Origin of the sequence: Anaerorhabdus sp., assembly GCF_036637135.1 — a bacterium.
Classification (GTDB): Bacteria; Bacillota_I; Bacilli_A; order Erysipelotrichales; family Erysipelotrichaceae; genus Anaerorhabdus.
Genome location: NZ_JAVWNC010000002.1, coordinates 1 through 57,671, shown reverse-complemented (window position 1 = coordinate 57,671; position 57,671 = coordinate 1). Strand labels below are relative to the sequence as shown.

55 protein-coding genes and 1 pseudogene (1 of these 56 running past the window's edge) are annotated in these 57,671 nt (G+C 33.4%); 50 read left to right on the top strand and 6 right to left on the bottom strand.

The features are described 5' to 3' along the window. The 15 genes from RR643_RS00670 to RR643_RS00600 all read left to right on the top strand — a co-directional run. Positions 1–1,438, top strand: partial view of an ABC transporter permease gene (locus RR643_RS00670; protein WP_332469788.1) — the 3' portion only. The gene continues 128 nt to the left of window position 1, outside the view; 1,438 of the gene's 1,566 nt are visible here — the last part of the coding sequence; the start codon falls outside the window, past its left edge; the stop codon is at positions 1,436–1,438. A 9-nt stretch (positions 1,439–1,447) separates the two neighbouring features. Then, a complete protein-coding gene (locus RR643_RS00665) occupies positions 1,448–2,125 on the top strand; it encodes an ABC transporter ATP-binding protein (RefSeq protein WP_332469787.1) in 678 nt (225 codons plus the stop codon). 103 nt (positions 2,126–2,228) lie between these two features. Then, the gene (locus RR643_RS00660) at positions 2,229–3,806 is read left to right on the top strand and encodes an ABC transporter permease (protein WP_332482017.1); all 1,578 of its coding nucleotides are present in this window, start codon (positions 2,229–2,231) and stop codon (positions 3,804–3,806) included. A 9-nt stretch (positions 3,807–3,815) separates the two neighbouring features. Further along, on the top strand, positions 3,816–4,493 hold the full coding sequence (locus RR643_RS00655; protein WP_332469883.1) for an ABC transporter ATP-binding protein: 678 nt from the start codon (positions 3,816–3,818) through the stop codon (positions 4,491–4,493). 79 nt (positions 4,494–4,572) lie between these two features. Continuing rightward, positions 4,573–6,798, top strand: coding sequence for a bifunctional diguanylate cyclase/phosphodiesterase (locus RR643_RS00650; RefSeq protein WP_332469882.1), 2,226 nt, complete (start codon positions 4,573–4,575; stop codon positions 6,796–6,798). A 175-nt stretch (positions 6,799–6,973) separates the two neighbouring features. After that, positions 6,974–7,705: a GntR family transcriptional regulator gene (locus RR643_RS00645; RefSeq protein WP_332469881.1), complete on the top strand. Its 732-nt coding sequence runs from the start codon at positions 6,974–6,976 to the stop codon at positions 7,703–7,705. A 62-nt stretch (positions 7,706–7,767) separates the two neighbouring features. After that, the gene (locus tag RR643_RS00640) at positions 7,768–8,187 is read left to right on the top strand and encodes a PTS sugar transporter subunit IIA (protein WP_332469880.1); all 420 of its coding nucleotides are present in this window, start codon (positions 7,768–7,770) and stop codon (positions 8,185–8,187) included. A gap of 14 nt (positions 8,188–8,201) precedes the next feature. Then, on the top strand, positions 8,202–8,939 hold the full coding sequence (locus RR643_RS00635; protein WP_332469879.1) for a BtpA/SgcQ family protein: 738 nt from the start codon (positions 8,202–8,204) through the stop codon (positions 8,937–8,939). Between the two features lies 1 nt (position 8,940). Beyond that, the gene (locus RR643_RS00630; protein WP_332482016.1) at positions 8,941–9,414 is read left to right on the top strand and encodes a PTS sugar transporter subunit IIB; all 474 of its coding nucleotides are present in this window, start codon (positions 8,941–8,943) and stop codon (positions 9,412–9,414) included. A gap of 17 nt (positions 9,415–9,431) precedes the next feature. Beyond that, positions 9,432–10,205, top strand: coding sequence for a PTS mannose/fructose/sorbose/N-acetylgalactosamine transporter subunit IIC (locus RR643_RS00625; protein WP_332469877.1), 774 nt, complete (start codon positions 9,432–9,434; stop codon positions 10,203–10,205). Further along, positions 10,189–11,019, top strand: a complete 831-nt coding sequence (locus tag RR643_RS00620) for a PTS system mannose/fructose/sorbose family transporter subunit IID (RefSeq protein ID WP_332469876.1) — start codon at positions 10,189–10,191, stop codon at positions 11,017–11,019. The genes RR643_RS00625 and RR643_RS00620 overlap by 17 nt, the downstream gene beginning before the upstream one ends. 231 nt (positions 11,020–11,250) lie before the next feature. Beyond that, positions 11,251–11,739 carry an Lrp/AsnC family transcriptional regulator gene (locus RR643_RS00615; RefSeq protein ID WP_332469875.1) on the top strand — a complete coding sequence of 163 codons (489 nt, stop codon included), beginning with the start codon at positions 11,251–11,253 and terminating at the stop codon, positions 11,737–11,739. After that, positions 11,736–12,902, top strand: coding sequence for a pyridoxal phosphate-dependent aminotransferase (locus RR643_RS00610; RefSeq protein ID WP_332469874.1), 1,167 nt, complete (start codon positions 11,736–11,738; stop codon positions 12,900–12,902). The genes RR643_RS00615 and RR643_RS00610 overlap by 4 nt, the downstream gene beginning before the upstream one ends. A 103-nt stretch (positions 12,903–13,005) precedes the next feature. Next, positions 13,006–13,866, top strand: a complete 861-nt coding sequence (locus tag RR643_RS00605; protein ID WP_332482015.1) for an AraC family transcriptional regulator — start codon at positions 13,006–13,008, stop codon at positions 13,864–13,866. Then, the gene (locus tag RR643_RS00600) at positions 13,867–14,328 is read left to right on the top strand and encodes a hypothetical protein (RefSeq protein ID WP_332482014.1); all 462 of its coding nucleotides are present in this window, start codon (positions 13,867–13,869) and stop codon (positions 14,326–14,328) included. Positions 14,329–14,414: 86 nt separating this feature from the next. Here the strand turns inward: RR643_RS00600 and RR643_RS00595 are convergent, their stop codons facing one another. From RR643_RS00595 to RR643_RS00570, 6 genes are all read right to left on the bottom strand, one after another. Next, positions 14,415–15,254, bottom strand: coding sequence for an SAM hydrolase/SAM-dependent halogenase family protein (locus RR643_RS00595; protein WP_332469871.1), 840 nt, complete (start codon positions 15,252–15,254; stop codon positions 14,415–14,417). Positions 15,255–15,263: 9 nt separating this feature from the next. Continuing rightward, positions 15,264–16,109 (bottom strand): SAM hydrolase/SAM-dependent halogenase family protein, encoded by an 846-nt coding sequence (locus RR643_RS00590; RefSeq protein ID WP_332482013.1) that lies wholly within the window; start codon positions 16,107–16,109, stop codon positions 15,264–15,266. 12 nt (positions 16,110–16,121) lie between these two features. After that, positions 16,122–16,955, bottom strand: coding sequence for an energy-coupling factor transporter transmembrane component T family protein (locus RR643_RS00585; protein WP_332469869.1), 834 nt, complete (start codon positions 16,953–16,955; stop codon positions 16,122–16,124). After that, on the bottom strand, positions 16,945–18,654 hold the full coding sequence (locus RR643_RS00580; protein ID WP_332482012.1) for an ABC transporter ATP-binding protein: 1,710 nt from the start codon (positions 18,652–18,654) through the stop codon (positions 16,945–16,947). The genes RR643_RS00585 and RR643_RS00580 overlap by 11 nt, the downstream gene beginning before the upstream one ends. A 78-nt stretch (positions 18,655–18,732) precedes the next feature. After that, positions 18,733–19,287, bottom strand: a complete 555-nt coding sequence (locus RR643_RS00575) for an ECF-type riboflavin transporter substrate-binding protein (protein ID WP_332469867.1) — start codon at positions 19,285–19,287, stop codon at positions 18,733–18,735. A gap of 69 nt (positions 19,288–19,356) precedes the next feature. Next, positions 19,357–19,605, bottom strand: coding sequence for a hypothetical protein (locus RR643_RS00570; protein WP_332482011.1), 249 nt, complete (start codon positions 19,603–19,605; stop codon positions 19,357–19,359). Between the two features lie 188 nt (positions 19,606–19,793). On the opposite strand from RR643_RS00570, the gene rpsF reads away from it, so the two are divergent. The 35 genes and pseudogenes from rpsF to eno all read left to right on the top strand — a co-directional run. Beyond that, positions 19,794–20,084 (top strand): 30S ribosomal protein S6, encoded by a 291-nt coding sequence (rpsF, locus tag RR643_RS00565; RefSeq protein ID WP_332482010.1) that lies wholly within the window; start codon positions 19,794–19,796, stop codon positions 20,082–20,084. Between the two features lie 10 nt (positions 20,085–20,094). Then, entirely contained in the window at positions 20,095–20,562 is a 468-nt protein-coding gene (gene ssb / locus RR643_RS00560; RefSeq protein ID WP_332469283.1) for a single-stranded DNA-binding protein, read from the top strand. A gap of 14 nt (positions 20,563–20,576) precedes the next feature. Beyond that, complete coding sequence (gene rpsR, locus RR643_RS00555; protein WP_078710771.1) at positions 20,577–20,807, top strand: 30S ribosomal protein S18; 231 nt, start codon at positions 20,577–20,579, stop codon at positions 20,805–20,807. Between the two features lie 54 nt (positions 20,808–20,861). After that, a complete protein-coding gene (locus tag RR643_RS00550) occupies positions 20,862–21,794 on the top strand; it encodes a DUF2232 domain-containing protein (RefSeq protein ID WP_332469282.1) in 933 nt (310 codons plus the stop codon). After that, the gene (locus RR643_RS00545; protein WP_332469281.1) at positions 21,778–23,751 is read left to right on the top strand and encodes a DHH family phosphoesterase; all 1,974 of its coding nucleotides are present in this window, start codon (positions 21,778–21,780) and stop codon (positions 23,749–23,751) included. Before RR643_RS00550 ends, RR643_RS00545 begins: the two co-directional genes overlap by 17 nt. After that, positions 23,729–24,175, top strand: coding sequence for a 50S ribosomal protein L9 (gene rplI / locus RR643_RS00540; RefSeq protein ID WP_332469280.1), 447 nt, complete (start codon positions 23,729–23,731; stop codon positions 24,173–24,175). Before RR643_RS00545 ends, rplI begins: the two co-directional genes overlap by 23 nt. A gap of 8 nt (positions 24,176–24,183) precedes the next feature. Then, positions 24,184–25,536, top strand: a complete 1,353-nt coding sequence (dnaB, locus tag RR643_RS00535) for a replicative DNA helicase (RefSeq protein ID WP_332469279.1) — start codon at positions 24,184–24,186, stop codon at positions 25,534–25,536. A gap of 22 nt (positions 25,537–25,558) precedes the next feature. Continuing rightward, the gene (locus RR643_RS00530; RefSeq protein ID WP_332469278.1) at positions 25,559–27,082 is read left to right on the top strand and encodes a M23 family metallopeptidase; all 1,524 of its coding nucleotides are present in this window, start codon (positions 25,559–25,561) and stop codon (positions 27,080–27,082) included. Further along, a complete protein-coding gene (locus tag RR643_RS00525; protein ID WP_332482009.1) occupies positions 27,063–27,881 on the top strand; it encodes an MBL fold metallo-hydrolase in 819 nt (272 codons plus the stop codon). The genes RR643_RS00530 and RR643_RS00525 overlap by 20 nt, the downstream gene beginning before the upstream one ends. Further along, on the top strand, positions 27,832–28,914 hold the full coding sequence (locus RR643_RS00520; RefSeq protein WP_332469276.1) for a S1C family serine protease: 1,083 nt from the start codon (positions 27,832–27,834) through the stop codon (positions 28,912–28,914). Before RR643_RS00525 ends, RR643_RS00520 begins: the two co-directional genes overlap by 50 nt. Beyond that, complete coding sequence (rlmH, locus tag RR643_RS00515) at positions 28,911–29,387, top strand: 23S rRNA (pseudouridine(1915)-N(3))-methyltransferase RlmH (RefSeq protein WP_332469275.1); 477 nt, start codon at positions 28,911–28,913, stop codon at positions 29,385–29,387. The genes RR643_RS00520 and rlmH overlap by 4 nt, the downstream gene beginning before the upstream one ends. Before the next feature lie 61 nt (positions 29,388–29,448). After that, positions 29,449–29,715, top strand: coding sequence for an HPr family phosphocarrier protein (locus tag RR643_RS00510; RefSeq protein ID WP_078710763.1), 267 nt, complete (start codon positions 29,449–29,451; stop codon positions 29,713–29,715). A 67-nt stretch (positions 29,716–29,782) separates the two neighbouring features. After that, complete coding sequence (locus tag RR643_RS00505) at positions 29,783–31,483, top strand: phospho-sugar mutase (RefSeq protein WP_332482008.1); 1,701 nt, start codon at positions 29,783–29,785, stop codon at positions 31,481–31,483. A 141-nt stretch (positions 31,484–31,624) separates the two neighbouring features. After that, positions 31,625–33,517, top strand: coding sequence for a 1,4-alpha-glucan branching protein GlgB (gene glgB / locus RR643_RS00500; RefSeq protein WP_332482007.1), 1,893 nt, complete (start codon positions 31,625–31,627; stop codon positions 33,515–33,517). Between the two features lie 8 nt (positions 33,518–33,525). Continuing rightward, positions 33,526–35,928: a glycogen/starch/alpha-glucan phosphorylase gene (locus RR643_RS00495; protein WP_332482006.1), complete on the top strand. Its 2,403-nt coding sequence runs from the start codon at positions 33,526–33,528 to the stop codon at positions 35,926–35,928. A 103-nt stretch (positions 35,929–36,031) separates the two neighbouring features. Further along, complete coding sequence (locus RR643_RS00490) at positions 36,032–36,244, top strand: helix-turn-helix transcriptional regulator (protein ID WP_332482005.1); 213 nt, start codon at positions 36,032–36,034, stop codon at positions 36,242–36,244. Beyond that, positions 36,237–37,010: a DUF3169 family protein gene (locus tag RR643_RS00485; RefSeq protein ID WP_332482004.1), complete on the top strand. Its 774-nt coding sequence runs from the start codon at positions 36,237–36,239 to the stop codon at positions 37,008–37,010. The genes RR643_RS00490 and RR643_RS00485 overlap by 8 nt, the downstream gene beginning before the upstream one ends. A 7-nt stretch (positions 37,011–37,017) precedes the next feature. Then, positions 37,018–37,797, top strand: a complete 780-nt coding sequence (locus RR643_RS00480; RefSeq protein WP_332469269.1) for an ABC transporter ATP-binding protein — start codon at positions 37,018–37,020, stop codon at positions 37,795–37,797. Continuing rightward, positions 37,790–38,950 carry an ABC transporter permease gene (locus tag RR643_RS00475; RefSeq protein WP_332469268.1) on the top strand — a complete coding sequence of 387 codons (1,161 nt, stop codon included), beginning with the start codon at positions 37,790–37,792 and terminating at the stop codon, positions 38,948–38,950. The genes RR643_RS00480 and RR643_RS00475 overlap by 8 nt, the downstream gene beginning before the upstream one ends. Positions 38,951–39,020: 70 nt before the next feature. Next, positions 39,021–41,156, top strand: coding sequence for a type I pullulanase (gene pulA / locus RR643_RS00470; protein WP_332482003.1), 2,136 nt, complete (start codon positions 39,021–39,023; stop codon positions 41,154–41,156). 49 nt (positions 41,157–41,205) lie between these two features. Next, positions 41,206–43,521: a preprotein translocase subunit SecA gene (gene secA, locus RR643_RS00465; RefSeq protein ID WP_332469266.1), complete on the top strand. Its 2,316-nt coding sequence runs from the start codon at positions 41,206–41,208 to the stop codon at positions 43,519–43,521. Then, the gene (locus RR643_RS00460) at positions 43,521–43,769 is read left to right on the top strand and encodes a zinc-ribbon domain-containing protein (protein WP_332482002.1); all 249 of its coding nucleotides are present in this window, start codon (positions 43,521–43,523) and stop codon (positions 43,767–43,769) included. The genes secA and RR643_RS00460 overlap by 1 nt, the downstream gene beginning before the upstream one ends. Before the next feature lie 9 nt (positions 43,770–43,778). Next, positions 43,779–45,110 carry an alpha/beta fold hydrolase gene (locus tag RR643_RS00455; protein WP_332482001.1) on the top strand — a complete coding sequence of 444 codons (1,332 nt, stop codon included), beginning with the start codon at positions 43,779–43,781 and terminating at the stop codon, positions 45,108–45,110. Next, positions 45,107–46,330 (top strand): aminopeptidase, encoded by a 1,224-nt coding sequence (locus tag RR643_RS00450; RefSeq protein ID WP_332469264.1) that lies wholly within the window; start codon positions 45,107–45,109, stop codon positions 46,328–46,330. Before RR643_RS00455 ends, RR643_RS00450 begins: the two co-directional genes overlap by 4 nt. A gap of 149 nt (positions 46,331–46,479) precedes the next feature. Then, on the top strand, positions 46,480–48,111 hold the full coding sequence (locus RR643_RS00445) for a Na/Pi cotransporter family protein (RefSeq protein WP_332469263.1): 1,632 nt from the start codon (positions 46,480–46,482) through the stop codon (positions 48,109–48,111). A gap of 36 nt (positions 48,112–48,147) precedes the next feature. Continuing rightward, complete coding sequence (locus RR643_RS00440) at positions 48,148–48,813, top strand: uracil-DNA glycosylase (RefSeq protein WP_332469262.1); 666 nt, start codon at positions 48,148–48,150, stop codon at positions 48,811–48,813. Positions 48,814–48,815: 2 nt separating this feature from the next. Further along, positions 48,816–50,042, top strand: a complete 1,227-nt coding sequence (locus tag RR643_RS00435) for a bifunctional folylpolyglutamate synthase/dihydrofolate synthase (RefSeq protein ID WP_332482000.1) — start codon at positions 48,816–48,818, stop codon at positions 50,040–50,042. 2 nt (positions 50,043–50,044) lie between these two features. Beyond that, positions 50,045–50,914 carry a DUF3137 domain-containing protein gene (locus RR643_RS00430; protein ID WP_332481999.1) on the top strand — a complete coding sequence of 290 codons (870 nt, stop codon included), beginning with the start codon at positions 50,045–50,047 and terminating at the stop codon, positions 50,912–50,914. Position 50,915: 1 nt separating this feature from the next. Continuing rightward, positions 50,916–51,443 (top strand): LemA family protein, encoded by a 528-nt coding sequence (locus tag RR643_RS00425; protein ID WP_332469259.1) that lies wholly within the window; start codon positions 50,916–50,918, stop codon positions 51,441–51,443. Positions 51,444–51,560: 117 nt separating this feature from the next. Further along, the gene (locus RR643_RS00420; protein WP_332469258.1) at positions 51,561–52,697 is read left to right on the top strand and encodes a glucose-1-phosphate adenylyltransferase; all 1,137 of its coding nucleotides are present in this window, start codon (positions 51,561–51,563) and stop codon (positions 52,695–52,697) included. Between the two features lie 12 nt (positions 52,698–52,709). Continuing rightward, positions 52,710–53,825 carry a glucose-1-phosphate adenylyltransferase subunit GlgD gene (glgD, locus tag RR643_RS00415; RefSeq protein WP_332469257.1) on the top strand — a complete coding sequence of 372 codons (1,116 nt, stop codon included), beginning with the start codon at positions 52,710–52,712 and terminating at the stop codon, positions 53,823–53,825. An 8-nt stretch (positions 53,826–53,833) separates the two neighbouring features. Next, positions 53,834–55,267, top strand: coding sequence for a glycogen synthase GlgA (gene glgA, locus RR643_RS00410; RefSeq protein WP_332469256.1), 1,434 nt, complete (start codon positions 53,834–53,836; stop codon positions 55,265–55,267). A 237-nt stretch (positions 55,268–55,504) separates the two neighbouring features. Further along, positions 55,505–56,704 carry a phosphoglycerate kinase gene (locus RR643_RS00405; RefSeq protein WP_332469255.1) on the top strand — a complete coding sequence of 400 codons (1,200 nt, stop codon included), beginning with the start codon at positions 55,505–55,507 and terminating at the stop codon, positions 56,702–56,704. Between the two features lies 1 nt (position 56,705). Beyond that, a complete protein-coding gene (gene tpiA, locus RR643_RS00400) occupies positions 56,706–57,449 on the top strand; it encodes a triose-phosphate isomerase (protein WP_332469254.1) in 744 nt (247 codons plus the stop codon). 80 nt (positions 57,450–57,529) lie between these two features. Further along, positions 57,530–57,671: pseudogene (eno, locus tag RR643_RS00395) on the top strand (phosphopyruvate hydratase); the annotation flags it as partial.

Here is a 57,671-nt window from a genome sequence, read left to right as displayed (position 1 = left end):
GAGTGCTAAGACATTAACTAGAAAATCAATGAGAGCAGTAGTGAATTATGAAGTAGATTATGACAAATACTATGAATATATCAATACATTAGAATCAGATGAAGAAATAAATGAAGCATACAAGAACTATCCTTCAATTAAAGTAGATGTAGTTGAAGAAATGGCAAAAGATGAAAGAGTTAAGGCAGTTAATTTCTCTACGGCTACAATTATGTATTCAAATGGATTCGATAATGTACCTGTAGGTAACGAAGATAAAAACAATAATTCGTCAAGTACATATAGGGATGAATTTGGAAATGAAGTCGTATATGTAAATCCAAATATCATGATTCAAACAAATATCTTTCCTAATATGATCGAGTTAGAAGATGGTACTTATGAGGTGCTAGAAGGAAGAATGTATTCACAAGAGGATATTGATAATGGAAATCGTGTTGCTCTTGTTACAAAAGAATTAGCAGAATTAAATGGCTTGAAAGTTGGAGACACAATTACTCTTTCAAACTTTCAACCGAGTGATATGAAAATGTATATGGAAAACAATGGTTTAACTGAAGATCAAGTCAATATGAACTTAGAAATTATTGGTATCTATAATACAAAGAATGATGTGGATCCAAACTCTGAACAATTTGATTGGATGCAACCATATGAATCGCCAAAGAATTTTATCTTGCTTCCGCATTCAACATATGCACAATTCAATTATGATATGTCATTAGCTATGTACAACAATGCGGTAGCTAATGGACAAGCTGAAAACTATGGTGGTGAAGCACCAACAATAGATTCATTTATGGGAGCAAGCAAAGCAGTATTCTTATTAAATGATCCGCTAAAAGTTGATCAATTTGTAGAGGATAATACAGATAAACTTATTGAATATACAAAATTAAATGCGAATAATGAACAATTTAAGAAACTAGCTAAACCATTAGATACATTATCACTTTTCGCTAATGTAATTGTGTGGATTGTTACATTAAATGCAGTTGTAATAATTTCATTAGTAACAGCATTGACATTAAAAACACGTGAGTTTGAAATTGGTGTTCTATTGTCACTTGGTGTAAGTAAGGTTAAAGTAGTTTTACAAATGTTTGTGGAATTATTAATTGTAGCATTCTTAGGATTTACGCTGGCAGTTGGTACGGGAAGTCTTATAGCTGGTAAAGTTGGAGATATGGTACTTGATTACCAAAAGAACAACACAGAAGAAGAAATAACGGTAGACAACTCATATCAATGGGCTGGAGATCAAAACTATTTCACAGAAGTAACTCAAGATGATATTTTAAGTCAATATCATGTAACGATTAGTGTTTGGATTATTATTCAAATCTATGTAATGGGAATTGCAGTAGTATTCGTTAGTATTTTAGTTCCATCTGCAATGATTATGAGATTAAATCCAAAACAAATCTTGTTGGCATAGGAGGAAACCATGGGAACAATATTAAAAGTAGAAAATATTAACTACGGATATGTAGATGGTGGATATCGCCGTGAAATTTTAAAAGACTTAAGTTATGATTTCGAAGAAGGAAAGTTCTATACAATCCTTGGTCCATCAGGTTCAGGAAAAACAACATTATTAAGTATCCTTGCAGGTTTGGATAAACAAGAAAGTGGTACTGTTTATTACGCTGGAGAATCTCTTGAAAAATTAGGGTTATACAAATATCGTAGAAATAAAATTGGAGTAGTATTCCAAGCGTATAACTTAATTCAATATCTTACTGGAATTGAAAATATCGAATTAGCAATGACAGAAACAGATAATGAAGTACCTAAGAATCAAAAAGAAATAGGATATGCATTACTTGAAAAGTTTGGTATTGTAAAATCTAAAGCAGATCGTTTAGTTACACACTTATCAGGTGGAGAACAACAACGTATTGCGATAGCACGTGCATTAGCATCTAACGTAGATTTAATTTTTGCGGATGAACCTACAGGAAACTTAGATAGTGCAACAGAACAAGAAATTATTAGTATCTTTAAAATGTTAACAGAGAAATTTAAGAAAACAGTTATCGTGGTAACACATAGTAATGAAGTTTCTAAATTGTCTGACTATCGTGTATTCTTACAAGATGGGCAACTCCAAGATATCGATTAAGAAGTGACATTTGTCACTTCTTTTCTTTTGTGTTAATTAAGCGGATGTTAAGAAATTCTTTAGTTTTATCATTTAGACTATTCATATAAGGTGGTAAGTGGATATGAATTATATGAAAAGAGCGTTATTCTATGTAAAAAGGAAAATGTCGAAATCAATTATTTTGGGTATTACATTTTTCATGATCGGGAATTTAGTTTTAGTGGGATTAGGGATTAGTAATGCGGCAGAGAATGCAAAGCAAATAACTCGTAATAAAATGCGTGCAGTAGTTGCCTACGAAATGGATTATGAAACTTTTTGGAAGGACATGGAAAAACTGGAATCAGATGAAGAACGAAACGTATTTAGTCAAAATATGCCGCGTGTTGATAATGAAAAAGTAAAAACAATGATGAGTGATGAACGTGTTGCGGGTGTTAATCAATTAATTAGTGCCGTGGCCTATTCAAATGGATTTGAGAATGTACCAGTAGGTAATGAAAACAAAAAGAATGAAGGCGGTAGTGGTGGCGTTTCAATTGACGCTGTTACGGGAGTAGAATATGTCTATCAAGAATCTAATCTATTGGTTATGGCTAATGCTTATCCAAACATGATTGAATTCTTAGATAATACATTTACCCTACAAGAGGGTAGAATGTATACACAAGATGATATTGATAACTCTAACCGTGTAGCAGTGATTACCAAAGAACTTGCAGAGCAAAATGGATTACGCGTAGGAGACACAATAAAATACACGATGTTTCAAGGAAGCCAATTGGAAGAATATAAAACGACAATGGGCATAAGTGAAGATGATTGCATTATGGAAGTTGAAATCATCGGTATTTATACAACGATTAATGATGTAGATCCAAACTCAGAACAGTTTGATTGGATGGCGCCTTATGAGTCACCAAAGAACGCTATATTAGTTCCACTAACTGCCCATGCAGACTTTAGTTATAACTTAATATCTAAAGTATATGATTACTTTGAAAAAACTGGTAATACTGCGATGATAGAGGGTCAAGATCGACCAACACTAAATGATTACCTTAATACAAATAAAGCAACATTCTTACTTAAGAATGCGAATGATATTCATTCGTTTGTAGATGACAATAAATCAAATGAAGAAACATATATTAAATTCAATTCTAATGAGAAAGAATTTAATGAACTTGCGAAACCATTAGATTCATTATCTTTCTTTGCGAATGTTATTGTGTGGATTGTAGCATTAAATGCAATTGTAATCATTTCATTAGTTACTGCATTAACACTAAAAACACGTGAATTTGAAATAGGAGTTCTCTTATCTTTGGGTGTTAGTAAAGTAAAAGTAGTCTTGCAACTATTTACTGAATTATTAATTATTGGACTTATGGGATTTACACTAGCAGTAGCAAGTGGAAGCTTGATTGCGGGTCAGGTTGGCGATTTGGTATTGGACTATCAACAAAATAATGTAGATGAAGAAATCGAAACGGATACAAACTATTCATGGATTGGAGATCAATCATATTTCACAGAAATCAGTCAAGATGAATTACTGCAAAATTATCATGTATCAATCAATCCAATATTAATACTTGAAATATATGGCTTAGGTATCTTGGTAGTCTTTGTGAGTATACTCATACCTTCTGCCATGATCATGCGTTTAAATCCAAAGAGAATCATGTTGTCATAGGAGGATAAAATGAGTACAAAACTAAAAATAGAAAATATCAATTATGGTTACATTGATGGTGGATATCGAAGAGAAATATTAAAAGACTTAAGTTATAATTTTGAAGAAGGAAAGTTCTATACAATTCTTGGTCCATCAGGATCAGGTAAAACAACATTACTAAGCATTCTTGCAGGACTTGATAAACAAGAGAGTGGAAGTATTAGTTTTGATGGGGAAGACTTAGATAAGATTGGATTATATAAATATCGACGAAATAAAATTGGTGTTGTATTTCAAGCATATAATTTAATTCAATATTTAACAGGTATTGAAAATATTGAAGTGGCAATGTTGGAGACAGATAATCCAATGCCAAAAAATCAAAAAGAAATAGGATATGCACTATTAGAAAAATTCGGAATTGTTAAGTCAAAAGCAGAACGTTTGGTTACACATTTATCAGGTGGAGAACAACAACGTATTGCGATAGCACGTGCCTTAGCTTCTAACGTTGATTTAATCTTTGCGGATGAACCTACGGGAAACTTGGATACTGCAACTGAACAAGAAATCATCAGTATATTCAAAATGTTGACAGAAAAATTTGGAAAAACAGTTATTGTAGTAACGCACAGTAATGAAGTTTCAAAGCTTTCTGACCATAGAGTATTCTTAAAAGAAGGAAAATTAGTTGATTTAGATTAAGAAACAGTTAAAAAACTGTTTTTTTCTTGTATAATAGATTACAGGTAGAAAAGTAGTACGTGTGTGGGAGAGATACGTTATGAAAAAGAATTCATCAAAAATAATGCGATGGACATTGATCGTAATAGTGATTTTAAGTACTCTTTTAATGATGGGCGGATTTATAGTCAAGGCGACAAAAGATGACCTTGATAATCAAAATAGACAATTTCTTACAGAGATTGCGGTTTTAAATGCAAATGCAATTGATAAAGTTGTGAATCAAGAACTAGATAAAATAAAGGCAATATCAAATATCGCTGGTGGTATTGATGTATATGAAATAAGCCGAATTATGGAAGTATTAGGATTAGAGGCACAACGTACTCAATTTAAACGATTGGGATTTATCGATTTAGATGGAAATGTATATGCAACAGATGGTGAAAACTTTAATGCAAATGATCGTGAGTATTTTAAACTTGCATTACAAGGAATAAGTAGTGTTTCAAATCAAATGATTGATAAAACAGATGGTCAAGTGATTAATGTTTATGCAACCCCTTATTATTGGCAAGGTGAGTTAAAAGGTGTAGTTATTGCGACGAATCGACCGTCGGTATTTTCAGAATTAATTAATACAAGTATATTTAATGGGTATGGATATTCATATATTGTGGATACAAAAGGTACAATTATTGCGCATTCCGGAAGGGATGAAGATTTCCAGGGTGAATTGAATTTATTTACCATCGTTGAAGAGTCTGGCAACAGTCAAGAAGTGTGTGATGAAGTACGTTATGATATCATGAATCATAAAGATGGAGTCATTGAATATAAAACAGAAAATGATAGTGTAGTCGCTACATTTGTAACTTCTAACATTAATGACTGGGTTGTTATATCGGTAGTCCCTAAATCAGTTGTAATGGATTATGCGAATCGATTAATCATGAGAAATTTAGTCAGTGTGATGGTTTCAATATTCTTATTTGGAGGATTATTATTAGCGATTATCTTGATGGATTATCGAAACAAGAAGAGACTTGAGCGATTAGCGTATATAGATCCATTATTGAATTGTAATAATATAAATAAATTTAGAATTTTAGTTAAAGAAAAACTATCGAATTATAAAGCTGGTTTATATATGGTTCGAGTAGATGTAGATAATTTCAAAATGATCAATGATATGTATGGCTATTCTGAAGGTGATTTTGTTTTACTTGAAATGGAAAAATTAATATCAAAAATCTTAACAAATGAAGATTTATATTGTCATGAAAGTGGTGATAACTTCATGTGTTTATTGATGTGTGATTCAGATGAAGAAGTTATTGGAATGGGTACAGAATTTAGAAATAGTTTTAAAGAGGAACTAAATAAAGCAGGCAAGCAATATAAGGTAAACTTTACTACAGGGGTATATAAAGTACCACCACATGAAAAAGATGTGGGTATGATTATGGATAGAGCGACTATGGCGCATCAAACTGCGAAGCAACAAGAATCTGAACGTAAGTTCTGTTTCTATACCGAAAAGATGCGAGGAAATGCAATTTCAGAAAAAGAAGTTGAAAACGTAATGTACGAAGCATTGAATAATAGAGAGTTTCAAGTTTATCTTCAACCTAAAATGAATATTAATACAGGCAAAATGGTTGGAGCGGAAGCATTGGTTCGTTGGATTAGAGATGGTAAAGTAATATCACCAGCAGATTTCATTCCTTTATTTGAAAAGAATGGATTTATTGTAAACATAGATATGTTTGTTTTAGAGGAAGTATGTAGGATGCAGAGAGATTGGCTTACTAAAGGCCTCAAACCTCTACCTATATCGGTGAACCAATCAAAAGCGTTAGTTTATAGTGAAGGATATGTCGAACGTCTAGAGGCAATTATCAATAAGTATGATTTACCACCACATTTGGTTGAGTTAGAGTTACTAGAAACAATTATTCATGAGAGTATTGAAGATTTTGGACGTATCTGCAGTCAGTTGAGATCAAAAGGATTCTTAATTTGTGTTGACGACTTCGGAAGTGGATATTCTTCATTCAATCTTCTAAAAGATATTGTTGCGGATGTCCTTAAAGTAGATAGAGAATTCTTAAGAGATGCGGAAACAAGTAATCGCGCAGGATTTATCTTAAGTAATATTGTTTCATTAGCACGAGGATTGGATATGTCTGTAGTTGTTGAAGGTGTTGAAACAAGAGAACAAGTAGAGTTGTTAGAAAAGTTATCTTGTTATATTGCACAGGGCTTCTTCTATGCAAAACCGATGCCTAAAGATAATTATGAAGAATTATTAAAAGAGAATTAATAAAAAAATATTGTGAAAAACTCCTACTATTAACAGAAAGTCAAATTAAGACTGGATGGAATAGGGGAGTTTTTATTTGGTAAATACAAAAGAAAATAGTTTGACAATATAATAATACGTGTTATGATGTCTTATATAAACAGGGAGAATTTTTGCATATTTACATGGAGGATATATGAATAATCTACAAAACAATGTTGCAGCACCTTTATATCAACAACTTTATGATGCGATTATGGAGAAAATAGAATCAGGGGAATACAAAATAGGAAGTCAAATTCCTTCGGAGGAGCAACTGAGTCAAACTTACAATGTAAGTCGTATTACGGTAAGAAGCGCAATACAAAAACTTTGTAATGATAATGTACTTGTAAAAAAACATGGCAAAGGTACATTTGTATCATTACCTGTCTTTGTCGAAACTGTCAGTGCAGAGGGAAGTTTTACAAAATCTTGCTTACAAGCTGGAAAAATACCAAGTACAGAAGTAATCTTCAAAGGACTAAAAAAAGTCGATAAACGAATTTGCGATTGCTTAAATATTACTGAACAAGAACAAGTTATTCATATGCAACGTTTAAGATTTATCGATGGTAGAGCAAGTATGTTAGAAGAAGACTATTTTATTGCAAACTTTGATTTCATGTTAAATAAAGAAGTTGAGTCTCAACCACTCTTGGATGTGATTAGAGAGAATACAGGAAATACAGCGAAATTCTTTGATGATGTTATTGAAATTAAATATGCAACAAAAGAACAAGCAAAACATTTGGATTGCGTAGTTGGAACTCCATTACTCTATATTAGCCAGTTGGTAGTTGGAGATATGAATCAAGTGCTTTACTATAACGAGCAATATATTCGAAGTGACATTTACAAGTTCTCAGTGAGATCTAGTAATAAATAAAAGTACATTTGAAATAGAGCATTAAAAGTTGTTTTTAGTGCGCCTAAAAAGAGGGAGGAAACATGAGGAAAACGATTTTAGCATCACATGGTCATTTGGCAGAAGGCATGAAAGATGCCGCAAAATTAATCACAGGGAGCATGGCAGATTCAATTGAAACATATTGTTTATTACCAGGTAATTCACCAACAGATTATGCAGAGAAGTTAGAAACAGAAATAAAAAACAGTCCAGAAATAGAGTATGTAATAGTTACAGACTTATATGGAGCAAGTGTATGTACAGCAATGGTTCCATTAACAAAATATCCCAATGTACGATTATTTACAGGGTTGAATTTGGCAATGGTATTAAATTTATTATTAAGTTTCTGTGAGCCATTAACGACACTAAATATAGCGGACATAGTACAAGAAACAAAAGAGGGTATTAAGTTTATTGAATTTTCTAACCAAATAGACCAAGTCGAGAATGACTTTTAGAAAGAGGAAAAATTATGAGCAGAGATTTCTTATCACTATTTAAAAATAAGAAACCAATTATTGGAATGATTCATCTTAAAGGAACAGATGATGAAGATGTATTTGAAAGAGCTAAGAAGGAAATCGATATTTATATAAATAATGGTATTGATGGAATTATTCTGGAAACATATTTTGGAAATTATATTCAATTAGAAAGAATATTAAATTATGTTGAACAAAGTAATCTCTCAATTCCTTATGGAGTAAACTGTTTGAATGTTGATCATCTAGGATTTCATTTAGCAAATAAATATCATGCGCAATTTATACAGATAGATTCTGTTGTTGGACATGTAAAAGAAAGAGATGAACCATCTCTACATGAATTTTTCAAAATTGAAAGAGAAAATTCAGAAGCAAGTTTAATAGGTGGTGTTCGGTTTAAATATCAACCAGTGCTTTCAGAACGAACCGTTGAAGAAGACTTAAAAATCGCAATGACAAGATGTGATGGTATTTGTGTCACTGGGGAAGCAACTGGAGAGAATACATCAATTGAAAAGATAAAACTTTTCAAAGAAGTAGTGGGTGATTTCCCGGTAATTGTTGCGGCAGGAATAACTAAAGATACCTTAGTTGAGCAAATGAATATCGCAGATGCAGCAATCATTGGAAGCTACTTTAAAGATACACGCATTGATACAGGTGATGTGTGCGCAGAGCATGTCAAAGAAATTACTGACATTATGAATAGAATGAGGGGTAAATAAAATGATAAATCTAGTAAGAATTGATCATCGATTACTACATGGACAAGTTGCATTCGCTTGGACAAAAAGTTTAGGAACTGATTGTATTCTTATTGCAAACGATGAGGTTGCAAAAGATTCACTTCGTATGTCGGCATTAAGAATGGCGGCACCAAGTGGTGTTAAGTTGGTAATCAAAAGTTTAGAAGATTCGATTAAAGCTTTGAACTCAGGAGCAACAGATAAATATCGATTAATGATTATTGTTGAATCTATAAAAGACGCTGATGAATTAACGAAGCAAGTAACAACAATCAAAGAAGTTAATCTAGGTGGTGTCAAAGCAGAGAATGGTAAGAAACAAATCTCAATGGCTGTGTTTGTTTCGCCAGAAGAAATTGAAAGATTGAAGGATATGAATGACCGTGGAATTTCTATAGAAGTAAAAATGGTACCAGAAGATAAGGGTCAAAATGCAATTGACCTTATTAAATAAAAAGGAGGATAGTAAAAATGTTAGTACAAGCTTTATTGATTTTCTGTATTGCTGCCTTTGGTTATTTGAACAGTTTCTTTGCGAGTTCAAACATAGGTAGACCACTAGTTGTTTCTACATTAGTGGGATTAGCTTTAAATGATTTAAGAACAGGTATTATGGCAGGGGCAACATTAGAACTTGTTTGGTTAGGTGCGTTTCCTATTGGAGCAAGTAACCCACCGGATTATACATCTGGAGCAATTCTTGGGACTGCATATGTAATTCTAACTGGTGCTGATGTAGCGTCAGCAGTTCTGTTAGCAGTTCCGGTTGCAACATTAACAGCCTTGTTATCAAATTTCATGATGATGTTTGTTGTACCTATTATTGGGCATAGGGCAGATCGCTATGCAGATAAAGGAGATTGTAATGGTGTGGATATGATGCACTATCTTGCGATTGTTGTGCAAATAATTCCTCAAGCAGGAATTGTTGCATTGGCTTTCTATTTTGGTCAACCAGTAATTGAAGTTGTTATCGCAAGTATTCCTCAATGGTTAAATAGTGGATTAAATTATGCAACAGGACTAATTCCGGCTATTGGGTTTGCGATGATTGCGAGAATGATTATGAACAAACAATTAGCATGTTTCTTATTCTTGGGATTCCTATTGTGTGCTTATCTCAATGTATCAATTATAGGACTTGCAGGTTTAGGCGCATGTATTGTAGCTTTCCTTTATTTTAATGAAAAGAAAAATAACACTGTAGCAATGAATGGAGGTGGACAAGATGACAATGAGTTCTAGTAGCGTAAAGAAATTAACCAAAAAAGAATTAAATCAAATATTCATTCGTTCATGTCAGTTGGATATTTCGTGGGATTATGAACGTCAACAACATATTGCTTATTCATATGCGTTAACACCAGTTGTTCGTAAGTTGTATCCAAATAAAGAAGATGAAGAGAAACGAGTTGAAGCATTGAGACGTGGTCTTGAATTCATGGCAATTACACCACAAATTTCACCATTATTAATGGGTATAAATGCTGCAATGGAAGAAGAAAATGCAAATAATAAGGAATTTGATGGTAACTCAATTAATGCTGTTAAAACATCATTAATGGGACCACTAGCAGGAATTGGTGACTCATTAATTCCTGGAACATTGAGAATTATTGCGGCAGGTATTGCAATCTCATTTGCATCTGCTGGAAATATTCTTGGACCGATTTTATATTTATTGATATTCAATATTCCAGCATTTATCATTCGCTATTATAGTTTGAAATTTGGATATTCTTTTGGATCCAGCTTTATTGAAAAAATCGCAAAAACAGGTATCATGAACAAGATTTCCTATTATGCCGGTATTATTGGATTAATGGTTATCGGTGGAATGATTTGTCAACAAATATGGCTAGATTTACCAATTATGGTAGGTAGTGGTGATTTTGCACAACCCTTAACTTATTATCTTGATCAAATTATGCCATGTCTAATACAACTAGGCGTATTTGGATTTATGTACTGGATTTTAGGTAAAAAAATAAAAACAACTACAATCCTGTTGTCATTGGTCGTAGTATGTTGCGTAGTATCAGCTATTTTTGGACTATAGAAGCATCAATTCTATAGTGAATAATTAGAATGTGAGTAATCATTGTGAGTTTCTAATTTTTGAAAAGAGTTTAGTAATACAAAATGACTTCATTGTTTTAGAATAGTAAGGCTATAATGATATAAGGATTAAGTAAGAGGATGGAACCGTATTCTGTTTCATCCTTTTCTTTATTTCTTGATTACAAAGCCCTTAAGAAATGCTAAAATAGAGTTAAGAAAGAGGTGTCTTATGGATGAATTAAAACTGTTACATGTTTTAGAAAATGATCCACGTATTTCAATTACTGATTTAGCGGATATTCTAAATGAAACTGAAGAAGTTGTTGTCCGTACTAAACGACGTCTTGAAGAAGAAAAGATTATTTGTGGTTATCACACTGTAATTAACTGGGACAAGACAAATCGTGATCACTGTATGGCAATAATTGAGGTTGGTGCACAACCAGAACGTGAATGTGGTTATGATAATGTCGCCGCGGAAATATCTAAATTCCCAGAAGTATCTAGTTTATATTTAATGAGTGGTAAAAGTGAATTCATGGTTGTTATTCAAGGAAAAACAATGCGTGAAGTTGCGGATTTCGTTGGCCAAAAGCTAGCACCTATTGAAGGTGTTAAACATACTGTTACATGTTTCGTTCTTAAACAATATAAAGTAGAAGGAGTAATCATTAGTGAAGATGAGTTACCTGCTAATCGATTACTTATCACACCATGAGTGGTAAAAAATATCTAAATAAATTGATTCAAGAAATACCTCCTTCAGGTATTCGTAAATACTTTGACATGGCAAGTCAAATGGAAGGAGTAGTATCGTTAGGGGTAGGGGAACCGGATTTTCAAACACCTTGGCATATTCGTGAGGAAGCAATTTATGCAATTAAAAGTGGTAAGACATTTTACACAAGTAATGTGGGGTTACCCGAATTAAGAAAAGAAATATGTAATTATTATCGTCGTCGCTTTGGCGTTAGTTATGATTGGCAAAAACAATGTATGATTACAGTAGGTGGCTCAGAAGCTATTGATATTGTAATGCGTACTCTATTGGATCCAGGAGATGAAGTTATTTTGCTTCAACCAGGATATGTTGCGTATGAACCATTGGTTCGTCTTGCAGGTGGTGTACCAGTAATCGTTGAATTGAAAGAAGAAAATCATTTCAAATTAACAAAACAAGCATTGGAAAATGCAATTAGTGATAAAACAAAAATCTTGTTCTTGAACTTCCCTGGTAATCCTACAGGTGGAGTTATGAATAAAGAAGATTATGAAGAATTAATTCCACTCATTAAGGAACATGATCTTGTCGTTCTTACAGATGAGATTTATGCAGAGTTATCTTATGGAGATAAGTTTTGTACGATATCATCATTTGATGAAATCAAGGAACAAGTCATCATAATCAATGGATTTTCAAAAGCGTATTCGATGACTGGATGGCGTGTAGGTTATTTATTAGCGGATGAAGATATCATCAAATCAATGAATAAAGTACATCAATATTGCATTATGTGTCCTTCGACAATTAGTCAGTATGCAGCTGTTGAAGCTGCAGCAAGAGGTGATAATGATTGTGATACACATCGTGAGTCATTTGAAGGTAGAAGAAACTTTATTGTAAATGGATTAAATCGAATCGGTTTAAAATGTCATTTACCAGAAGGTGCATTCTATGTATTCCCTAGTATTAAATCAACAGGATTATCTTCGGATGATTTCTGTGAAAAATTATTGAATCAAGAAAAAGTTGCGGTAGTTCCAGGATCTGCATTTGGTAAATGTGGTGAAGGGTATGTGAGAATTTCTTATGCTTATAGTATTGAAGAAATTAAAGAAGCACTGGAAAGAATGGAAAGATTTTTAAACTCACTTCAATAGATATGATGAAAATCATATCTTTTTTCTATCCTATTAGAACGAAAAATGAGATGAAAGTATAAATTTATTCAAGTAGAATAAGAGTAAGTAATGAGGTAATGATATGGAATGGAATAAACAGTTACAAGAAATTATTAACTATGTTGAGAATCATCTACAACGAACTGAAGATCCGATTGATATTGAAGAGATTACAAGAATTGCAGGATGTTCTTATGGATTCTTTCAAAAAGTATTTTCCTATATGAATGAGATGAGTTTTGCAGAATATGTTCGTAATCGAAAACTCACCTTAGCTGGATATGATCTAAAAAGTACAAAGATGAAGGTTGTTGATATTAGCTATAAGTATGGTTATGATTCTCCGACATCATTCACCAAAGCATTTAGTCTATTTCATGGTGTGGCACCTAAAGATGCAAAAAACAAAGATGTAGAATTAAGAGTATTCCCGAAGATGCAAATTGATGATAAACAAGAATTTGCTTGGCGTATTGAAGAAAAACCAGAAATAAGATGTATTGGCAAAAAGAAAAGAATATCATGTGATAATGGAAATAACTACAAAGCTATTCCAGAGTTTTGGGCAGAAAGCTTTCGTGATGGAACATTTGCGCGCTTAGTAGCGTTGGATACGAGGAAACCATCAGGTATGTTTGGATTATGCACAGATTATGATCCAATTAAGAATGAAATAAATTATGTTTTGTGTGTTGCGAGTGATGCGAAAGAAGATGATTTAATCGAAGTGATACTACCGAAGGAAACTTGGGCAGTCTTCGATTGTACGGGAAGAATACCAGAAGCGATACAAAATGGATGGCGTTATCTAAATGAAGAATGGGTTGTACAATATCCATTTGCGCATGCTGATTGTCCAGAAGTAGAATGGTACAGCGAAGGCAACTCATTTAGTGATGATTACTTAAGTCAAATATGGATACCTATTGAGGAGGATGAGTAGATGGTACATTTAGTATATTGTGATAATGCCGGTGGCAAAGGAAATAAAGAACTCGATAAAATCTTAGCTGGAACAAAGACAATGATAGTGCGCGGAGCGGCGGGTAGAAAATTTCCTCACAGTCGTGTATTTGAAGGTGAAGAATTATACTTTATGGAAAAAGGCACAAAAAAAATTACTGCAAAAGCTATTGTGAAACATGTGGAAAATTATATGAAATTATCATTGGATGAAAGTGCGGATATATTACAAAAGAATCAAGAAAAATTAAACTTAACAGCTAAGCAAAGTGAACGGTGGTTAAAGAAGTATCTATGTCTAGTTGAATTTGATAGTGTTGAAATCATTGAACCACTAGATTTTGATCATCAAGGGAATATGGATGATTGGTTAATAGTTAATAAGATTGAAGATGTAGTGGTAGGTACTAGTATTAAATATGAATATGTAAAAATAAACTGAAGTTTATTCTATGGAATAGGCTTCAGTTTTGCTTATGAAAAAAATAAATTAGGTAATAAAAAAATGGCTGAAAATCAGCCATCATCTTACGCTTTCTTAATTTCTACGCTCCATTGTGCACCAACACCGATGTTGTATGCTTTGGAGAATGAACCTTGATTAATTGCGATACCAACACGGAATACGGAGTTAATGTAGATAATTGGAGAACCAATTCTTACATCAGCGAAACTCTTTCCATAAACTACTTGGTTTTGGTATACAAGCATATCATTGTTATAGATTGTTACTTCAAGTCTTTCACCATATTCTGGATTAATACTTAAGAACTCTTCGCGTTCAATACTAGTCCATAATGAACCAAAACGAACGTCAAGGATATCGATAGAACCTTGAACTGATTCAGCAGTAACAACTGTTTCTGTAACTGGTAATTCAACGATTCTTTCTACTGATAGTTCAGGACCTACTTCTTCAAAATCGATAACACCAGAAGCAAGGCGTGCACCTGTGAAGGCATATACATCACGACCGTGGAATGTGTAACTAGCTTCGGTATTTGCACGACGATTTGATACTTCGGAAATTTCGCGAATAGCTTTGATACCCATGTATTTCTTGATATGTGTCAATGTGCCATTGTCAGGAGTTACAATATAATGACCTGCATTTGTTAAGGCTACAACACTTTTTCGAGATGATCCAACACCAGGGTCAACTACAGATACAAATACAGTTCCTTCTGACCAATACTCAACGGTTTGAAATAAACGGTAGCTAGCTTCAAAGATGTTGTAAGGTGTAATATCATGAGTTAAGTTACGAATACGTAATGTTTCATCAACGCCAAAGGCAACACCTTCCATGGCGCTTACAGCACCATCTACCAAGCCAAAGTCAGATTGTAATACTAATGTTTTTTTCATGTTTTTCTCCTATTTAGTAAATGTTACTGTCCAATCAGAACCAAAATCACAGCCATACTTTTCAACGAAGTTGCCCATTGAAACAGCAAGAGATGCTTTCATAAGTTCATTGTTATAAATAATAGGTTCATCAAGTTTAGCCATACCAAATGATTTATGGAATAGCACAGGTTGATTAAATTTAGTTTCACCATTGTGTTTGATTTCAACATTGATGTAATCACCATAGTTGAAACCAGCTTCTTGCATTGTTAATAATGGAATATTAGTCCATAGATTTCCAAAGTTTGGATCATTGATTTCAAAGATACCTTCTACTTTATTTGTTGATGCAGTAGGTTCTAAGATTTCATGTGTAACGATATCATCAACAGAGTATGCAGGACCTACTTGTTCATAAGTAATCATGCCGGATGCAAGTTTAGCTGCGCAATAACCAAATAAATCACGACCATGGAATATTGCAACGCCTTCAGTTCCTTTCCCTTTTAAACGGTTTACAGTTTCGTCGATTTCTCTTACTTCAGTAATACCGACATATTTTTTAAGATGTGTTAAAGCACCGTTATCTGGTGTTACAACATAGTAACCATCTTTTGTTTTCGCAACACATGCTTTTCTTGTTGTGCCAACACCTGGGTCAACGACTGATACAAAGATTGTACCTTCAGGCCAAAACTTCATTGATTGGTATAAACGATATGATGCAGACCATGTATCATATTGAGGAAGTTCATGACTTCCATCCATGATTTCTAATGAGCGATCAACACTTTTTACAACTCCGTACATTGCGCATACGGCACCTTCTTTATATGTAAAGTCGGTTTGAAATACTAAAATAGGTTTTTCCATTGTTTTATCTCCTTATATAAATGGGTTAAAGTAAATACTATGATTTACAAAGCTTGTGATGAGTAATGATGCAATGAATATCGCAAGACAGATTGACATTGCTACATAATCATTACGTGTTAATTGACGATATGCATACCATGTACGCGTTTTACTCTTGCCATAGCCTCTTAACTCCATAGCATTGGTTATTAGTTCAATACGATCCAATGTCGTAAAGATAAGTGGTGTTAAAATGGCAAGAATACTCTTAAATCGTTTTGATAATTTTTCTTTCTTCGATAATTCAGTACCACGTGCTTGTTGAGCGAGTGATATTGCGTGATAGTCACGTTGAACATCTGGGAAATATCGAAGTGTTAATGATAATGCAGTACACGCTTTATAGTTAACTTTTATTTTATTTAGCGATGATGCAAACTCACTTGGGTTAGTCGTTAAGAAGAACATAATTCCAAGAGGTACAATCGATAAATATTTTAGTAGTTTAGTGATTTGGTAAAACAATTGTTCAAGTGTTACAACATAAGGTCCACCAATGGTAAACAAGACATGTTCTGTACCATAAATTTCAACACCTTGTAATGGTGCGAAAATAAAAGTAAGGATAAAGTTAGTAATCAAGAAGATAAATACATAAACAAGCATAAGTTTAACTTGTCCAAATTTAATCTTCGCTACTTTAAATAAAGCAAATGATAATATCAAAACAAACAAGATAACACGAATGTCAAATGATAACATGACAGTAGTAGTGAGTAGTAAGAAACAAATGAATTTAGTAAGTCCACTTAAATGATGTATGTAAGTGTCTAGTTGATTATAGGAGAACAATTTAATTTTCATGATTGCGCTCCTTTCTTTCTTGAATAATAAAGCATTCAACAAATTTTAATGGATCATTGATGTGTGCTTTCTTAGCTAATTCAAATAAAGAAGTTTCTTTTAAATTTGCTTCATGAATTAATGTTGGATTACATAGAACTTCATATGCTTTTGTATCTGCAAGTTTCTTACCATTCGCTAATACAATAGCTCGTGGAGTATACTCAAGCATTAAATGCATATCATGAGTAATAAGAATTATTGTTTGCCCATTCTTATTTAGACTCTCTAAGAATCCCATGATTTCTGAATAGTGATGATAATCTTGCCCAGCAGTTGGTTCATCTAGAATTAATATTTTAGGGTTTAGAACCAAGATACAAGCAATTGTAACTCTCTTCTTTTGCCCATAACTTAGCGCACTAATTGGCCAGTTCTTAAATGGTAGCAAACCACAAATTTTCATGACATCAATAACGCGTTTTTCAATTTCTTCTTCATTGATATTGCGTATGCGTAATCCCAATGCAATTTCATCATAAATTAAGTTTTTAGAAATCATTTGATTTGGATTTTGTAGAACAATACCAACATGTTCAGCACGTTCCTTAATTGTGAAATCAACTAAGTCTTGACCTTCTAATAAGATAGAACCAATGTCTTCCTTTTCGAACCCAACAATGAGTTTTGATAAAGTACTTTTACCAGCACCGTTTTTACCAACGATTGAAATCATTTCTCCTTCATTAATTTGGATGTTGATATCGTCTAGTATTTTTCTTTTGCCATCATAACTGAATGATAAGTTTTGAATCTCAAGCAATGATTTTTCATTTGGAGTAACCATAGAACGATTGTGGTTTTTAAACCAAGTTTGTAGTTGTTGTTGGACGGCATCAATGTTGAATGTTGAAATATGTTCTGGTTGCATATCTGGAGTTATAGTAATTCCAGCGTATTTGCATGCCGTAATATAAAGTGGTTCTCTTATACCTTGTTCCAACAAGATGTTGCTTGATAATACATTATTAGGTGTATCATCCATGAGAATACGACCTTCATTCATTACAATGATACGGTCTATATTGCGATGTAAAACATCTTCTAAACGATGTTCAATAATTACTACTGTTTTACCTTCAAAATGAATATCATCGATTAATTCAATTGCAGTTTTTCCAGTAGCTGGATCAAGATTTGCAAGTGGTTCATCAAAAAGTAGAATGTCTACATCATCAACAAGTACACCTGCAAGTGATACACGTTGTTTTTGTCCGCCTGATAATTCAAATGGATTACTTTCTAATAATTCCTCCATAGAAACAAGCTGAGCGATTCGTTTTACTTTTTCTTTCATTTCAGGTAAAGCTACATTGTCATTTTCTAATGCAAAAGCAATATCTTCACCTACAGTAAGTCCTACGAATTGTCCATCAGAATCTTGTAGCACTGTTCCAATTTGTTTGGATAAATCGAATATTGTTTGTGTTTTGGTCTCAGTATCATGAATTGTTAAAGAACCTTTGATTTCACCCTTATATGAAAAAGGGATTAATCCATTTAAGCAATGCCCTAGAGTGCTTTTACCGCTTCCACTAGGTCCAACAATTAATATTTTTTCACCAGCATTAATTGTTAGATTGATATCATGCAATGTAGGTTCTGCTTGAGAGAAATACTGAAAGGAAAAATCTTTAAATTGTATAACTGGTTGTGTCATAGATTCACCTCTTCTGTCTACTAAATTTAAAAATGGGCTAATTAAATATTAGCCCATCGATATTACAAGTAATAAGTATTATTCTTTTGTAAGCGAGCCTTTACTAGTTTTTGTTTTTGCATACGCAATTAATAATAATGACCCAATAACACAAGCACAGATAGCATCTAGAACAAATGCAACGAGTCCTTGAGTAAATACTAAGTTAACTGGTTCAGCGTAGATGACAATATCTAATACTGGAGCAATGATTCCCCAAGCAATAGCATTACCTACAATGTTCATAGCGCAGAACTTGAAAATTTCAGATTTTCCAATTTTTCCACTTTCAGCATCAATCATGAAGTAAACCATACCACCGATTGCAGCAGCTACCCCAGACGCAATAACCCAGCTCCACCAAGGTGCTCCGTAACTGAAGTCATTTAATGCATGTCCGATAAATGCAACTAAGAATCCACAAATTGGACCAAATACTGCTCCAAAGAATGCAGATACACCATAAGCGATTTGTAAGTTTGTTTCAGGAATTGGTGATGGAATCTTTACGAACATGAATAAAACCATGAATAATGCTGCACCTAAACCAGTAGCAACAATTGTTTTTGTAGAAAATAAACTTTTCTTTGTCATTTTTCGTACCCCCTTATTGTACTTACTTATTCTAGCATAAAATGACAATAAATAAAGGTTATAAATGATTTAATTATCCCTATTATTAGTATTTTTATATTTCTTGTAATAAGAGTAAGCAAGCATAGAAAAAAGAAGGATCCCGAAGCCAAAAGGAATTAGCCACAGAAATGCGATACTGGCAGGTGCACTGGCACCAACGTATTTAATAGCATAATAACCCTGTACATAATTATGAGTTATCACAATACAGGCAAGATGGGTAATGATGAGTGTTAAAATAGCGAAAATGATAGATAAGATCTTGTTTTTATTCATAATATTCTCCTTCTATTGATACAGTACTACTAAATGATACAAAAGTTAAGGAAAAAGGCTTGAAATAGAGGTATTTTCGTTGAAATAAGTTTACATGTTAGATTACATGTGATAAAATCTAAGGCACGGGTAGATTAATCGTCTACTCCTTGCCTGAAGAGGCCAACAGACCATAAGGAGGTGTACACATGAGAAAATATGAAGTCATGTACATCGTAAATGCATCTTTAGAAGATGCTAAACGCCAAGAAGTAATCGAGTCTATGCACGGTATCATCACTAACGGTGGTGGTAAAATCGTGAATGTGGATGAGTGGGGCGTGAAAGAATTTGCGTATCGTATAGAAGACATGACCAAAGGTTATTACATGGTAGTAACATTTGAAGCTGACAACGAAACAGTTAAAGAATTCGATCGTTTAATGCGTATCAATTCAAACATTGTTCGTTACATGATTGTAAAACAAGACGAAAACTAAGAGGTGACCCATGATAAATCGTGTCGTTTTAGTCGGAAGACTAACTAAAGATGTTGAAGTTAAAAAAACATCATCAGGCCTTTCTGTTGCTTCATTCACAGTTGCATGCAATCGTCGTGTATCTGGGCAGTCGCAAGAAAGACAAGCAGATTTTATAAACTGCGTAGCTTGGCGCCAAACAGCTGACTTTTTAGGGCAATATGCAAAAAAAGGTGCGCTACTAGGTGTTGAAGGTCGTATACAAACACGTAATTATGATGGTACCGATGGTAAAAAAGTTTATATTACAGAAGTTGTTTGCGATTCTTGTCAATTACTAGAATCAAAATCAGCGTCAGAGAACCGCCCTGCATCAACATCATTTGATGGACCTTCATACTCAGGTATGGAAGCATCAGGATTTGAAGCAGATAATGCGTTCGATGATTTCAATGCTGGACCATCGCTTGATATTTCAAGTGATGACTTACCATTTTAGAAAGGAGATCTACCATGGCATTCAAAAAGCAAAGAATGGGTCGTAAGAAAGTATGTTACTTTACTAAAAATAACGTTACTTCTATTGACTATAAAGATATTGAATTGTTGAAGAAATTTGTTTCAGCGAACGGAAAGATTATTCCTAGACGTGTAACTGGAACTCGTGCTAAGTATCAACGTATGTTAGCAACAGCAATTAAACGTGCTCGTCAAATGGCACTATTACCATACGTTAATGATTAACAGGTAAACCTCCGTCAATGTGATGGAGGTTTTTGAACTTTTGGAGGAAATAAAATGAATAACAATGTGAGAAAAATTACCGATGGCGCAATGATGACTGCATTACTAGGATTACTTCTGGTTATTAATCGTCAATTGGGGGGAGTAGTAGAACTATTTGTATGGATTTTACCGTTACCAATGGTATTTTTCACTGCAAAATATGGGTGGAAAGATGGACTCTTGCCATTTAGTGCAATGATTTTTCTGACGTTGATTTTTGGTACACCACAATCTATATTCTATTTTGGTGTTACTGCAACTACAGGGTTAATCTATGGAGAAGGGGTAAAACAAAAATGGACTTCACGCAGATTGATGCTTATTGCAATGACAATTTCCGTAGTTTCTAATTTAGTAACAACTGTTTTATTTGCATCCTTTTTCGGTTATGATATAGCTATGGAAGCTCAAACAATGAAGCAAGTGATTAATCAAACACTTGGTACATCCGTTGCGGCATTGCCATTTGATATTGATCAAATGATTCGTATTGCAGTTATATTTAGTGTATTTTTAACAGGAGTATTAGAAGGTTTATTAATCCATCTATTTTCTCGTTTATTACTTGCACGTTTGGGATTTCAAATTCCTAAACCAAAACCATTATCACAAATATCTTCACCAAAATGGTTGGGATATGTTGCGATAATTTGTTGGGCTGGATCAGAGTTTTTACTCAAAACACCGCAAGATGCAAAGATTCAAGAACTCATGATGATTTTGGATATAGCTTCTAATTTATATTTGATGTTCTTTGGTTATATTGGGGCACTTGTTTTAGGCGCTGCTAAATTTCAAAAGAATATTTCATTCTATTTAATATTTGCGATTATCTTTTTATTACCAGTAGCAATACCAGCACTTTCTTTATTTGGTTTTCTTTATATTACAACCAATTGGAGAGTGGACTTATTGAGGAGGGTTCAAAGTGGAGAAAATAAATAAACTGAAAATTCAAGTTTCTCTTTTATTAGTTTTCCAAGTATTAATTATCGTATTTTTTAAACTGCTATGGGATTTTAATATTATTTTGCCTTCACTGATTACGATAATTGAAATTGCGATATTTGTTATCTTATTTAATGTATATGAAAAAGATTTAGAAGAAACCAATGTAGGGATAACTCGTGTTTTAGGAACTGAAGCGAAGGAAGCATTTCTCTTTGGTGAAACAGGTATGCTTTCATATGATGATAATTATGTTATTTCTTGGATGAGTGAAATTTTTGAAGAAAGAGGATTTAACCGTATAGGAAAGAAGTTACTAGTATGGCTTCCAGAGACGGATGATTTGATTTCGGGTAAAGCAGAAGAAGTAGAGATTGTGTTAGATAATCATGTTTATTTAGTACATCGTAAAGATGATGCGAAAGTATTATTCTTCAGAGATATAACAGAGACAAAGATGTTTAAAGATGCATATGAGGGTGAACAAATTGTTATAGGGTTAATTAACCTAGATAACTATGAAGAATCAACTCGTTATGAAGATGAAAAATTAACATCAAGTATTAATAATAGTATTCGACAACCGGTAGTGGAATGGTGTAAACGTCATGGGTTACTTCTAAGACGTTTAAAGAATGACCGTTACATGGTTGTATTAAATGAAAATATATTTAAGGAATTAGTAGAAGATCGTTTTAGTATTTTAAATACGGTACGTCGTGCTGCGCAAGAATTAGATGTATCAATTACATTATCAATGTCATTTGCAAGAGGGACTACAAACTTTGAAGAGTTAGATGAAATGGTTATTCAATTACTTGATTTAGCACAATCACGTGGAGGAGACCAAGTAGCGATAAGAAGAGCTGGAGAAGATGTTAAATTCTTTGGTGGTAGTTCAGAAGCAATTGAAAAACGTAGTCGTGTTCGTGTAAGAATTATGGCGAATACATTGAAGGATTTAATTCAAAAAGCAGGTAATGTTGTGATTTGTTGTCACAAAGAAGCTGACTTTGACTGTATGGGTGGAGCAATTGCGATGAGTCGCATTACGCAAGCCTATGGGAAAGCATGTTGTATTATTGCGAAAACAGGTGGTATAGAAGAGAAACTTGCTGCTGTAGTTGAAAAGAATAAAACAGAATTATTATCGCGTCATCAATTTGTAACTGAGAATGAAGCGATGAATCAATATCGTGATGATACACTTGTTATCATGGTTGATCATCATAGTTTAAAACAATCAAATGGTTCTCATTTATTAGAGAATGCAAAGAAAATTGCTATATTTGATCATCATCGTCGTAGTGCTGATTTAGAAATGAATCCAATCTTAGTTTATATCGAAGCTGGTGCATCAAGTACATCAGAACTTATATCGGAATTTATACCTTATTTATCAAATCGCATTGAATTAAATGAATTAGAAGCAAACATAATGTATGCAGGTATGATTATTGATACAAATCGTTTTAAAGTAAGAACGGGTACACGTACATTTGAAGCAGCAGGTATGTTAAGAACCTTAGGTGCTGATCCACTTGTAGTAGATGAATACTTAAAAGATACTTATTCAGAATTTACAATGAAATCTGTGATTATGAATAATTGTGAACAATATGAAAAAGGTATTGTTATAGCACCTGTAACTGATAAAATTGTGTCACGTTCCATGATGTCACAAGTTGCGGATAATATCCTTCAAATTAAGGATGTTCAAGCGAGTTTTGTGATTGCGATGATTAATGATGGCCAAATTGCGATTAGTGCAAGAAGTAGAGGAAAAGTGAATGTACAACGTATCATGGAAAATATGCATGGTGGAGGACATTTAACTGCTGCTGCACTACAAAGAGATGGCAAAGATGTGGTAGAATTAAAGAACGAACTAATTGATGCAATTAGTCGATATTTTGAGGAGGTTGACGGAAATGAAAGTAATCCTACTGAGTGATGTAAAAAAAGTTGGTAAAAAAGGCCAAGTATTAGAAGTGGCTGATGGATATGCAAGAAATTTTCTTATATCTAAAGGCTTAGCAGTACAAGCAACTGCAAAAAGTATGGAAATATTAGAAGATCAAAAAGAAGAAGCAAGACAAAATGCAGCTGATTTAGAAAAACAAGCAATTGCATTAAAGGAAAGATTAAAAGAAATCACACTAGAGTTTACATTGAATAGTAAGAATGGAAGAGTTTTTGGTTCTGTTTCTACAAAACAAGTAGCTGAAGAATTGAGTAAGAAATTTGATATTCATGTGGATAAGAGAAAGTTTATTGATACAGATCCAATTTCAGGTTTAGGTTATACAACTGTGAAAGCAGAATTGTATAAGAATGTTATTGGAGAAATTAAGTGTCACGTTAAAGAGAAAGCGTAGGATTAAGTATGATTCGCCAAATGCCGAATAGTTTAGAAGCTGAACAGTCATTACTAGGAACGCTCATGGTTTATTCCAACAGTTTAACTGTTGTGATGGATTCAGGATTGAGTGACCAAGATTTTTACTTAGATGCACATCGTAAAATTTACCGTGCAGTTTTTGACTTGCACAGTGAGGGTAAACCAGTGGATATGACGACAGTTTCAGCAAGACTAAATGATGTTAATCGTTTAAGTCAAGTTGGTGGCGTAGATTACTTAATGCAACTTTGTGATGCAGCGGTAACAAGTGCAAACACAAAAACATATGTAGAAATACTTCAAAACAAAGCATACATGCGTAATTTAATTGAAGCATCGCAAAGTATTGCTGAAGAAGGTTTTGAAGGACAAGTAGATATTGATGATTATTTAGATAGTGCTGAGAAGTTAATTCTTAGTGTAACTAGAAATCGTAGAACAACAGATTTTAGAACAGGAACAGAAGTAATTAATTCAGTCATTGAAAACATTCAAAAGATGTCAGATAACCACTCTCCTATTACAGGAGTTGCGACAGGATTTAAAGATTTAGATCGCTTAACACATGGATTTCAACCAGGTGATTTAGTTATCCTTGCTGCACGTCCTTCTATGGGGAAAACTGCTTTTGCACTTAATTTAGGAATGAATATTGCTCAAATTAATACAAAGAAAGCAATCGCTATTTTCTCACTAGAAATGCCTGCGGAACAGTTAATTTCACGTATTCTTTCTGCAAAGAGTACGGTTATGGGAGATCATTTAAAAACAGGGTTCTTATCGACAGGAGAATGGAATCAATTATCAGAAGCAGTCACAGAATTAAAATCAACAAAAATATATATTGATGATACACCGGGAGTACGTGTTTCAGAAATCTTCTCGAAATGTCGAAAGTTAGAAGCTGAACAAGGTCTTCAATGTATTATCATCGACTATATTCAACTTATTTCAGGTAGTGGTAGTAAATCAAGTGATAATCGTCAACAAGAAGTATCAGAAATCTCACGTAATCTAAAAGCTTTAGCCCGTGAATTAAAGGTACCTGTAATTGCCTTATCACAATTATCTCGTGGAGTAGAAGCTAGAACTGATAAACGTCCAATGATGTCAGATCTTCGTGAATCTGGTGCCTTGGAACAAGATGCGGATATCATTATGTTATTATTTAGAGAATCTTACTACAATGATGAGAAGAAAGAAGAATCAATTAAAAATGGAATAGAATCTGTTGAGGTTGACATTGCGAAGCATCGTAATGGTGCAACTCGTAAGATTGATGTTGCGTTTAAAGCAGATATAAATGCTTTTTATAATGTTGATAAATCCCAACAGTAACAAATAAAGAGAGGTGAGTGCGATGAAAAAAGTTTTACCCCTAGTAATTGCTGCACTTGCAAGTTTAGCGATTGTATTTTTACTTCCACAAATCTTTGATATGGGAACAGTTAAAGTTGTAGAAGCAAATGCTCAAATAGAAAAATCATTGCTTCCTCAAGAAGTAACAGGTGTACGTCTTGAACCTAAGGAAGTAACTAAGATATACGATTCAGGTGTTTTGCTTGGAGTTTTAAGTGATGAGAAAACCATCTCAAACTTATTAGGCCAAATTTATAGTGAACAATATGAAGAAAAATTCCCAGGTACACATCTAGACACGGGGAAAGATATTTATGAAATTAAAGAATTAAGTTATAACGAATATGAAAATATTGATGAACAAATCACTCAATATTTGAAAGATAAAAACTCATATACAGTACAAGTAAACGCAATCGACTTTGCGGATGAAAATGGTACATTCGCAACTATTTATGTAGATGATGTAAAGAAGTATGAAGAAGCTCTTCATAAGTATTTGTTGTATTTTGTAGAAGAAAGTTCATTGAATGCAATCACAAGTAATGAAACAGTTCCACCATTAACAACCTATGGTGAACGTGACATGGCGATTGAAATTCTACAAAGTATCACAATGAAAAAAGCATATGCAGAACCTAGTAAAATTATGACTACTGAAGATGAAATACTTGAATATTTAAAATGGGGTGAAGGTGTAGAAAAACAATACTATACTGTTGTTCCAGGAGATACAATTCAAGGGGTCGGAAGTAAAAATAACTTTTTATCAGATCGCCAAGTTGTAAATATCAATGATGACATTCTAACAAGTGTTGATCAGGTATTATCACCAGGAACTCAATTGAATGTAACTTATTTCCAATCACCGATTGATGTAGTGGTAATGAAGGAATCATTACGTAAAAGAGATGAAGAACCTGCAGGGACAATTTATCAAGAAGATCCAACAATGTATACCAATGAAGAAGAAGTTATTCAGGTTGCAAAAGTAGGTTCGAAAAATACATTGGTTGAAGAAACTTGGATTAATGGAGTTATCGTTTCAGGGGAAGAAATTTCTTCTATTATTACAATACAACCGCAACAAGAAATTATTCGTGTAGGTACATTGGAAATTCCAGGTAATGGTACTGGTACATTCCGTTATCCAATTGATAACCCAATTATTACATGTCGTTGGGGATGTTATTCAGGACATAAAGCAGTTGACTTCCAAAATCCATACAATCGTTATGGAAATGTATACGCAGCTGACCGTGGTACGGTCTATGAAGTAGGTTATACAGGTATCAATGGTAACTATATGATTATTGATCATGGTAATACAGGATATCGTACTTATTATGGTCATATGAATAAACCAACGGATTTAAAAGTAGGAGATCGTGTTGATAAAGGGGAGGTTATTGGACAAATAGGTATGACAGGTAAAGCGTCAGGACCTCACGTTCATTTCTTTATCATGTTATCATCAAATCCAAACCAAAGATTAGATCCATGTAATGGATTCTTGGCGTGTTAATATGAAATTTGCACTTTGTTGTAGTGGTTCTAAAGGAAATAGTTTTGTTCTACAAGATGATGATTGTACACTTGTCATTGATTGTGGATCAACACGGAGACATTTGGAACTAAGTTATCAAAAATTAAATGTAACTCTCAATGATGTTGATGCGTGCTTAATCACGCATCATCATGTTGACCATATTAGTCAAATCAAAATGTTTAAAAATACTGAAGTTTATTCTGCAAGTCCACTGGATGATTGCATCATGTTTCATCTTGTTAAACCTTTTCAATCATTTGATGTAAAGCATCTAACAATTACACCGTTACCACTTAGCCATGATGCTGAGAATACGGTAGGTTATGTTATTGAAAATGGTAGTGAAAAACTTGTATATATAACAGATACAGGCTATTTAAATGAATCTTATTATGAATTACTTGTTGGTGCTGATTATATTGTGCTTGAGAGTAATCATGATATTAAAATGTTAATGGAATCAAGAAGACCACATTTTGTAAAACAACGTATTTTTTCAGATAATGGACACTTGTGTAATGAGAATTGTGCAGAAGTGTTGGAACAAATAGTGACAAAGAATACGAAACAAATATTCCTGGCTCATATTTCAGAAGAAGCGAATACAAGACAAAAAGCTTTAGAAGTTAACACAGAAGCATTGTTAAAAAAGAAAGATTGTTTGAATGCTGATTTGGTGATTGTTGCAGCAGGTCAGTATGAATTAGTACAAGGAGGAAAAGATAATGAAGAAATTTCTCATAGCGCTAATTGCTGTTCTCTTGGTATGGAATAGTTACTTAACTTATGAAATCAGTAAAGTAAAGAATCAAGAAACATCTATTCAAAAAGTAAGTCCAATCTACAATAACAACACAATCAATGGTTTTACCACAGATCTAACAAGTATCGTATCCAAGACAGAATCAAAAGTTGTTGGAATTACCAGCAGTGCACATGAAAATGTATTGGGAATAGGTAGTGGTGTTATTTATGGTAAAGATGATGAAGGTGTTTATGTTGTGACAAATCATCATGTAGTTGAAGGAGCAACAGAAGTATATGTTTCCTTTGATAATGGTGAAACAATGGTTGCAGAGCTATTGGGTAGTGATGCTTTTAGTGATATCGCATTACTTCGAGTTCATCCATCATTTACAGTTGAGCCATTTAATTTAGGAGACTCAAGTATTGTTAAAAAAGGGGAATACATTCTTGCGATTGGTAGTCCGCTTGATTTAAGCTTACAAGGCTCAGTAACTTTTGGTATTATTTCTGGCGTTGATCGATCAATAGCGGTTGATATTGACGAAAATGGTATCGATGATTGGGAAATGTCAGTACTTCAAACTGACGCTGCGATAAACCCGGGAAATAGTGGTGGACCACTTATTAATATGAGTGGTGATTTAGTGGGAATTACTTCTATGAAAATTGCGAATGAAGATGTCGAGGGTTTAGGCTTTGCAATTCCGATTAATGAGATTATTCCGATCGTGGATCAATTAAAAGAAAACGGGCAAGTACTTCGTCCAATTTTAGGTGTGATAGGTAAAGATATATCTCAATTAACTATTTATCAAAAGAGTTACATGGGAATTAATTTAGATCGTACTCGTGGAGTGTTAATTACAAAGGTATTTGAAGGCACACCAGCTAATACGAGTGGAGTTTTATCTGGAGATGTCTTGGTTAAAATAAATGATATTGATATCTTTACGTTTAAAGACTTTAGAAAAGTACTATATGATTTAAATGTTGGAGATGAAGTTATATTAACCATAGTAAGAGATAATGCAGAAATTACAGTGACGGTTGTCTTAGAATGATAAAAATCGTTGCGGTTGGGAAAATAAAAGAAAAATACTTCAACGATGGGATACAAGAGTATGTTAAGCGTTTAGGTCCTTATACAAAGATAGAAATCATGGAGGTTCCTGATGGTGCTTGTGCTCCCAATGCATCGATTGCAGAACAAGAGATTGTAAAGCAAAAAGAAGGAGAAGCAATTCTATCAAGAATTAAGGATGATGAAGTAGTAATTTGTTTGGATTTACATGGTAAAAACTTTAGTTCTGAAGAAATTAGTCAAAAATTAGATGAAATATCGACATATCAGTCAAGTAAAGTTACATTTGTGATTGCGGGATCAATGGGTTATAGTGAACAAGTAATACAGCGTGCAAATGTGCGTTGGTGCTTATCTAACTGTACTTTTCCACATCAAATGGTTCGATTATTGTTGGTTGAACAAATCTATCGTAGTTACAAAATACGAAAAAATGAAAATTATCACAAGTAACTTCTTGTAGTTTATCAAAATATAGTTTAAAATGAAGTTAGTATACAGGAGGATTAAGAAGATGAAACAAATTTCAGTGTTGGTAATTGACCCTGTTGGATTACATGCTCGTCCTGCAACAGTAGCAGTTAATGCAGCAAGTAAATTCAAAAGTGAAGTCAAAGTGGCTTATAAAGGACGTACTGTGAACATGAAATCTATTATGGGTGTAATGTCATTAGGTATTCCTACTCAATCTGAAGTAGTAGTTTCTTGCGAAGGTGAAGATGAAGAAATCGCTATCAAAACTATCGAAGAAGTACTACGTGCTCAAAAAGTCATCGCATAGAGTAAAAATAATAATTAAGGAAGATGCCTTTTGGTGTCTTCCTTTTTTCTACTAAGGAGAAAACGTAATGGATAAGAAAATTGAAATGAATTTTGAACGTTGGTTAAACAACGCGAACATTGATCCAAAGTTAAAAGAAGAATTACTTAAAATGGATGATGCAGCAAAAGGAGATGCGTTCTACACGAACATTGAATTCGGTACTGCAGGTATGCGTGGTGTGTTAGGTGCTGGAACAAATAAAATTAATATTCATACTATTCGTAAAGCGAATGCTGGGTTTGCACAATACATTGTTTCAAATGGACCTGAAGCATGTCATCGTGGAGTAGCTATTGGATATGATAATCGCCATATGTCTAAAGAATTTGCGATGGATTCTGCTCGTGTTCTTGCGACTTATAATATTCAATCCTATGTATTTGAAAGTTTAAGACCAACACCAGAACTTTCATTTGCGGTTCGTACTTTAAATTGTTTTGGTGGTATTATGATCACTGCTTCGCATAATCCAAAAGAATATAATGGTTATAAACTTTATGATGATAAAGGATGTCAACTTGTACCAGCACTTGCAAGCCAAGTGATTAACCTTGTGAATGCAATAGAAGATGAATTATCAATTGGAGCAAATCCAACAAGTGAACAAGAGAAACTAATCCACATCATTGGAGAAGAAATTGATGAAAAGTATATCCAAGCAGTATTGGATATTCAACTAAATAAAGATGTTAAAAAAGATATCAAGATTGTGTTCTCACCAGAACATGGTACTGCAAATGTTCCGGTAAGAAAGTTATATGATTTAGCTGGATACAATTGCATCCCTGTTCTTGAGCAATGTAGTCCAGATCCTGATTTCTCAAATACAAAAACACCAAATCCAGAAGAAGCAGGTGCTTATGAATTAGCGCTTGAATATGCAAAAAAGAATGATGCGGATATTATTCTTGTATGTGATCCAGATGCAGACCGTATGGGAGTAGGCGTTAAACAAGGAAATGAATATGTTGTGTTAACAGGTAATCAATCAGGGGCAATCTTAATTGAATATATCTTCAGTCAACTTAAGAAACAAAATAAAATGCCAAGCAATGCAGTTATGTTTAACACAGTTGTTACAGGTGACTTAGGTGAGAAGATTGCGGATAGTTATAATGTCACAACAGAAAAGACATTAACAGGATTCAAATTCATTGGTGAAAAAGTTGCGAAATATGAATTAAATCATGATCGTGAATATGTCTTTGGATATGAAGAAAGTTATGGCTCATTGATATCACCATTTGTGCGTGATAAAGATGCACAACAGGCTTGTCTTATGTTAGCTGAAGCTGCGGCTTATTATAAACAAGAAGGTAAAACACTTGTCGATGTATTAAATGATTTATATGAAAAACTGGGTTACTATGATGAATCTCAAGTATCAATTACACTTGCAGGACAAGAAGGTGCAATGAAGATTAAACACATTATCTCTTCATTACGTGAAAATCGTCTTAAAGAAATTGCCTTAAAGAAAGTAATTGGTTGGGAAGATTATGGTACATTAGAATACTTCAAAGATGGTAAGATTGGTAAACTGGAAGGATTCACTCCTTCTGATGTATTAAAGTATTATCTTGAAGATGGAAGTTGGATTGCAGTTCGTCCTAGTGGTACAGAACCTAAATGTAAAATTTACTTCTGTGTTAAGGGTGAAAGCATGGAAGATTCCAAAGAAAAAGCAGGTATGTATCACGCTGCAATGAAAGAAATCACTGCATAATTAGGAGTAAGAGAAATCTTACTCTTTTCTTTTGTGAAATATACTGATTATTGAACGAGTAGAAAACATGGTAAAAAACAAATTATGGTATTAATTTATATCTAATAATGGTAAAATGTAGCTATATTTAGGGGGGTATTTATGACCTACACAACAATAATAGAAAGCTTTCATCAAGGGCATTCCGTTGATTCCCACAAATTATTCGGTGCTCATTTTTGCTATGAGTCTGAAGAAGGTGTTCGTTTTACAGTTTACGCACCGCACGCTAAGGAAATAGAAGTAGTTGGTGGATTCAATGAATGGGATGGAAAAGAACATCTCATGGAAAGAATCACTGACAAAGGTATTTGGAGTTTATTTATACCAGGTATTAAAGAGTGGGAAACTTACAAATATCGTATTACAGATAGTAATGATAATGTAATGGATAAAGCAGATCCTTATGCATTCTATGGTGAAACACGTCCAGGTACAGCATCAAAGATTGTTCAATTGGATAATCTCGTATGGAAAGATCAAAAGTGGATGAAGAAACGTAATAAGCACTTTGATCAACCAATGAGTATCTATGAGGTACATGCAGGATCTTGGAAACGTTATGAAAATGATAACTGGTTTACTTATGAAGAATTAGAGAATCAATTGATTCCTTATGTGAAAGAACATGGATTTACGCACATCGAATTAATGCCTCTTAATGAACATCCATTTGATGGTTCATGGGGATATCAAGCAAATGGGTATTTCTCATGTACATCACGCTATGGTAATCCTAAACAATTTGCTCATTTTGTTGAGGCATGTCATAAAGAAGATATTGGTGTTATTCTTGATATGGTTCCGGTACACTTTGTAAAAGATAATCATGGATTAAGAGAATTTGATGGGCAACCATTGTATGAGTATAAAAATCCAAATGATGCAAATAGTCAATGGGGTACATGTAATTTTGATTTGTGGAGTGATGAAGTACGTTCATTCTTAATCAGTAGTGCAGCTTTCTGGTGTGATCAATATCACATTGATGGTATTCGTATTGATGCGGTAGCGAATATGATTTTCTGGGAAGGTAATAAAGATAGAGGTACAAATGAGGGTGCATTAGCGTTCATTCGTCGCTTGAATTATTACTTAAGTAAAACTTATCCTGAAGTTATGTTGATCGCAGAAGATAGTAGTGATTTTCCTAAAGTAACTCAAACTACATTGGATATGGGTCTGGGGTTTGATTATAAGTGGGATTTAGGATGGATGAATGATACGTTGAGTTATTATGCACGTGATCCTATCTATCGTAAATATCATCACAATAATTTATCATTCTCAATGGCGTATTTCTATTCAGAAAGATTTGTCATGCCACTATCTCATGATGAGGTTGTGCATGGTAAGAAAACAATCGTTGATCGCATGTGGGGAGACTACGACCAAAAATTCTCCCAAGTACGTAACTTATATATTTACATGATGACTCACCCTGGAAAGAAATTAAATTTCATGGGTAATGAAATCGGAATGTTTAGAGAATTTGATGAAGCGAGAGAAGTGGATTGGTTCCTATTGGGATACCCAAGACATGATAGTTTCTTAAGATTCTTTACAGATTTAAATCAAATTTATTTGCACCATCCAGCATTAAGTAAATATGATTATGATTTAAAAGGATTCAAATGGATTGATGCAGATAATGCAGAATTAAGTATTTATTCATATTATCGTGAAGATGAAAATGAAATCTTATTAACGATATTGAATATGACACCTGTTGCTCATGAAGAATTTACACTTGGAGTTCCACATAAAGGGACATACACTGAGTTGATTAATTCAGAAAAAGACATTTATGATGGATGCAATATGTGTAATTTTAAACCAATACGAAGTAAGAAAGTGAAATGTAATCAATTAGAGAATAGTATTACAGTTCGTTTAGCTCCGTTTGGTGCATTAGTACTTCAATTTGACAAATCGAAGATTGTAGTAGAAAAGAAAACAGCAAAAAAAGCTGTTAAAAAAGACACGAAGGGATAGAGTGAATCATGTTTAAAAGTAAAGAAGAATTTATTAAAGAGTTTGAGTTAAGAGTTGCGGAAATGTATGGACGTTCAATTGAGCAATCTCATCGTACAGAAAAGTACATGGCATTGGGTGAAATGGTTCGTGAATATGCAAGTTTAAATTGGAAAGCATCTAAAGAAAAAGTTGCGAAGAGTGAAGATAAGCAAATGTTTTACTTCTCGATGGAATTCTTAATTGGAAGATTGCTTACAAATAACTTAATGAACTTAGGTATTTATAACATTGTTAAAGAAGGTTTAGAAGAAATTGGAATTGATATCAATGAACTTGAAGATTTAGAATCAGATGCAGGATTAGGTAATGGTGGATTAGGACGATTAGCGGCGTGTTTCCTTGATTCATTAGCTTCTCTTCGTTTGCCAGGTAATGGTAACTGTATTCGATATCAATATGGATTGTTTAAACAAAAAATTGATAGTGAAGGAAATCAAGTAGAAGTACCCGACCAATGGTTAAGACTAGGCAATGTTTGGGAAGTTCGTAAACCTAAACACGCAGTGGATATTAAGTTTGGTGGTCATGTGAATGTAAGTCAAGATGAACACGGTCATTTCGTATTTGATCATGTTGATTGTGAACATATCACAGCAGTTCCATATGATATGCCTATTATTGGTAGAGGTACAAACGAAACAAATACATTACGTTTGTGGTCGGCAGAAGCAAGTGAAATTATTCCAGCAAATAAAGATTTCAGAAAATACTTAGCAGAAGTACAAGAAATTTGTTTGAATGTTTATCCTGATGATTCAACACCTGAAGGAAAAATTCTTCGTTTGAAACAACAATACTTCTTTGTATGTGCAGGACTAAATGCAATCATTCGTGCACACTTACGTGTTTACCCAAATTTGGATAATTTAGCTGATAAAGTTGCGATTCAATTAAATGATACACATCCAGTTCTTGCGATTCCTGAATTAATGCGAATCTTAATGGATGAACATCATTATGAGTGGATGGATGCATGGAATATTGTAGTTAAAGTTATGGCTTATACAAATCATACAATTCTACAAGAAGCATTGGAAAAATGGCCAGTTGATTATGTAAGACAATTACTACCACGTATTTACATGATTATCGAAGAAATTAATGCTCGTTTCCAAAATGTTGTGCGTGAAGAATATCCAGGTGATAATGACATGGCTTATCGTGTAGCGATAATTCGTGATAACCAAGTTCATATGGCAAATCTTGCGGTAATTGGAAGCCATAGCATCAATGGAGTTGCGCAAATACATAGTGAAATAATCAAGAAAGATTTATTCAAAGACTTTGTGAAGATTTATTCAGAACGTTTTAACAATAAAACAAATGGTATTACACAAAGAAGATGGTTATACTATTCAAATCCACAATTAACGAAGTTAATTTCGGAAACTATTGGGGATGAATTCTTAAGTGATTTTGATCACATTGAAAATTTAATGAAACATGTAGAAGATACAAAACTTCAAAAAGATTTCTTGGTTGTTAAACAACAACGTAAAGAAATTCTTGCGAAAGTAATACTGGATAAAACAGGTATTGAAGTTAATCCAAATACAATCTTTGATGTTCAAGCAAAACGTCTTCATGCTTATAAGCGTCAATTATTAAATGTATTGCATATTATATATCAATATCAACGTTTAAAGAGTGATCCTACTTATTCAATTGAACCTAGAACATACATCTTTGCAGCTAAAGCTGCACCAGCTTATGTATTTGCTAAGAAAGTAATCAAACTCATTAATAAATTATCAATGGTTATCAACAATGATCCACAAGTTAATGATAAATTGAAAGTTGTATTTATACCTAACTACAGTGTATCAATCGCAGAAGTATTGATGAATGCTGCAGATGTTTCTGAACAAATTTCTACGGCTGGTAAAGAAGCAAGTGGAACAGGTAATATGAAGTTTATGATGAATGGTGCACTTACATTGGGTACATTAGATGGAGCCAATGTAGAGATTGATGAACTAGTTGGAAGAGATAATGATGTAATCTTTGGATTAACAGTAGATGAAGTTATGGCAATTAAACCAACATACCAAGCACGTCAATACTATGAAAAAGATGAGCGTATTAAACACGCAGTTGATTCATTAATTGATGGTACATGGTCAAGCAATAAAGAAGAATTTAAGATTATTTATGATGAGTTATTGTATCGTAATGATGAATACTTACTATTAGCTGATTTTGATGCGTATGTAAAAGCGCAAGAAGCAGTTGAAGTGAAGTACAGAGATCAAGCAGGATGGGCAAAATCATGTCTAATCAATATTGCGAAATCGGGTTACTTCTCATCAGATAGAACAATTAAACAATATGCTGATGATATTTGGCATATTCACCAAGTAAAAATATAAAATGGAGCTGTAACTGAAAAGTTGCAGCTTTTATTATTGACAAGAATACTTGGCAAGTGTATATTTATGTATGACAAGAATACTTGGCAGAAAGGAGATATCAATGGCCTTATTGAACAAAGTAAAAGAGTATCGAATAGTTAAAGGTATTAATCAACAAGAATTGGGAAGATTAGTAGGTGCATCAAGGCAGACTATCAGTTCAATTGAGTGCGGCGATTATCATCCTAGTATTGTATTAGCTCTAAAAATCGCGAAAGTATTTGAAGTAAATGTAGAAGAAATATTTGATTATGAGGAGGATGAAAATGAATAGTAGAAAAAAATCATTTTATCGATATTTGGGGATAACTGCGATGGCGGCTTTTGTAGGTGGAGCTGGTGGATTTATTGCAATGCAAAGTAGATATCTAGATTGGAATCTTGGTTGGATATTTAAATTGCTACCGACTTTTATTTGTACGCTATCTTTATGTGTCTTACTAATCCTAACAATTGTAACCATAGCAAAATATTATAAATCAAAGAAATTGGTTAGATTATCAAATGATGAAGATGAAGAAATATATCTACTCGCTGATAAAGAACTTTCTATGGTTTCTTCATTGAATTCAGTAGGAAGTGTAATTGGAATGGTTATGATGGGGTTGGTAATTCCAATGATGTCGTATTGGGAAAGAAGTGAGTCTTCATTTTTAAGTAAATATTCTATTTCACTAGGTATAATAACAGTGCTTTATTTCATAATTTATGTGATTGTAAGTACTTGTCTTCAAGTTAAAACAGTTGATTTAATTAAAAAGATTTATCCAGAGAAAAAAGGATATGCTCTTGAAAAGAAATTTGAAACTGTTTGGTTGGAAAGTGCTGATGAGAACGAAAGAAAAATTATTGGTGAAGCGAGTTATTATTCTTTTAAGTTAACACAGAAAGTATTGTCTTATGTAATGGTAGTTGCATTATTTATCGGTATGTTTCAACCAGATTCATATGTATTTGTATTATTAATTGGTATCGGATGGCTTACTCAAACGATCAGTTATTTAAAAAAGGTTCGAGAATTAGAATTCAAAAAGAAATGAGGATGACATGGAAACAATATTAAAAGTTGAAAGATTAAAGAAAACATTTATACTTTCTAAAAAACAAATGAAATTAGAAAAAACAAAAGATAAGAAAAAGATTGCAGTAAATGGAATTTCGTTTGAAGCATATCGAGGTGAAATATTTGGTTTATTAGGACCAAATGGTGCTGGGAAGACAACAACATTACGTATGATTGCAACATTGATTAAACCAGACTCAGGAGACGCTTTGATTGATGGTAGTAGTATTGTAAAACAAGCGGGAGAAGTAAGAGGAAAAATTGGATTTTTAACTAGCGAATTGAAGTTAGAAGACTTCTTTACACCAAATTATTTATTTGATTTTTTCAGTAATTTACATGGCGTTGATACAGAAACATGTAAACAAAGAAAAGAATATTTATTCAAACGTTTCGGCATTGATGAGTTTGCGGAAGTAAAGGTTGAGAATTTATCAACGGGTATGAAACAAAAAATATCAATCGTAATCTCACTAGTTAATGATCCAGATATTATTATCTTTGATGAACCAACAAACGGTTTAGATATCTTAACAGCGAAAGTTGTTACAGATTTCTTATTAGAGCTTAAAAGACAAGGCAAGAGCATTATTGTATCAACTCATATCTTTAGCTTAGTTGAAAAGATATGTGATCGTGTGGGTATTGTGATTAATGGTGAAATGGTATGCGTAGATACACTAAAGAATGTCCAAAATGGTAAAACAATGGAAGAAAGATTCTTCGAAATCTTTGAAGCAAATGGAGGACATATTGATGCGTAATATACTTACAATTATAAAGAAAGAACTTGCACGTTTTTTCAAAGATAGAAAGTTAGTATTCACTACAGTTTTATTTCCAGGATTGATGATTTACTTATTATACTCATTTATGGGAAGTGGTTTCTTAAGTAAAATAGAAGGTGATGATACATACATTCCCAAAATATATGTTAGTGAAATGCCTTCTGTATTAGAACCGATGTTTGTAGAAACAAAATTTGATTATAGAGGTTTTGAAGAGAATGAGTTGGATACAATTCTAACGCAAATAGAGAATAAAGAAATTGATGTTGCGATACTTTTTCCAAGTGAATTTGAAGCTAATGTAGAAGATCGTTCAAGCATTCCAAATATTCAAATCTACTATAACTCAACTAAATCTGATTCAATGAGTGCTTACAGAGTTATTGATACAGTGTTGAATCAATATGAGAATTCATTATCTAATGTTTTTGATATCAATAATACACAAGGAGTTATCTATGATTTAGCATCAGAAAAAGATTTGACAGGTGAAATGTTCTCGATGATGTTACCGATGCTTCTCATGATATTTATCTTTAGTGGTTGTATGGGTATTGCCCCTGAATCAATTGCAGGTGAAAAAGAAAGAGGGACTATTGCAACATTACTTGTTACGCCAATGAAACGTAGTGAACTTGCGATAGGGAAAATTATTAGTTTGAGTATTATTTCATTGCTTGCGGGATTATCCAGTTTCTTAGGGACTATCTTGTCATTACCAAAACTATATGGTAGTCAAATGGAAGGTGTAAATGCAATGGCATATTCAATGACAGATTACGCAATGTTGTTGATGATTATACTATCAAGCATTCTGATTATTATTTCACTGATATCAATTATTTCAGCATATTCAAAAAGTGTTAAGGAAGCATCTACTGCAATTATGCCTTTAATGATTATTGTTATGTTGATTGGTGTAAGTTCAATGATGATTGGTGAAAAAGGGCCCGCATTATTAACGGCATTAATTCCTTTGTATAACAATGTTGCTTGTATGAATGGTATCTTTGGATTTAGTTTGAACACAATGTATTTTGCAATTACGATTATCGTTAATTTAATATATACATTTATCTTTGTCTTTGTATTAGCGAAAATGTTTAATAGTGAAAAGTGTATGTTCTAGGCGAGATTTCTCGCCTTTTTCTTTTGTCTTTCATAGAAAATGTTATAATATGTAAAAAGTAGAGGTATATATGAGACAAGATAGAAGTATTGAAGCTTATTTAGATGACTATGGTAAAGTTACAATTCATGTTTCTCATCGGTTTTATCATGGGAAAGTTGAATCATTTTATCTTAAAAATAGTAAAGGTGTTCATAGTGATTGTGTGATTCGAAGTGTTGTGGATCATACAAACTATACACAATATGATTGTATTATACCTGCTGAACTGGATTTAGGTTTGGAATATATCGTAGTTGATAATCATGGATTTCAAGCACCCCTTCAAATTCGTTTTATTGTACGTACAAGAATGTTTGATGAAACCTATGCATACAATGGAACTGATTTAGGAAATACCTATCATCCTACAGGTACAACATTTGCGGTATGGGCACCCACTGCACATCGTGTTGAGTGTTCAATAATTAAGCATGGAGAAGAGAAAGTTTATCCAATGAAAAGAAGTGATAAAGGAGTTTATCGCTTGCATGTGGAGGAAGACTTAAAAAATAGCACGTACACGTATTTAGTTCATGTAAATGATGAAATACATGAAGCTACAGATCCGTATGCAATATCATGTACATCCAATGGATCGCGTAGTGCGATTTTAGATAGTGAAGATTTTGTGGCATTATCAAATAGTGAATTACCAGTATTTGAACATCCTGTGGATGCAATTCTTTATGAAATAAGTGTTCGAGATATGACTTCAAGTAGTACAAGTGGCAATAAAAAGAATGGTAAGTATGAGGGGTTAATTGAACGCAATACTAAAAATAATGGACGAGCTACTGGATTTGATTACATTCGATTATTAGGCGTAACACATGTACAGCTTATGCCAGTCTATGATTTTGCGACCATTGATGAAGATTATCCAAATCGTCAGTATAATTGGGGATATGATCCATTGAATTATTTCTGTCCTGAAGGATCATATAGTTCAAATCCCAATCATCCATTAACACGCGTTAATGAATTGCGTAAGGTGGTAAATGCATTTCATGAAGTAGGTATTCGTGTTAACTTAGATCTTGTACTAAATCATCATTATGATTTATCAAAAGCGAATTTAAATTTAATAGTTCCATTCTACTACTTTAGATATCATGAAAATGGTTCTCTATCCAATGGTTCATTCTGTGGTAATGATACAGATAGTTGTCGTATGATGATGAGAAAATATATGATTGATAATGTTAAAATGTGGATAAATTGTTATGGTGTTGATGGATTCCGTTTTGATTTAATGGGTATTCTTGATGTTGATACAATGAATGAAATTACAAAAGAATCAAAGAAGTTAAAACCAGATTGTATGGTTTATGGTGAGGGATGGAATTTACCTACGTATTTGAGTGAAGAAAATAAAGCATGTATTTCAAACAATGCGAAGATGCCTGATGTTGGTCATTTTAATGATTATTTTAGAGATGCGATTAAAGGCAAATCTTCTGAGAATGAATCTTATGCAAAAGGATATTGTACTGGTGATGGTGATTTAGCGTACAACGTCGCAAGTAGTTTTTGTGGGAATGTGAAAAGTACAAATGCAGTAAGAATATTTCAAGAACCTAGTCAATCAATTAACTATGTTGAATGTCACGATAATCAAACATGTTGGGATAAAATAAAAGATTGTTGTAAAGAAGATACTAGAGAAATACGGATCAAGAAACACAAAATGTGTATTGCTAGCGTAATGTTTGCGCAAGGCGTTCCTTTCTTACATGCAGGGCAAGAGTTCTGCCGTACGAAGTTAGGTTATCATAATACGTACAATATACCAGATTCAATCAATCAAATGGATTGGGATCGTATGATACGTTATGAAGATGTTGTTCAGTACACTCGTACTTGTATTATTCTGCGTAAAAAATTTGAAGCTTTCCGTTTAAGAAGCGCATTGGAAATAGATGAGAAAGTAAGTTTTGATTATTTAGATGCGAATATTTTAGTGGTTACTATCCATCACAATGAAAGTAAATGGAATTGTAAGGGGATGAAGATTGTATTAAATCCATTTGGTGTTGATCGTCATTTGCATTTTGATGAGAAATGTACACTATTATTAGATGAAAATGGATTGGTTAAGAAATTAGTAAGTTCACAAGATATTCAGATTAAAGCGCATAGTTTACTTGTATGTGCGATTATGTAAGAGTAAAATAATAAGGGGGTTTAACCCTCTTTATTTATAGGAGAAAAATATGGGATTTTTAACAAATTTAATTAACAGTGAACAACGTCATTATTCAAAGGCACAAAAGTTACAAGAAAAGGTTTTAAAATTTGAAGATGTGATGAGCCAATGTAGTGATGATGAATTGAAAGCCAATACAATTAAATACAAAGATAGAATTGCTTCAGGTGAGAGTTTAGAAAGTTTATTACCAGAAGCATTTGCAACATGTCGTGAAGCAGCAAAACGTGTTTTAGGTGAATTTCCGTATCCAGTACAAATCTTAGGTGGAGTGTTACTACACTTTGGTGATGTGGCTGAAATGAAAACAGGAGAAGGTAAAACATTAACCGCAACAATGCCGATTTATTTAAATGCACTTGAAGGTAAAGGTGCACATGTTATCACAGTTAACGAATACTTAGCGGCACGTGATGCTGAGTGGATGGGTGAAGTATATCGTTTCTTAGGGTTAACTGTCGGTGTAAACTTACATAGTTTATCATTTGAACAAAAGAAAGAAGTTTATCTTAGCGATATTACATATTCAACTAACTCTGAATTAGGATTTGATTATTTAAGAGATAACATGGCTAAGACTTTGGATGGTCGTGTTCAACGTGGATTACACTACGCCATTATTGATGAAGTAGATTCAGTACTCATTGATGAATCACGTACACCACTTATTCTTTCAGGATGGGGAGATCAATTATCACCATACTATATGAAAGCAGATGCATTTGCGAAAACATGTAAACGTGATCGAGATGTAGAAATAATACTTGAAGACAATGCAGTTACACTTACCGATGAAGGTATTAAAAAAGCTGAACGCGCATTCAATATGGAACATTTATATGGATCGGATAATGCAGAGTTTATCCACTATATGCAAAATGCTTTACGTGCAAACTTTTTAATGACAAAAGATGTTGAGTATGTTGTACAAGAAGATGAAATTGTTTTAGTAGATCAATTTACAGGAAGAAAAATGGAAGGGCGAGAGTTTTCTGATGGATTACATCAAGCCATTCAAGCAAAAGAAAATGTTGGAATTAAAATTGAAAACAAAACACTTGCGACAATTACTTATCAAAACTTCTTCCGTTTATATAGCAAACTTTCAGGAATGACAGGTACTGCAAAAACAGAGGAACAAGAATTTTTAAATACCTACAACATGCGTGTTTATGTGATTCCTACAAATCGTTCTATTGCACGTGTTGATTTTCCAGATGCAATCTTTAAAACAAAGAGAGAAAAATATGAAGCAATTTTAAATGAAGTTGTGGAACTATATGAAAAAGGACAACCAGTCCTTGTGGGTACAATTAGTATTGGTATGAGTGAGAACTTATCGGAACTATTAAAAAAGAAAGGTATTCCTCATCAAGTATTAAATGCAAAGGAAGATGCTAAAGAAGCACAAATCGTTGCTGAAGCTGGAAGACGTAAAACAGTAACTATCGCAACGAATATGGCAGGTCGTGGTACAGATATCAAATTAGGTGAAGGTGTCATTGAATTAGGTGGGCTTGTGGTATTAGGTAGTGAAAGACATGAATCAAAACGTATAGATAATCAATTACGTGGACGTTCTGGTCGTCAAGGAGATCCTGGTTACTCTCGATTCTTTGTTTCGATGGAAGATGATTTAGTTGAAAAATTTGCGACAGATTATATGAAAGAAACAATTGAAGATTTCGAAGCGGATAAAGTACAAGAAGATAAAATGCGTAAATTAGTAGATGCAATTCAAGAAAGAGCTGAAGGATTACATTTTGACTCAAGAAAGAATGTATTGGAATATGATGATGTGCTTATGGAACAACGTCGTTTAGTTTATTCACAACGTGATGATATTTTGGCAATGGAAGAAATTACCGACTTAATTGAAAGTTTATATGCAAGAGTCATCGAAAGACTTGCAGTAGGATATCAACAAGATAAAACAAATCAAAATCGTATTCATACACATGAACAATTGAAACGATTAAAAGTAAGTGAAGAAGCCATCGAAGAAGGATTCAATCAAGTTGAAAGTGCAAATCGCGTTTGGTTGGAAAGTGCATTGAAGAATTATCAAGAAGCATATCCAGAAAATCAAGTAATTGAAAAGATGGTATTCTTATCAGTTCTTGATCATCAATGGATGGATCATGTTGATAATATGGATCGTTTAAAAAGAGGTATCTACTTAAGACAATATGCATCGATAAAACCAATTGATGCTTTCAAAGAAGAATCACATGAACGTTTTGAAAATATGATGGACAATATTACTGAACAAACAATCTACGCATTAACAAGTCAACCAGATAAGCAACAAGAGGAAGCATAATGTTTGTCATATTTGGTACGAAGACAACTCAAAAAATCTTGGGTTATCAAAAAAGAGTGAGATGCGGAAGATGTAATAACATTACACCTTGGCAAGTTATCAAAGTAACTAATTGGTTTTCGTTATTTTTCTTGCCAATTATTCCAATATCTACGAAATATTATGAATTATGTCCAATATGTCATGGTGCAACGCAAATCACAAAAGAAGAGGCTATACAAAGTATTGTGACAGAAGTTGCGGAATAAGGAGATCGTATGAAAAAAATTATTCTAGTGCTGCTTTTGGGATGTATGTTCTTAACAGGTTGTAGTGAAAAAGAAAAGTTAGAAGTTACTTCAGAAAATATTCTTGCTGTAAGTACTACAATTGCAACAGCGCTAAAAGATCAAGATTATAAAACAGTACAAAGCTATTTATCGAAAGAAACAAAAAAAGATGTGAGTGATGAAAAACTTAAATCAGCTTGGGATAAGTTAGTTACAGATGCGGGTGCATATGTTTCGATGGAAGCCTTTGAGTTTCGTCCAGATGATCGTGATTTAGGTATTGTGAATTATACATTTGAAAATAAAGTAATTCGCTTATCATTAAAATACGATGAAAACATGGAAGTAAAACAAATTAATTTGAATGAAAACCACCCACAAATCGAAGCTATAACTACAGAAGATTTCACAGAAACCAATGTGAAGGTAGGATATGGTAACATGCTAGATGGTATGTTGACATTACCAAATGGAGTGGAAAATCCTCCCGTGGTGATTTTGTTACAAGGGTCTGGAAGTTCAAATTTAAATGAAGAAATTTTTGAAAATAAACCATTTGAAGATATTGCGCATGGATTAGCTCAACAAGGTATTGCCTCTATTCGATATGATAAAAGATATTACGCTTATCCAGCGTGGGATGGTGTTCGTTCACAAACTGTAGATTGGGAGTATTTCATTGATTTTTCAAACGTAGTACATCAATTAGAAGATATGCCTGTTAATCACAACCAAATTTATTTAATGGGACATAGTCAAGGTGGTATGTTGGCGCCTCGCTTAGCTTATGATCATCCAGAGATTAAAGGGATTATATCACTTGCGGGAACTCCAAGAGGTTTAGAAGAAGTGATAAAGGATCAACAAATTAATGCACTTCTGGCGCAAGGATTAAAACTAGAAGACATTGCGGGTCAAATAAAATCCATTGATGATAATATCGCAAAGATACAAGGACTAACAGAAGAAACTGCAGATGATTATGTGGTATGGAATATGCCTCTTAAATATTGGTATCAATTAAATCAATCACGCGCTAAATTATTCTTTGAAGATTTAAAATGTGATGTATTGATATTACAAGGTGAAGAAGATTTCCAAGTATTCTTTGACAATGATTATGAGGAATGGAAAAAACTGAGTGAAGGAAAAGACAATGTGATGATGAAATCTTATCCAGGATTAAGTCACTTATTTATGCCATCTATTGAAGGAACAACAGCAGATTATCAAATACCTGCACAAGTTGATCAACAAGTCATTGATGATATGGTAAAATGGATTCAAACAAGAGAGTTAAGTAAAGGGGAAAAGAAATGAATACAAAAACACTAAAGAATTATGCGAAGTTAGTTGTCAAAGTGGGAGCTAATGTTCAAAAAGGACAAGATGTAAGAATTTTGGTATCACCACAAAATGTTGAGTTTGCGCATTACCTTGCTGAGGAAGCTTATAAAGCAAAAGCAAGAAAAGTAATCGTCGACTTTTCAGATGAAACATTGATTAAGTTAAATTATAAATATCGTTCATTAAAAACATTAAGCACTGTTGAAAAATATGAAGAAGCAATTGAGCAATACGATGTTGATAATAAACCGTGTTGTATCTATGTTGAAGATAAAGATCCAGATTATCTAAATGGTGTAGATACTGCGAAGATGTCAAAAGCAAGACAAGCACGTTATCCAATATTAAAACCATATAGAGAAGCAAATGAAAATAGATACCAATGGGTTATTGTGGCTCTACCTTCTGTAAAGTGGGCTAAAAAAGTATTCCCAGGAGTAGATGAAGAAGAAGCATTTGAAATGTTAGATGAAGCTATTTATCAATGTACTCGTTTAGATGGAGATCCAATTGCGAATTGGGAAAAACATGTGAAGACACTTGCAACTAAAGCTCGTAAGATGAATCGTTATCACTTTGATCGTTTGACTTATACATCTTCGAATGGTACTAACTTAACAGTTGGATTGCATCCAAAACATGTTTGGTTAAGTGCAGAAGAAACACAAATGAATGGTACGCAATTTGTTGCGAATATGCCAACTGAAGAAGTATTCACAATGCCAGACAAATATCGTGTAGATGGTAAAGTGGTTTCTACTAAATCATTATCTTATCAAGGAAATCTTATTGAAGATTTTACAGTTCAATTTAAAAAAGGTAAAGCTGTAAAAGTAAAAGCTAAAGTTGGACAAAAATACTTGGAAGAAATGATTAGTATGGATGCTTCGGCACCTTATTTAGGAGAAGTAGCACTTGTTCCTTATGATTCACCAATTAATAGAACTGGAATTATGTTCTATAATACATTGTTTGATGAAAATGCTTGTTGTCACTTAGCGTTTGGTATGGCATTTAGAAATAATTTAAAAAACTATGAAAAGATGTCGAATGAAGATTTTGAAAAAGAAAATTATAATGATTCTATGATTCATGTTGACTTTATGATTGGATCTGAGGATCTAAAAATTGTTGGTACAACAAAAGAGGATAAAGAAGTTGTAGTATTTGAAAACGGAGTTTGGGCAATCTAAATCTTAAAAAGCTTTATTTTAGGTAGATAAATACTAAAATAAGGCTTTTATTTCGCCTGATATTAAAAAAAATAATAAATTATACGATTTTGAATGAATTTGTAGGCTCGTCTTGTTATAATAAACCTGTAAACTTTGGGGGACACGCGATGAACATTTCTTGGGATGCGATATTAGGCGGATTTGGCCTCTTTATATTCGGTATAAAATTCATGGGGGATGGCTTAAAAAGCCTAGCTGGGGATAAACTTAGAGAATATATTGATAAATACACTTCAAAACCAATTATGGCTGTATTAATTGGTACCTTGATTACTGTTGTAATTCAATCTTCGTCCGCAACTACTGCGATTACGATTGGATTAGTTCGCGCAGGTTTGATGAAACTTGAACAAGCTGCGGGTATTGTAATGGGTGCTAACATTGGTACAACCATTACAGCTTTTATTATTGGTTTAAAAGTTGAGAAGTTCGCTTTATTCTTCGTCTTTGCAGGAGCATTAATTTTATGTTTCGGAAGTCGTAAAAAATTACATTATTTGGGAGAAGTAATTCTTGGATTTGGATTATTATTCTATGGATTAAGAATTATGGGAGATGCTTTAAAAGCACTTAAAGATATTCCTGAATTCATATCATTTGCACAACTTGCAGGAGAACAACCAATTTTAGCGTTAGTCGCAAGTACGTTGATGACGGGGTTAATACAATCATCATCAGCCGTTATTGGGGTTGTACAAAAGATATATGAAGCGGGTGGTATGCCACTAATGGCGGCAATCGCATTCGTGTTTGGCTCAAATATTGGTACAACAATTACAGGTATTTTTGCAGCAATAGGTGGATCACTGGCAGCTAAGCGAACGGCAGGTATTCATACCTTATTTAACGTTGTAGGTACATTGTTAGGGATGCTCCTTCTGGTACCATATGTTCAAATCGTAATTTATTTGACGGGAATATTTAATTTATCACCGATGATGCAAATTGCGGTGGCACATATTATATTTAACTTAGTAACAACTTTACTATTCTTCCCATTCTTAAAACAAATGTGTGCATTAGTACGTAAGATTATTCCAGGTAATGAACCTGAAAAATTGGATGTTAATCTAGATGGATTATCAGATGTATTACCACATACGCTTCCAAGTTCAGCACTAAATGTTGTTCGAGAAGTAATTGTTAAGATGAATGCGGTAGTAGAACATAATGTTAAAGATTCACAAAAATATTTAATGAATTCAAAAGCGAATGCAGAAGACAAAGATAACATTCTACAATCAGAAGGATTAATCAATTCCTTGGATAAAAAGATAGTCGATTACTTATTATTGATATCGAAAGCTGATATGACGGATTCTGACTTTGTGGAATACAACTTGGATTTACAAGTTGTTAAAAACTTAGAACGTATTGGAGACTTAACAGTAAACTTAACAGAATTTTATGAAATGGTTAAGGAAGATAAGTCAAACTTTACAAAAGAAGCAATTAATGAATTGAATTCAATGTATGAATTGTTCTATCATATGATAAATAGTGCAATGGATATCTATTTACATAAAGACTATGCCAAATATGAAGCATTGATGGAAGATGAAAACTACATGGACTTATTGGAATATGAATCACGTCAACGTCACTTCGAAAGAATGCGTGATGGAAAATGTTCTTCCATGGTTTCAGGTTCAGTTTATTGTGATATTTTAAGTAATATGGAACGTATGGCGGACCATTGTTGCAATATTTCGAAAGCAGTATTTGTTGATAAGAAATAAACCATCGTAAGATGGTTTTCTTATAGAGGTGAGAGAATGATAAAAAACGAATGGACATCTTTCCTGCATGAAGAGTTTGAAAAAGATTACTTTAAGAAGTTATCGAAATTTATTCATGAAGAATATGAACACAAGAAAATATATCCAGTAAAGGAAAATGTATTTGCAGCTTTTGAGAATACTGACTTTTCTGATGTTAAAGTTGTGATACTTGGACAAGATCCATACCATCAACCTCATCAAGCTCATGGCATGTGTTTTTCAGTACAAAAAGGGGTAAAGATACCACCAAGCTTATTAAATATTTATAAGGAATTACAAAATGATTTGGGATATCCCATTATAAACCATGGATATTTAATGTCATGGGCTAAACAAGGGGTATTCTTGTTGAATACGATTTTAACAGTGGAAGACTCAAAACCTTTATCACATAAAGGTAAGGGGTGGGAGATTTTTACTGATGAGGTTATTCGTAAATTAAATCGAAGAGAAAAACCGATGGTATTTATCCTGTGGGGAAGAAATGCTAGAGACAAGAAAGTACTTATCACAAACAAGAATCATTTAATACTAGAAGCATCACATCCTTCGCCATTATCAGCACATACAGGGTTCTTTGGTACAAAACCATTTTCAAAAAGTAATGCATTTTTAAGTCAGAATAATCAAACACCAATTATGTGGAAGATTGAGGAATAATTATGTTTAGGACAATCGATGAAGCAGTGAATTGGATAACAAATAGAAGAAATTTATCTAAAGGATTTGAATCCTATTGTGAGTTGATGGAAACATTAGGTAATCCACAAGACAAAATACCATCAATTCATATTGCAGGTACAAATGGTAAAGGGAGTACATGTACATTTATTAAGGATTGTTTAGTTGAAGCAGGATACAAAGTTGGAACATTTACATCTCCTCATTTAATTCAACATCAAGATCGTATACGGATAAATGGTGAATGGATAGAGGAAGAAGTATTCGTTCATTTATGTAATGTATATAAAGAAGTAATCGAAACAAATGAGTTAAATATGTTTGAGATTGATTTTTTAATTGCGTGTGCATATTTCATTCAAGAACAAGTTGATTTCATGATTATTGAAGTTGGTTTAGGTGGTAGATTGGATTGTACAAATTGTTTGCATCATCCTTTAATGAGTTGCATCACTTCAATTGGTTTAGATCATATGGAATTATTAGGTGATACGAAAGAGAAAATAGCGATTGAAAAAGCGGGTATCATTAAAGAGAATGGTATTTGTGTGGTTGGCCGAGTGGATTCTTCTGTATTTGATGAGATAGAAAAAGTTGCGATGAAGCAACATGCAAAATTGTTGAAGATATTGAATTATATAAAAACAGGTGATGATACATTTGTGGTAATGGATAATGAGTATACCATTACCAGTAAGGCAAGTTATCAAATGCATAATGCAACATTAGCCCTTACTGTACTACAGGAATTAAAGAAGAATCGTTATATAGAAATAAGTGACATACAATTACAGAGTGGAATTAAAAAGAGTGTTTGGGAAGGAAGATTCGAAGTCATCAGCCAAAAACCTCTTATTATCTTAGATGGAGCTCATAATGAAGAAGGAATCGAGGCTTTACTTGATGCAGTTCAAGTTTATCCTAAACCATGGAATTTTGTATTTGCAGCACTAAAGGATAAACCTGCAAAACAAATGGTACAAAAGATTGTGGATGTTGCGGATCATGTGATCGTGACAGAATTTGAGTTTTATCGTGTTCTTTCAAGTGAGATGTTGAAGATCAATGATGATGTGGAATGCATTCCTAATATGGATGAAGCCATTCGAAAAGGTGTGAGTCTTAGCGAAAAAAATGGTACACTAATTCTATGTGGCTCACTTTACTTTATTAGTGAGGTTAGAGCTAAATTAAAGTCAGGGGTATGAATATGAATAAGGAATTAATTAAGATAGAGAGTTATCGTGTTCAAGCATTAATATGGAATGTTGCAAGCTCAGTGTTGGGGGTATGTGTCATTCTTATGGGTGTATTTTCAGGGACTCCGTTGTTGATGTTTATCGGAGTTGGAGTTCTAATCGGGGGTATAATGCTTGGATCAAGTAAAACAGCAACATACCGTCATGAGTTTAAAGATTATTTCATTCGTTCAGCATTTGAACGTAACTTTGAAAGTAGAGTTAAAATCAATTGGGAAGGAATGGATTTGGGAGAAATAGAAGAAGCTTTCGTTATTCCTTATGGCAACTCCAATCGTAGTGATGATGAGGTCGTATTTGACTACAAAGGTATTCATGTACGCCGTACAGATGTAAGCACAGAACGAGTAGTAAGTAATGGTAAAACAACAACACGTGTTCAATTGTTTAAAGGACAATATATGGTATTCTCATTTCCTAAACCCATCATGGCATTTACAGTAGTGCGTGAAAACAAATGGTTTGATAGTAAACCTGGAGGATTATTTAGTGGATGCCCAAGCACAGAAAAAGTTGAACTTGAAAGTGTTGAATTTAATAAAGAGTTTGTTGTATTTTCAAGTGATCCACACGAAGCATTTTATTTATTAACGCCACCGTTTATGGAAATCTTGTTGGATTTCCAAAGAACATATGGGGTAGAAGTATTCTTTGGGTTTATGCGTAATGAATTTCATGTCGCAATCAATTCAGAAGAAAACTTATTTGAACCATCTATCCTTGTACCCGTTAAAAGTATAAGTATGAATACTTATGATACAGATATTCTTAAAATAAAAAGAGTTATTGATCAATTGAATTTAATTGAAGAGGGAGAATAAAATGTTGATACTAATTATTGTAGCCATAATAGTGGTTGTTGGGATTTCTATCTACAACAGTATTAAAGTAGCACGAATCAAAGTTGAAGAAGGTGCATCAGGAATTGATGTTGCTTTGGCTAAACGATATGATGTAATAACTAATTTAGTTGAATGTGTTAAAGGGTATGCGAAACATGAAGCAGAAACTTTAGAAAATATCATTGAAGCAAGAAGTTCAATGACTATGAAGGAAAAGGCTGATTGTGAAGAAAAATATAATAATACACAAACAAAATTATTGGCGATTGCAGAAGGGTATCCAGATTTAAAAGCAAATGAAAATTTCTTACAACTTCAACGTAGTATTGTGGATGTTGAAGAACATCTTCAAGCAGCAAGAAGACTTTATAATGCAAATGTAGCTTATTATAATCAAAGATTGGAAACATTCCCTAGTAATGTTGTTGCGAATATGATGAAAGTAACAAAAGAAGAGTACTTCCAAGCAGCTCAAGAAGAAAAAGAAAATGTACGAATTAAACTGTAAGAAAGTGATACCTGTCACTTTCTTTCTTTTTTTCAAAAAATTGAATAGATACTTTTAAAAAACATTAATTTAGTTTATAATGAAATTATAAATAAAGATCATGTGAGGGAAAAGATCATGAGACAAAATAATAATATGATTGCAATGATTTTAGCGGGTGGAAGAGGCTCGCGACTTTTTGAACTAACCAAAAAGGTAGCAAAACCTGCAGTTTATTTTGGAGGAAAATATCGTATCATTGATTTTCCACTAAGTAATTGTGCAAACTCTTCTGTAGATGTTGTAGGAGTATTAACACAATATGAATCTGTGTTATTGAACTCTTATGTTGCAAGAGATCATCATTGGGGATTGGATGCGAAGGATAGCGGAGTTTTTGTTTTACCTCCTCGTGAAAAAGATGAGACTGGTTTTGGTGAGTATCGTGGAACGGCAGATGCAATTACACAAAACATTGATTTCCTTGATCAAATGAAAGCAGAATATGTGCTTATTTTATCAGGGGATCACATTTACAAAATGGATTATGCAGATATGCTTCAACATCATAAAGAAACTGGTGCTGATGCAACCATTGCGGTACTTGAAGTGCCACTAAAAGAAGCAAATCGTTTTGGTATCATGAATACGGATAAGAATGACATCATCATTGAATTTGAAGAAAAACCAGCGAAGCCAAAGAGTAATTTAGCTTCTATGGGTATTTATATTTTTGAATATAAACAACTTAGAAAGTATTTAACAATCGATGAGAAGAATCCTGATTCGTCTCATGACTTTGGTAAAGACATAATTCCTAATTACTTAAATGATGGTAAACGTTTAGCAGCTTATCGTTTTAAGGGATATTGGAAAGATGTTGGTACAATTGATAGTCTATGGGAAGCAAATATGGATTTAATTAATCCAAAGAATGAATTGGATATCTTTGATCCAGATTGGAAGATTTATACAGAAGATGTGAATGCTGTTCCTCAATTTATTGGGGATAAAGCAGAAGTGAATAATGCATTGATTACACAAGGTTGCCAAGTGTATGGAAGTGTTAAGAATTCTGTGCTCTTTACAAATACTGTTATATCGCAAGATGCAAAAATTATTGATTCTGTCATCATGCCAAATGCAACGGTAGGTCGAGGTGCAAAAGTCACTCGTTGTATTGTTGCGGATGATGTAGAAATAGCACCAGGTGCTGTGGTAGGTAATAAAGATAGTGATAGCATTCTTCTTGTAGCGAAGAATGTATCGAAATAGGAGGACAGGAAGATGATTGATGCATTAGGGATTATCAATTTTGAAGACTCAACTGCTGATATTGAAGGTTTAGGTAAATATCGACCTGTACCGGCGATTAGTATTCTAGGACGTTATCGTATTATTGACTTTGTCTTATCCAATATGACAAATTCTGGTATGTCACAAATTCAAGTTCATATTAAAGAAAAACCACGTAGTTTAATTGAACACTTAGGAACAGGATTACATTACAATATCAATTCTAAGCGTGGTAAATTAAGATTATTATATGGCGAAAGTAAAGTGATGTCTGAAGTGTATAATCATGATATTGGAAGTTTTATTCAAAACATGCAATACATCGAAGATTCAAACAAACCATATGTGATTGTTGCACCTAGTTATATGATTTATAAAGTAGATTACAGTGAAGTATTAAAAGAACATATTGCATCACAAAGTGATATTACAGTGTTATACAAAAATGTGGATAACGCTAAAACTGAATTTATTGGTTGTGATACATTGGTGATGGATAAAGATAAACGCATTACTTCAATAGAAAAAAATCGTGGTAAGTATAAAACACGTGCTGTTTCAATGGAAGCTTATGTATTAAGTAAAAGATTATTTATTGAACTAGTAAATCGTGCTGCAAATACAAGTGCATTGTATTGGTTCAAAGATATTTTAAGAGAAGTATGTGGTGAGTTAAAAATGGTAGGAAGTCCAGTTCGTGGTTATGTTGCGTGTATTAATACACTACCTTCATATTTTAAAGCGAATATGGAATTACGTTGTCCTGATTTGGCTTCAGACTTGTTTGTTGAAGACTGGCCAATTCATACAATGACAAATGACTCAGCACCAACACTTTATACAAAAGATGCAGATGTTTGTGGCAGTGTTGTTGCGAATGGATGTTGCATTGAAGGTAAAGTTGAAAATTGCGTTATTGGACGTAATGTAACTGTTAAAAAAGGTGCAGTATTAAAGAATTGTATTATTTTGCCAGGTGCATTTATTGGTGAAAGTGCAAAACTAGATAGTGTTATTGTGGATAAGAGTGCAATTGTTCATCATGTTAAAAAATTGGTTGGAACTCCAGAAGCTCCAATTTATGTAAAACGTGCTGATAGAATTTAGGAGATTTTATGAAATCAATTTTATTTGCAGCTTCAGAAGGATTACCTTTTATTAAAAGTGGTGGACTTGCAGATGTTATCGGTTCATTACCAAAGATATTAAATCAAAAGGGATATGATGTAAGAGTTGTATTGCCTTTGTACAAAAAAGTTGCTGAAAAGTTTTTTGGAGACTTTGAATATTTAGGTACAGTTCAAATTAAAATTGGATGGATTGATCAACCTGCGAGTTATTATAAAACAGAAGTTGATGGAGTTACTTATTATTTTATACAACATCAAGCATACTTTGAACGTGATGCTTTGTATGGATTTGCGGATGATGGCGAAAGATTCTCATTCTATCAAAAAGCAATTCTTGAAATGTGCAAAATGTTAGATTTCTTTCCAGATATTATGCATGCTCATGATTGGCATACAGGTATGTTGGCAGCGCTAACTAAAATTCACTACAAAGATGATTGGCGTTTTGACAAAGTGAAACATGTTTATACAATCCATAACTTAGCATTCCAAGGAAATTTTCCAAAAGATATTCTTGGCTCATGTTTAGGCTTATCTTATAAGTATTATGAAGATGGTTCAATGCGTTTTGATGGTGGTATTAGCTTCATGAAAACAGGTATCGTATACTCTGATAAAGTAACAACTGTGTCTCCATCATATGCAAAAGAAATTCTGACTGCAGAGTTTGGTGAACATTTAGATGAAATCTTACGATATCGTCAACATGATTTATGGGGTATTGTGAATGGTATTGATACAACTGAATGGGATTCTCAAACAGATAAACGTATCACAAAGAACTATACTTTGAAGAATGTGGCAAAAGGTAAACGAGAGAATAAGATTGCGTTACAACGTGATTTAGGTTTAAGAGAAGCACCAGATGTATTGCTTGTGGGTATGGTATCTCGATTGACTTATCAAAAAGGTGTCTATTTAATTGCTGAACGTTTGGCTGATATCATGGGACTTGATCTACAATTTGTGGTATTAGGTACGGGTGAGCAAGATGCAGAAAGTACATTTAGATACATGGAAGAAAAATACAAACGTCGTGCAGTTTATTATTGTGGATACAATGAAGATTTAGCACATCGTATCTATGCTTCTTGTGATTTATTCTTAATGCCATCATTGTATGAACCTTGTGGTATTGGACAATTAATCGCAATGCGTTATGGTACATTACCATTAGTTCGTGAAACTGGTGGATTACGTGATACTGTACATGCATATAATCAATATACAAATGAAGGTAATGGATTTAGTTTTTGGGCATTTAGTGGGGATGACTTAGTTCATACACTCCATTGGGCTTCAGACACATATTATTCTAATCCAGAAGGATGGAAGAGTTTAGTACAACATGCAATGGAAACAGATGTAAGTTGGGAATATAGTGCAAATCTTTACCATGAATTGTATGAAATGATTTAATTGAAAAGTGAATATAAAGTAGGGACGGTTAGCTAATAATCGTCCTTTTCTATGTAAAGTTGAGTTTAAATGAAAGGACAATAAAAGTTAAAAAAATCGATAAAAAAATGAATAAAAAAAGAGTTTACTTAAGTAAGCGTTTTCATATTGTGAAATCTTACACAAAGTGCTTTTTTTACGTTTACTTAGATTCGATTTCGGTGTTATAATTTAGAGGCAAAGAGGAGGATAATTTGCATGGCAAAACAAACTGTAAAAGATTTAGATGTAAAAGGTAAACGCGTCATAGTTCGTGTTGACTTCAACGTTCCTTTAAAGGATGGTGTGATTACGAATGATAATCGTATTCAAGCAGCACTTCCTACAATCAACTATTTAACTGAAAATGGTGCTAAAGTTATTCTAATGTCACATTTAGGCAAGATTGATCATAAAGATCCAGAAAAATGTGAAGCTGGTAAAAAGAAAAATAACATGGCTCCAGTTGCAGCACGCTTAGCAGAGCTTGTTCCAGGTAAAGTAACATTTGTTCCTGAAACTCGTGGTGAAGTATTAGAAAAAGCTGTTGCAGACATGAACGAAGGAGATATCGTTCTTATTCAAAATACTCGTTATGAAAAAGGTGAAAGCAAGAATGATCCTGAATTAGCTGAATACTGGGCTAAACTTGGAGATTTATTTGTTTCTGATGCATTCGGTTCTGTACACAGAGCACATGCTTCAACAGTAGGTATTGCAACACACTTACCAAGTGCTTGTGGATTCTTAGTGCAAAAAGAAATCGAAAACTTAAGTGCAGCTATTGATAATCCAAAACGTCCTTTAGTAGCAATTTTAGGAGGAGCTAAAGTTTCTGATAAGATTGCAGTAATTGAAAACTTATTAACAATCGCTGATAAAGTAATTATCGGTGGTGGTATGGCTTATACATTCGCTGTTGCGGAAGGTCATAGCGTAGGTAATTCATTACTTGAAGCTGATAAAGTAGACATGGCTAAAGATTTCATCGCTCGTGGTAATGGAAAATTAATCCTTCCTGTGGATACAGTAATCGCAAATGATTTCGAAAATCCAACAGATATTAAAACAGTAGATATCGATGCAATGCCTGATGGTTACATGGGTCTTGATATCGGTCCTAAAACAATTGAATTATTTAAAAATGAATTACAAGGTGCTCATACAGTAGTATGGAATGGACCAATGGGTGTATTTGAAAAACCTGAATTTGCAACAGGTACAATCGAAATTTGTAAAGCAATTTCTGAATTACCTGAAGCAATGACTGTTATTGGTGGAGGAGATTCAGCTTCTGCAGCAATTAACTTAGGATTCAAAGACAAATTCAGTCACATTTCAACTGGTGGAGGAGCTTCACTAGAATATATGGAAGGCAAAGAACTTCCAGGTATCGCAATCATTCAGGAGAAAGCATAAGATGAGAAAACCAATTATTGTAGGAAACTGGAAGATGAATAAAACTTGTAAAGAAACAGTTGAATTCATCAATGCAATCGAACCAGTTTTACATGATGCAGCTGATTATGGAGTTGGTGCTCCATTCACTGCACTTAAAGATGCAACTTCAACTGCAAAGAACTTAATCATTGCAGCTGAAAATTGTCATTTTGAAGACAATGGCGCATTTACTGGAGAAGTAAGTGTTCCAATGTTAGAAGAATTAAATGTTAAATATTGTATTATCGGACATTCTGAACGTCGTACAATGTTTGCAGATACGGATGAAACAGTAAACAAAAAAGCAAAACGCTTAGTTAAAGCTGGAATTACTCCAATCGTATGTATTGGTGAAACTGAAGCTCAATATGATGCAGGAGAAACTGAAAAAGTAATCCGTAGTCAATTAACTGGAAGTCTTGCAGACATGTGTGCTGATTGTGTTAAAGACATCGTTATCGCTTACGAACCAATTTGGGCTATCGGTACTGGTAAATCTGCTAGTAAAGATGATGCACAAAATTGTTGTGCAATCGTACGTGATCAAGTACGCAAAATGTATGGCGATGATGCAGCTGAAGGAGTTCGTGTTCAATATGGTGGATCAGTTAAACCTGAAAACATCAAAGAATACATGGCTTGTCCAGATATCGATGGAGCATTAATTGGTGGAGCATCATTAAAAGTTGATTCATTCACTGCAATTATTGAAGCTACAAAATAGTTTTAAAAACAACTGAATAAAGGTTTAAAAATTAGCCTATCAAATGTATAATTAAAAAAGAAAAGAAGGAGGGTATTACAATGCCTTATATAGTAGACGTTTACGCACGCGAAGTTATCGACTCACGTGGAAATCCAACAATCGAAGTTGAAGTTACAACAGAATCTGGTGCATTTGGACGCGCAATGGTTCCATCTGGTGCATCAACAGGTGAAAGAGAAG

Coding starts and splice junctions, on each gene's coding strand:
- RR643_RS00665 (WP_332469787.1), top strand. CDS start 1,448: ATGGGAACAATATTAAAAGTAGAAAATATTAACTACGGATATGTAGAT.
- RR643_RS00660 (WP_332482017.1), top strand. CDS start 2,229: ATGAATTATATGAAAAGAGCGTTATTCTATGTAAAAAGGAAAATGTCG.
- RR643_RS00655 (WP_332469883.1), top strand. CDS start 3,816: ATGAGTACAAAACTAAAAATAGAAAATATCAATTATGGTTACATTGAT.
- RR643_RS00650 (WP_332469882.1), top strand. CDS start 4,573: ATGAAAAAGAATTCATCAAAAATAATGCGATGGACATTGATCGTAATA.
- RR643_RS00645 (WP_332469881.1), top strand. CDS start 6,974: ATGAATAATCTACAAAACAATGTTGCAGCACCTTTATATCAACAACTT.
- RR643_RS00640 (WP_332469880.1), top strand. CDS start 7,768: ATGAGGAAAACGATTTTAGCATCACATGGTCATTTGGCAGAAGGCATG.
- RR643_RS00635 (WP_332469879.1), top strand. CDS start 8,202: ATGAGCAGAGATTTCTTATCACTATTTAAAAATAAGAAACCAATTATT.
- RR643_RS00630 (WP_332482016.1), top strand. CDS start 8,941: ATGATAAATCTAGTAAGAATTGATCATCGATTACTACATGGACAAGTT.
- RR643_RS00625 (WP_332469877.1), top strand. CDS start 9,432: ATGTTAGTACAAGCTTTATTGATTTTCTGTATTGCTGCCTTTGGTTAT.
- RR643_RS00620 (WP_332469876.1), top strand. CDS start 10,189: ATGACAATGAGTTCTAGTAGCGTAAAGAAATTAACCAAAAAAGAATTA.
- RR643_RS00615 (WP_332469875.1), top strand. CDS start 11,251: ATGGATGAATTAAAACTGTTACATGTTTTAGAAAATGATCCACGTATT.
- RR643_RS00610 (WP_332469874.1), top strand. CDS start 11,736: ATGAGTGGTAAAAAATATCTAAATAAATTGATTCAAGAAATACCTCCT.
- RR643_RS00605 (WP_332482015.1), top strand. CDS start 13,006: ATGGAATGGAATAAACAGTTACAAGAAATTATTAACTATGTTGAGAAT.
- RR643_RS00600 (WP_332482014.1), top strand. CDS start 13,867: ATGGTACATTTAGTATATTGTGATAATGCCGGTGGCAAAGGAAATAAA.
- RR643_RS00595 (WP_332469871.1), bottom strand. CDS start 15,254: ATGAAAAAAACATTAGTATTACAATCTGACTTTGGCTTGGTAGATGGT.
- RR643_RS00590 (WP_332482013.1), bottom strand. CDS start 16,109: ATGGAAAAACCTATTTTAGTATTTCAAACCGACTTTACATATAAAGAA.
- RR643_RS00585 (WP_332469869.1), bottom strand. CDS start 16,955: ATGAAAATTAAATTGTTCTCCTATAATCAACTAGACACTTACATACAT.
- RR643_RS00580 (WP_332482012.1), bottom strand. CDS start 18,654: ATGACACAACCAGTTATACAATTTAAAGATTTTTCCTTTCAGTATTTC.
- RR643_RS00575 (WP_332469867.1), bottom strand. CDS start 19,287: ATGACAAAGAAAAGTTTATTTTCTACAAAAACAATTGTTGCTACTGGT.
- RR643_RS00570 (WP_332482011.1), bottom strand. CDS start 19,605: ATGAATAAAAACAAGATCTTATCTATCATTTTCGCTATTTTAACACTC.
- rpsF (WP_332482010.1), top strand. CDS start 19,794: ATGAGAAAATATGAAGTCATGTACATCGTAAATGCATCTTTAGAAGAT.
- ssb (WP_332469283.1), top strand. CDS start 20,095: ATGATAAATCGTGTCGTTTTAGTCGGAAGACTAACTAAAGATGTTGAA.
- rpsR (WP_078710771.1), top strand. CDS start 20,577: ATGGCATTCAAAAAGCAAAGAATGGGTCGTAAGAAAGTATGTTACTTT.
- RR643_RS00550 (WP_332469282.1), top strand. CDS start 20,862: ATGAATAACAATGTGAGAAAAATTACCGATGGCGCAATGATGACTGCA.
- rplI (WP_332469280.1), top strand. CDS start 23,729: ATGAAAGTAATCCTACTGAGTGATGTAAAAAAAGTTGGTAAAAAAGGC.
- dnaB (WP_332469279.1), top strand. CDS start 24,184: ATGATTCGCCAAATGCCGAATAGTTTAGAAGCTGAACAGTCATTACTA.
- RR643_RS00530 (WP_332469278.1), top strand. CDS start 25,559: ATGAAAAAAGTTTTACCCCTAGTAATTGCTGCACTTGCAAGTTTAGCG.
- RR643_RS00525 (WP_332482009.1), top strand. CDS start 27,063: ATGGATTCTTGGCGTGTTAATATGAAATTTGCACTTTGTTGTAGTGGT.
- RR643_RS00520 (WP_332469276.1), top strand. CDS start 27,832: ATGAAGAAATTTCTCATAGCGCTAATTGCTGTTCTCTTGGTATGGAAT.
- rlmH (WP_332469275.1), top strand. CDS start 28,911: ATGATAAAAATCGTTGCGGTTGGGAAAATAAAAGAAAAATACTTCAAC.
- RR643_RS00510 (WP_078710763.1), top strand. CDS start 29,449: ATGAAACAAATTTCAGTGTTGGTAATTGACCCTGTTGGATTACATGCT.
- RR643_RS00505 (WP_332482008.1), top strand. CDS start 29,783: ATGGATAAGAAAATTGAAATGAATTTTGAACGTTGGTTAAACAACGCG.
- glgB (WP_332482007.1), top strand. CDS start 31,625: ATGACCTACACAACAATAATAGAAAGCTTTCATCAAGGGCATTCCGTT.
- RR643_RS00495 (WP_332482006.1), top strand. CDS start 33,526: ATGTTTAAAAGTAAAGAAGAATTTATTAAAGAGTTTGAGTTAAGAGTT.
- RR643_RS00490 (WP_332482005.1), top strand. CDS start 36,032: ATGGCCTTATTGAACAAAGTAAAAGAGTATCGAATAGTTAAAGGTATT.
- RR643_RS00485 (WP_332482004.1), top strand. CDS start 36,237: ATGAATAGTAGAAAAAAATCATTTTATCGATATTTGGGGATAACTGCG.
- RR643_RS00480 (WP_332469269.1), top strand. CDS start 37,018: ATGGAAACAATATTAAAAGTTGAAAGATTAAAGAAAACATTTATACTT.
- RR643_RS00475 (WP_332469268.1), top strand. CDS start 37,790: ATGCGTAATATACTTACAATTATAAAGAAAGAACTTGCACGTTTTTTC.
- pulA (WP_332482003.1), top strand. CDS start 39,021: ATGAGACAAGATAGAAGTATTGAAGCTTATTTAGATGACTATGGTAAA.
- secA (WP_332469266.1), top strand. CDS start 41,206: ATGGGATTTTTAACAAATTTAATTAACAGTGAACAACGTCATTATTCA.
- RR643_RS00460 (WP_332482002.1), top strand. CDS start 43,521: ATGTTTGTCATATTTGGTACGAAGACAACTCAAAAAATCTTGGGTTAT.
- RR643_RS00455 (WP_332482001.1), top strand. CDS start 43,779: ATGAAAAAAATTATTCTAGTGCTGCTTTTGGGATGTATGTTCTTAACA.
- RR643_RS00450 (WP_332469264.1), top strand. CDS start 45,107: ATGAATACAAAAACACTAAAGAATTATGCGAAGTTAGTTGTCAAAGTG.
- RR643_RS00445 (WP_332469263.1), top strand. CDS start 46,480: ATGAACATTTCTTGGGATGCGATATTAGGCGGATTTGGCCTCTTTATA.
- RR643_RS00440 (WP_332469262.1), top strand. CDS start 48,148: ATGATAAAAAACGAATGGACATCTTTCCTGCATGAAGAGTTTGAAAAA.
- RR643_RS00435 (WP_332482000.1), top strand. CDS start 48,816: ATGTTTAGGACAATCGATGAAGCAGTGAATTGGATAACAAATAGAAGA.
- RR643_RS00430 (WP_332481999.1), top strand. CDS start 50,045: ATGAATAAGGAATTAATTAAGATAGAGAGTTATCGTGTTCAAGCATTA.
- RR643_RS00425 (WP_332469259.1), top strand. CDS start 50,916: ATGTTGATACTAATTATTGTAGCCATAATAGTGGTTGTTGGGATTTCT.
- RR643_RS00420 (WP_332469258.1), top strand. CDS start 51,561: ATGAGACAAAATAATAATATGATTGCAATGATTTTAGCGGGTGGAAGA.
- glgD (WP_332469257.1), top strand. CDS start 52,710: ATGATTGATGCATTAGGGATTATCAATTTTGAAGACTCAACTGCTGAT.
- glgA (WP_332469256.1), top strand. CDS start 53,834: ATGAAATCAATTTTATTTGCAGCTTCAGAAGGATTACCTTTTATTAAA.
- RR643_RS00405 (WP_332469255.1), top strand. CDS start 55,505: ATGGCAAAACAAACTGTAAAAGATTTAGATGTAAAAGGTAAACGCGTC.
- tpiA (WP_332469254.1), top strand. CDS start 56,706: ATGAGAAAACCAATTATTGTAGGAAACTGGAAGATGAATAAAACTTGT.